The following is a 57671-nucleotide window of genomic DNA, read 5'->3' as shown; positions in this document are numbered from 1 at the left end:
CGTCACCCACGAAATGGCCTTCGCCCGCGCCGTCGCCGACCGTGTGGTGTTCATGGAGGCCGGTCGCATCCTTGAACACAACACCCCCGAAGCATTCTTTAAGAACCCGCAAACCGCACGCGCGCAGCAGTTCCTGGAGAAGTTTTCCTTTGTTTCAACACTGCCCAAAAAGACCCAGGAACTGGAGCTGATATGAAAAAGTTACTGCTGCCACTGTTGGCCGTCGCCCTGCTGGCCGGCTGCGATAAGAGGGCTGAAGAGCCCACCAAACCTACGGCTGCCGCCGTGAGCTACATCGACAAGATCAAGGCGCGGGACAAGCTGATTGTCGGCGTCTTCACCGATAAGCCACCGTTCGGCTTCGTCAACGAAGCAGGCCGCTATGTCGGCTTCGATACCGACATCGGCCGCCGATTCGCCAAGGACCTGCTGGGCGATGAAAACAAGGTTGAGTTTGTCGCCGTCGAGCCGGCCAGCCGTATTCCGTTCCTGCAAAGCGACAAGGTCGACTTGATCCTCGCCAACATGACGGTGACGCCGGAGCGCAAGGAAGCGGTGGACTTTACCAACCCCAACTTGAAAGTTGCGGTACAGGCCCTGGTGCCTCAGGACAGCTCGGTGAAAAGCCTGGATGACCTGGCCACCCGCACCACCATCGTGACCACCGGCACCACGGCTGATATCTGGCTGACTAAGAACCACCCGGACTGGAAACTGCTCAAGTTCGAGAAGAACTCCGAGTCGTTGCAGGCGCTGTCGGCTGGACGGGGTGATGCCTACGCTCAGGACAATCTGGTGCTGTTCAGCTGGGCCAAGCAGAACCCGGGCTACCGCGTGCTGGAAGAAAAACTCGGTGATGAAGCGCCGATTGCGCCAGCGGTGAAAAAGGGCAACGTCGAACTGCGTGACTGGGTGAATGCCGAGTTGGCGAAGTTGGGTGAGGAAAAGTTTTTGCTCAAGCTGTACGACCAATATGTGCGTAAAGAGCTGAGCGATGACACCCAGCCTGAGAGTGTGATTGTTGAAGGCGGGAAGTGGCAGGGTTGATACCGCTATCGGGGGCAAGCCCCTCCCACATTATTGATCTGTGAATACATTCAAGTGTGGGAGGGGGCTTGCCCCGATGAGTCCCCCAGTCACCCCCTATTCCGGCCAATGCCAAGCCGGCGCATCCAAAATCCCCTGGCCCACGATCCGGGTTTCTCCCATCACCTTCTCCAACACAATCGAATTACACGCCTGGTCCTGCTGCAACGCCGCAATCAACCGGCTGGCGTGTGACACCACCCACACTTGGCACTGCTGGGAGGCTTGGATGATCAAGCGCGCCAACGCGGGTAGCAGGTCCGGATGCAGGCTGGTCTCCGGTTCGTTCAGCACCATCATGGTGGGTGGCCGAGGCGTGAGCAGCGCTGCGATCAGCAGCAGGTAACGCAAGGTGCCGTCGGACAATTCCGCCGCTGACAGTGGCCGCAGCAAGCCCTCCTGATAGAACTCAATCGCGAAGCGTCCGCCCTGTAACGGTTCAATGTTCAGGCGTGCGCCGGGGAATGCGTCGCTGACTGCCCGCTGCAGCGCCTCGGGGTCGCCGATCTCGCGAATGGTCTGCAACGCCGCCGCCAGGTCGCGGCCGTCGTGGTGCAGCACCGGCGTGCGGGTGCCCAGTTGTGGCTGGCGTACCGGCGCATCGACATCGCTGCGAAAGTGATCGTAAAAGCGCCAGCCACGAATGCTTTCGCGCAGCAGCAGCACTTCCGGCGAGCCGCGCAGGCTGCCGACCTGGTCGAACAGGCTGTGGTAGTTGGGCGTGTGCTGGGCCAGTACATCCCAGTTGCGACCGTCACGGGCACGCACCATCGGCCCTGAGCGCTGCACCAGCAGGCTGGCCGGGCGGTAGATCTGGCCCGCCCAGATGCATTCTTTCTTCACCTCAGGGTCCAGGGAGAAAAACGACCGGCTCGGTTCGGGCAGCCCCAGTGAGATGGCGTAGCTGAAATCCTCCCCGGCAAACCCCAGGCGCAAGCGCTTCACGCCCTGGTGCACCACGGCCTCGACCGGCACCTCACCGTTGCGCATACGCCGGCTGATGGTTTCCGGGCCGGCCCAGAAGGTGGAGTCCAGCCCGCCCTCACGGGCCAGTGCATTGATCACCCCGCCTTGGGCGGTTTCCGCCAGCAGGCGCAGGGCGCGGTACAAGTTGGACTTGCCGCTGCCGTTGGGGCCGGTGACCAGGTTCAGCCGGTCCAGGGGCACCACCAATTTGTTGATCGAGCGGTAATTGGCCACCGCGAGGGTCTTGAGCATCGGTCACCGACCTGTAGTGAGCGGGCTTGCCCCGCGCGAGGCCCTAACGGCCTGCACAAGGATCATAACCTTTTGGGACTGCTTCGCAGTCCAACGGGAGCAAGCTCCCTCGCCACAGGGTACGTCTTGCCCTTAACCGGATGGCAGTGGGGCAAGCCCGCTCACGACAAGCAGAAAGCATGCATCGGTGGAACCCTGAACTAAGCTCACAGTCGCATAAACACTGGCAAGTCGGCATCACGCAAAAGGAGCCTGCATGGGCGGTCGTATTTCCACCTGTATTGTTGGTCTTGGCCTACTGGCGCTGTTGAGCGGCTGTGGCGAGGAAAAGGCTGAACCCAAGGCGCACTCACGGGTGTTTGTGCAGACTGTGCAGCCGGCGGATTTTGCCGCGGCCGTCACCTTGACGGGGGATATCCAGGCCCGGGTGCAAACCGATCTGTCCTTTCGCGTGGGCGGCAAGATCATCCAGCGCACGGTGGATGTGGGCGACCGTGTGAGCGCCAAGCAGGTGCTGGCCAAGCTCGACCCCAAGGACCTGCAGACCAACGTCGATTCCGCCCAGGCCCAGGTCGTGGCCGAGCAGGCACGGGTCAAGCAGACCGCCGCCGCCTTCGTGCGCCAGGAAAAACTCTTGCCCAAGGGCTACACCAGCCGCAGCGAATACGATTCCGCCCAGGCCGCGTTGCGCAGCAGCCAAAGCGCACTGGCCGCCGCCCAGGCCCAATTGGCTAACGCACGGGAGCAACTCGGCTATACCTCGCTGGTGGCCGAAGCGCCGGGCGTGATTACCGCGCGCCAGGCCGAAGTCGGCCAAGTGGTGCAGGCCACCGTGCCGATTTTCAGCCTGGCGCGCGATGGCGAGCGCGATGCTGTGTTCAACGTGTATGAATCCCTGCTGGTGGAGCCACCGCCGGATGCACCGATCACCGTGAGCCTGCTGGATAACCCAAGCATCAAGGTCCAGGGCAAAGTACGCGAAGTCACGCCTGCCGTGGCCGCCAACACCGGCACTGTGCAGGTGAAAATCGCCCTGCAAGCATTACCCAAAGGCATGGAATTGGGCTCGGTGGTGAGCGCGACCGCCAATGGCCCGGCCAAGGCGAGTATCGAATTGCCGTGGGCCGCGCTGACGAAAGACCTCAGCGAGCCCGCCGTTTGGCTGATTGATGGCGACGGCAAGGCGCAACTGCACAAGGTCACCGTGGCGCGTTATCTCACCGGCAAGGTGATCATTGGCGACGGCCTCAAGGGCGGTGAAAAAGTCGTGGTGGCCGGCGGGCAATTGCTGCACCCCGGCATGCTGGTCGAGATCGCCCAGCAAGGAGCCCAACCATGAAGCGCCTGACGCTCATACTCGCTGCCAGCCTGTTACTGGTGGCCTGCTCCAAAGAAGAACCGCCGCCCGAGCCGGTGCGTCCGGTGTTATCCATGGAAGTGACGTCTGAGGACCAGGAAAACCTTGGCCGCTTCGCCGGCACCATCCAGGCCCGCTACGAAAGTAACCTGGGCTTTCGCGTGCCCGGCCGGATTGCCCGGCGTGCCGTGGACGTGGGCGCCGAGGTGGAGAAGGGCGCCTTGCTCGCCGTCCTCGACCCCACCGACCAACAGAACCAATTGCGTTCGGCCCAGGGCGACCTGGCCCGCGTGCAGGCGCAATACATCAACGCCCAGGCTAACGCCCGCCGTCAGCAGGAACTGTTCAACCGTGGCGTCGGCGCCCAGGCTCAGTTGGATATCGCCCAGACCGACCTGAAGACCACCCAGGCTTCCCTCGACCAGGCCCAGGCTGCGGTCAATCAAGCCAAGGACCAACTCAACTACGCCGAACTGCGCACCGACCACGCCGGCATCGTCACCGCCTGGAATGCCGAGGCCGGCCAGGTGGTCAGCGCCGGCCAGCAAGTGGTGACCCTGGCCCGACCGGACATCAAGGAAGCGGTGATCGACCTGCCGGCCGGCCTCGCCGAGCGTCTGCCGCCAGACGTGGTGTTCCTGGTCGCCGGGCAACTCGACCCCAGCGTGCAGACCACTGCCATCGTGCGCGAGATCGAACCCCAGGCCCAAAGCGCCACACGCACCCGCCGAGCACGCCTGACCCTGGCCGAAACACCGCCTGCATTCCGCCTGGGCACAGCGATCAGCGTGACCTTGAGTACCGCCATCGCCCCGCGCATCGAACTGCCCCTGAGCGCCTTGCAGGAAGTCGATGGCAAGACTCGTATCTGGCTGCTCGATACCCAGAACCAGACCGTGCAACCGCGCGACATCACCGTGATCAGCCGTGACGCCGACAGCGCGGTGCTCAGTGGTGGCGTCAAACCCGGCGAGCGTATCGTCACCGCGGGCGTGAACAGCCTGAAACCCGGGCAAAAAGTCAAAATCGACGAGGACAGCCCGCGATGAAAGGGAGCTTCAACTTATCCGACTGGGCCCTCAAGCATCAGTCCTTCGTCTGGTACCTGATGTTCGTCGCGCTGCTGATGGGCGTGTTCTCCTACATGAACCTGGGCCGCGAGGAAGACCCTTCGTTCACCATCAAGACCATGGTGATCCAGACCCGTTGGCCGGGCGCGACCCAGGAGGAGACCCTCAAGCAGGTCACCGACCGCATCGAGAAAAAACTCGAAGAGCTGGACTCCCTCGACTACGTGAAAAGTTACACGCGGCCAGGTGAGTCCACGGTCTTCGTGTTCCTCAAGGACACCACCAGCGCCAAGGCCATCCCTGAGGTCTGGTACCAGGTGCGCAAGAAGATCGACGATATTCGCGGCACCTTCCCCCAAGGTCTGCAAGGGCCGTCGTTCAACGACGAGTTCGGTGATGTGTTTGGCTCGGTGTACGCCTTTACCGGCGACGGCCTGTCGATGCGCCAGCTGCGCGACTACGTGGAGCAGGTGCGCGCCGAGATCCGTTCGGTGCCGGGCCTGGGCAAGGTCGAGATGATCGGCCAGCAGGACGAAGTGATTTACCTGAATTTCTCCACGCGCAAACTGGCCGCCCTGGGCATTGATCAACGCCAAGTGGTGCAGAGCCTGCAATCGCAGAATGCGGTGACCCCCGCCGGGGTGATCGAGGCCGGGCCGGAACGGATTTCGGTGCGCACGTCGGGGCAGTTCGCCTCGGAGAAAGACCTGGCCAACGTCAACCTGCGGCTCAATGACCGTTTCTATCGGCTGGCGGACATTGCCGAGATCAGCCGTGGCTATGTGGACCCGGCGCGGCCGATGTTCCGTTTCAACGGCAAGCCGGCGATTGGCTTGGCGATTGCCATGCAGAAGGGCGGCAATATCCAGTCGTTCGGCAAGGCCCTGCATGAACGCATGGACGAATTGACCGCCGACCTGCCCGTGGGCGTCGGTGTGCACAAAGTGTCCGACCAGGCGGAGGTGGTGGAAGAGGCCGTCGGCGGCTTTACCAGCGCGCTGTTTGAAGCGGTGATCATCGTGCTGGTGGTGAGTTTTATCAGTCTCGGCATGCGCGCCGGGCTGGTGGTGGCGTGCTCGATTCCATTGGTGCTGGCGCTGGTGTTTGTGTTCATGGAATACAGCGGCATCACCATGCAGCGCGTGTCGTTGGGCGCGTTGATTATCGCCCTCGGCCTGTTGGTGGACGACGCGATGATCACCGTCGAGATGATGATCACGCGTCTGGAAAAAGGCGAAACCAAGGAGCAGGCGGCGACCTACGCCTACACGTCCACGGCGTTCCCGATGCTCACCGGTACGCTGGTGACCGTGGCAGGCTTTGTGCCGATCGGCCTCAACGCCAGCTCGGCGGGCGAGTACACCTTCACCCTGTTCGCAGTGATTGCCGTGGCCATGCTGGTGTCGTGGGTGGTGGCGGTGCTGTTTGCGCCGGTGATCGGGGTGCATATCCTCAGCGCCAACGTCAAACCCCACAGCGCTGAGCCCGGGCGTATTGGCCGTGCCTTCAATGGCGGCATGCTCTGGGCCATGCGTAACCGTTGGTGGGCGATCGGCATCACCGTGGCGCTGTTTGTGGCCTCGGTGTTCTCCATGCAGTTCGTGCAGAACCAGTTTTTTCCGTCGTCGGACCGTCCGGAAATCCTCGTCGACCTGAACCTGCCGCAAAACGCCTCGATCAACGAGACGCGCAAGGCCGTCGACCGGCTTGAAGCAATCATCAAGGACGACCCGGACATTGCGCGCTGGAGCACCTACATCGGTCAGGGGGCGATCCGTTTCTACCTGCCCCTCGACCAGCAACTGGAAAACCCCTACTACGCGCAGTTGGTGATCGTGAGCAAGGGCCTGGAAGAGCGTGGTGAGTTGATCGCGCGCCTGCAAAAGCGCCTGCGCGATGACTTCGTGGGGATTGGTAGCTACGTGCAGCCGCTGGAAATGGGGCCGCCGGTGGGTAGGCCGATTCAGTATCGCGTGTCGGGCAAAGACACCGACCAGGTGCGCAAACACGCCATCGAACTGGCGACCTTACTGGACCAGAACACCCACCTGGGCGAGATCATCTACGACTGGAACGAGCCCGGCAAAGTGCTGCGCATCGACATCGCCCAGGACAAGGCGCGGCAACTGGGGCTGTCATCGGAAGACGTGGCGCAGTTGATGAACAGCGTGGTCAGCGGTGCCTCGGTGACCCAGGTACACGATGATATCTACCTGATCAACGTCGTCGGCCGCGCCGAAGACGCCGAACGCGGCACGCCGGAAACCTTGCAGAACCTGCAGATCGTCACGCCCAACGGCACCTCGATCCCGCTGCTGGCCTTCGCCACCGTGCGCTATGAACTGGAGCAGCCGCTGGTGTGGCGTCGCGACCGCAAGCCGACCATTACCATCAAGGCCTCGGTGCGCGACGAGATGCAGCCGACGGACCTGGTCAAGCAACTTAAGCCTGAGATCGACAAATTCAGCGCCGGCCTGCCGGTAGGCTACAAGGTTGCCACCGGCGGCACCGTGGAAGAAAGCGGCAAGGCCCAGGGCCCGATTGCCAGCGTGGTGCCGCTGATGCTGTTCCTGATGGCGACCTTCCTGATGATCCAGCTGCACAGCGTGCAGAAGATGTTCCTGGTGGCGAGTGTCGCGCCGCTGGGGCTGATCGGCGTGGTGCTGGCGTTGATACCCACCGGTACGCCCATGGGCTTCGTGGCGATCCTCGGGATTTTGGCGCTGATCGGCATCATCATCCGTAACTCGGTGATCCTGGTGACGCAGATTCATGAATACGAAGTGGCCGGCTATACGCCGTGGGACGCGGTGGTGGAAGCCACCGAGCACCGGCGCCGGCCGATCCTGCTGACGGCGGCTGCGGCAAGCCTGGGCATGATCCCTATCGCCCGCGAAGTGTTCTGGGGGCCGATGGCGTACGCGATGATCGGCGGGATTATCATTGCGACCTTGTTGACGCTGTTATTCCTGCCCGCGCTGTATGTGGCCTGGTACAAAATCCGCGAACCCAAGCAGGACCCTCAGGAAAAACGCGTTTAAAAATGTGGAGGCTTGCTGTGGTGAGCAAGCTTGCTTGCGCTGGGGTGCGAAGCGCCCCAAAAAAGCCGGAGACTGCTACGCAGTCAACGGGAGCAAGCTCCCTCGCCACATCAAGGCCGTTCCCACATTTTGATCTTCATTGACCTTTTGCTCCGTGGGAAACGTCTGGAGGTGATACGCGTTGCCCCCGCCAGTCATTGAGTGGTCTACCCTCCCGACTTTCATTCCGTTCGGGTCCAATCCCATGCGCTACCTGCGTTCTGTTCTGTTGCTCTGCGGTCTCTTCCTCTCGCCGCTGACGTTCGCCACCATTCTGGAAAACACCTTGTGGCGGGTCGAACTCGACCCGGCCACCCTTGCTATCCGCGTTACGCCTAACGGCCAGCCGACGATACAGGCCTCCAGCGGCGTCGCGGCACGTGCCGTCAGCCAGCTTGAGCACCGCGATCAGCAAGCGAGCTGGCAATGGGATGACGGCGCTTTTCGGGTGAGCGCCAGCCTCCAGCAGCGTGACCTGGCGCTATCCATCACAGCGCGGGAAGCGGGTGAGCTGCCGATCCTCTTGCAACCGGCGAATGCCCTGGGCAGGGGGCTGATGTGGCCGTTGGCCGAGGGGCATTACGTGCCCACCGGGAATGCCGTGTGGAAGGCTTTCCTGCTGAAGCAAGGTGACTTCAACACCACCCAGGATCTCAGCCTGCCGCTGTGGGGTGTCGATCACGGCGGGTTCACCCTCAGCTGGTTACTGACCAATCCCTACAACAACCGCCTGCGCTGGCAAGAAAACCAGGCCCTGTCAGTGGCCCATGAATTCACCACGCTCAACCCCAGCACCCCCATGACCCTGCTGTTGCACCTGGGTGAGGCCGATCCGTTGGCTGGCGCCAAGCGCTACCGGCAATGGCTGGTGGAGCAGGGCCGGTATGAGCCACTGGCTGACAAACTGCGGCAGACGCCCGAGGCCGAGAAGTTGCTGGGCGCCAGTCATGTCTACCTGTGGGGCAATGACTTGCTGGCCCCCGAGGATGTGCGCGATTGGCCGATGTTGCTCCAGCGCTTGCGCGGGCATGCGCTCCAAGGCTTATTGGATAAGGAATCCGCCAAGTTCCTCGCGCAGGGTTCCCCTTTGAATCGCTATGAACAGACGGTAGTGCTCCGGGGCCTGAATGCGGCGATCAACAAAAAGGCTCGGCAGCGTTGGCAGGTAGAGGAGCCCGACATGACCCAGCTCGCCGCACGCTATGGCGAGCTGCGTAGCGAGCTGGCCGTGGACTTTGCCGGGGCGCTGAGTGATACGCCCGCACACTGGGGCGGCCAGGTGATCCAGGCATTGCGCAGCTCAGGCCTGCCGCGTTTGCTGCTGACCTTGGGCGAAGGCTGGGAAGGCGGTCTCTGGCACCCCGAGGCGATCCGGGCCGGGGTCGACGCGGGCTTCCTGATGGCCCCCTATGACTCCTATGAAACCGCGTTGTCGGCCACGGAAAATCCGGATTGGACCACCGCGCACTTGGGCGGCAGGGCGTACCGCGAGTGCGCGATTGTGCTGAAGGACGGCAAGCTGAAAACCGGTTTCCAGCAGTCCGGCCACTACACCGATCCGCGCTGCGTGCGGCCTCTGCTGGAGGCACGTGTACAGGCTGTCCAGGCAACGGCCGGTTTCAACGCCTGGTTTCTCGATGCTTACGCCACCAGCATGGTCTTCGACAGCTACCGTGACGGGGCCACAATGACCCAGGCGCAGAACGCCGAAGGCAACATCGACGCTTCGCACTGGCTCAATACCGTACTCAAGTTGCCCGCCGGCTCCGAAGACGGCAACGCCATTACCGCCCAAGGCATCCTGTTCGCCCATGGCATGCAGACGCCGGTGATTGGCTGGGGGGATCGGGAGATGACCCAAGACAAGCAATCGGCCTATTACGTGGGTAACTGGTATCCGCCGGAGCAGCCGGCCGTGTTCTTCAAGCCCGTGCCGTTAAAAGAGCCGTTTCGTACGGTGTATTTCGAGCCGACCATGCGCCTGCCGCTGTACCAGGCGGTGTTCCACGGCTCGGTGATCACTAACCATCACTGGCTGTTCGACAGCTTGAAGCTGAGCAATGTGCGGGCTGAAAACGAGCTGACTCAGCTGCTCTATAACGTGCCGCCGCTGTATCACTTGAGTGCTTCGACGGTTAAGCGGCGGCTGCCGGTGATACAGCGCCAGGACCGGTTTTTCCGGCCGTTGCACCAGCGGTTGGCGACCCAGGCGATGACGGGTTTTCGTTGGTTGACGGCGGATAGGCAGGTGCAGGAAACCACCTTTGCCGATGGGACGCGGTTGGTGGCTAATTTTTCTGGCGAGGAAAGAGAGGGCTATGCCGGGCGCAGCGTGACTGCACATGGGGTGGGTGAAAAAACGCTGGCGTATCAGGTGGAGTAAGGTTGCCTCAGCAGGCGTCTGACTGTATTCACCAATCAAACTGTGGGAGGGGGCTTGCCCCCGATGGCGTCAGACGAGGCAACGAAAATCTACAGCTTGCGCCACACACTGGCCAACCACGGTTGCTGCTCCCTCGGCAATCCCGCTGGTCGATAGTAATGCTCCAGCTCCACAAACCCTGCCTGCGTCAGCAACGCTTGCCACGCCGCCAGGTCGTGATACGACCCGTACCGCGGTCCATTCCAGCCTTCCTGGTTTTCACCCCGAGGGTTGGAACTGAACAGCACGCCACCCGGCTTCAACGCCCCTTGCAACTGCTTGAGCACACGCGGCAGTTCCTGCTTGGGAATATGAAATAGCACGGCATTGGCGAAAATCCCGTCGAAGCGTTCGGCGGGCAGGTCCAGCTTCAGGAAGTCCTGCTGCATCACCTCACAACCACTGTCTTCCCGCGCCATCTGCGCAAACCGCTCGGAGCCGTCCAGTCCTACGGCGATATGCCCCATGCGCGTGAACGTCTGCAAATCGCGCCCCGGCCCGCAGCCGAAATCCAGCACGGTAAAGGGCGCCGTGCCCTGGATATGCCGCAGCAGCGCGTCGATGTTCTGGCTCACGTCGTGGTCGCGGGTGCCTTCGCGGAAGTCTTCGGCCACTGTGTTGTAGTGGCCGAGGGTGGTGGCGGTGATGGTGTTGAGGTCGTCGGGCTTAAGAGTCATGACGGGTAATACCGGGCGTCTTCGATGGCCCGACTATACCTCACCTCTTGTTGAGCACCCGAGCCAACCGATCACCGCCCAACTGAATCACCGCCACGAGGATCACCAGCAGCACAATCACGGTGAGCATGATCTGCGTATCAAAACGCTGGTAGCCGTAGCGGTAGGCGATATCGCCCAGGCCGCCCGCGCCAATCGCGCCGGCCATGGCTGACGAGTTGATCATGGTCACCAGGGTGATGGTGAACCCGCCGACAATCCCCGGCAGCGCTTCCGGCAGCAGCACGTGCCAGATGATGTGCCAGCGGCGGCAGCCCATGGCTTGCGCGGCTTCGATCAGGCCGTGATCGACTTCGCGCAGGCTCACCTCGGCAATGCGCGCAAAAAACGGCGTGGCGGCGATGGTCAGCGGCACCACGGCGGCCCATACGCCGTAGGTGGTGCCGACGATCAGCCGCGTGAACGGGATCAACGCTACCATCAGGATCAGGAACGGAATCGAGCGGAACAGATTGACGAACGCCCCCAGCACGCGGTTCAACGCCGGTGCCTGGTAGATGCCGCCCTTGTCGCTGGTCACCAGGAACACCGCCAGTGGAATCCCCACCAGCAGCGCAATCAATGACGACACGCCAACCATCAACAACGTGTCGATGGCGCCCTGCACTAAACGATCAAACCACATAGCCCAGCACCTCCACCTGTTGTGCCCAATTGCCGGCGCGGTTACGCAGTTCTTCTGCGCTGTGGGGCGAGCCCTTCACCGCCAGCAGCAGTTGCCCCAGGGCATGCCCCTGGATGCGTTCCACGCCACCTTGCAGCAAGCGCACGCGCCCGCCGAGGGCGCTGAACAGCGCGGCCAGGTCCGGCTCGTCGGTATCACTGCCGGTGAATCGCAGGCGTAGCACCACCGAGGCATCGGCGCTCGCTGGTTTGGCCTGTAAACGGCTTTGCAACTCGTCCGGCAGCCCATGTTGCAGCGGTGCCAGCAGGGTTTTGCTGACCTCATGTTGCGGGTTGCCGAACACTTCCCACACCGGGCCTTGCTCGACGATGCGCCCGTGTTCGAGCACCACCACGCGGTCGCAGATCTCGCGGATCACCGCCATCTCGTGGGTGATCAACACGATGGTCAGGCCCAGGCGCTGGTTGATCTCGCGCAGCAGGCCGAGGATCGACTGGGTGGTCTCCGGGTCGAGCGCCGACGTGGCCTCGTCGCACAGCAGGATCTGCGGGTCGTGCACCAGCGAGCGGGCGATGCCCACGCGCTGTTTCTGCCCGCCGGACAGCTGCGCCGGGTAGGACGTGTGCTTGTCCTGCAGACCCACCAGCTCCAGCAGCTCGCGCACCTTTTTCTCACGCTGCGGCTTCGGTACGCCCGCCACTTTCAGCGGTAGCTCGACGTTCTGCCACACCGTCTTGGCCGACATCAGGTTGAAGTGCTGGAAGATCATGCCGATGCGCCGACGCAGCGCCACCAGGCGGTCTTCGTCGAAGTCACCGATGTCCACCTGGTCGATCAGCACCCGTCCGCTGCTAGGTTGTTCGAGGCGGTTGATGGTGCGAATCAGCGACGACTTGCCGGCACCGCTGCGGCCAATGATGCCGAACACTTCACCGCGCTGGATCGCCAGATCGATGCCTTGCAAAGCATGCACGGTGCCGTCGTAGGTCTTGCCCAGGTTGATAAAACGCACGTGGGCGCGGTTCAGGTCCGGATGCAGTTCGGTCTGCTCGGCGTCCCTGGGCGGCAAGCCCAGGTCGCGCAGTTGAGAATGGGCGGCGGTCATTTTTTATCTTCCCAGCCGACCTGATAGAGCTTACCGAGGGACTTGTCCAACGCAGCACGCACCACGGGCGAATGCTGGTAGATGTCGACGAACTTGATCACCCGCGGGTCGGTCTTGCTCTTGGGCTGGATCACGAACTGGATCACGTACTCCGGATGGTCGAGGCCGTCGAACAACAGCGCCGACTCGGCATCGAAGGTCTTGGACAGGCGGATATACGCCGGGTAACCCTGCACCAGGTCGGCATCGTCATAGGCGCGCACCAATTGCACGGCCTCGACTTGCAGGATCTTGATCTTCTTCGGGTTGGTGACGATGTCTTCTTCGGTGGCCTTGTAGCCTACGCCCGGTTTGAGCGTGATCAAGCCCGCCTTGGCCAGCAATTGCAGGCCACGCCCGCTGTTGATCGGGTCGTTGGCAATCGCCACGCTGGCGCCCTCGGGCAGGTCGCTGATGCGCTTGTACTTCTTCGAATACAGGCCGACGTTGTTGATGATGCCCGGCGCGTACGGCACCAGGTCAAAACCGGCGGCGGCCTTGGCGTTTTCCAGGAACGGGATGTGCTGGAAGTAGTTCACGTCGATATCGCCGGCGGCCAGGCTGACGTTGGGCGCGATCCAGTCGGTGAACTCCACCAGCTCGACCTTCAGGCCTTGTTTACCGGCTTCGGCCACGGCGGCTTCCAATGGAATGGCGAAGGCAGCGGTGGTGCCGATTTTCAACGGTGCATCGGCGGCGAACACCGCCGAGCTGAACAGTCCGAAAGCCAAGGCCAGTGCTTTGACTGGGTGGGAGAGCAGCGTTTTTTTCATGGTCGATTTCCAGTCATAAGGTGTTGGTGAAAGCAATGGAGATCCAATGTGGGAGTGGGCAAGCTCCCTCCCACATTTTTGATCAGTGGCGGTAGGTGGATCCGGTGTGTTGTTCGGGCAGGCGAGCTGTGCCGTGGAAGACTTTTTCCCGAAGGGTGCCGGTCTCATAAGCGGTCTTGTACGACCCACGGCGTTGCAACTCCGGCACCACCAGGTCGATAAAGTCCACGTAGCTTTCCGGCGTGACGATGCGCGTGAGGTTGAAGCCATCCAGGCCGGTTTCGCTGATCCAGGATTCCAACTCGTCGGCAACCTGCTCGGGTGAACCGACCAGGGTGATGTAGCGGCCGCCCAGGGCGTGTTGCTCCAGCAACTTGCGCCGGGTCCAGTCGTTGTTCTGCAGGTTCTTGGTGGCCGACTGGATCGCGTTGCTCTTCACGTACTGGATCGGTTCGTCCAGTGCGTATTGGGCAAAATCGATGGCGGTGGACGCCGAGAAATGTGCCACGCCGGCTTCCGGGCTGGCGTAGCTCAAATATTCAGCGTGCTTGGCCCAGGCCAGCTCCTCGGTGGCGCCCACGATCACGTTGAGGCCCATGAACACCTTGATGTCATCTGGATTACGCCCGGCCTCGACCGCACTGGCGCGCACCTTATCGACTTGGACCTTGGTCGCCGCCTTGTTCTGCCCGCTGATGAATACACATTCGGCATGCCGCCCGGCGAACAGCAAGCCGCGATCCGAGCTGCCGGCCTGGAACAGCACCGGCGTGCGTTGTGGCGACGGCTCGCACAGGTGATAACCCTCCACTTGATAAAACTCGCCGTGGTGCTCGACCTTGTGCACCTTGCCCGGCTGCGCATACACCCGCGCCTGCGGATCATTGAGCACCGCGCCGTCTTCCCAGCTGCCTTCCCAGAGTTTGTAGAGCACCTCCAGGTATTCATCGGCCTGGTCGTAACGGCGGTCATGTTCGACCTGCTCGGTAAGGCCCATGGCCTTGGCGGCGCTGTCCAGGTAGCCGGTGACGATGTTCCAGCCCACGCGGCCACGGCTCAGGTGGTCGAGCGTGGACATGCGTCGGGCGAACAGATACGGCGGCTCGTAGGTGAGGTTGGCGGTAAGGCCGAAGCCGAGGTTCTTCGTGACAGCCGCCATCGCCGAGACCAGCAGCAACGGGTCATTCACCGGCAGCTGGATGGACTCCTTGAGCGGCACATCGATGGAGTTCTGGTACACGTCGTAGACGCCGACGATATCGGCGATGAACAGGCCATCGAACAGCCCGCGCTCCAGGGTTTGCGCCAGGTCGGTCCAGTATTCAATCGTCTTGTACTGGGTGGACGTGTCCCGTGGATGGGGCCACAGGCCGTGGTTGATGTGCCCGATGCAGTTCATGTTGAAGGCATTGAGCAGGATCTTCTTTTTGCTCATCAGAGGGTCCCCCGCAGCGGCGGGTTTTCATCGTTGAGGTAGTAATTGCCCACCGCGTGGTACTTCCAGCGCACCGGGTCGTGCAGGGTGTGCACGCGGGCGTTGCGCCAGTGGCGGTCGAGGCCGTGCTCGGCCAGGGTCGCCTGGCTGCCGGCGAGTTCGAACAAGGTGCTGCCGGCGGCCAGGGAGATTTCGGTGCTCAAGGCGCGCACTTCAGCGACGGCAATCGAGGCGGCCGCAACCGTCTCGGCATTGCTGTCGGCCTGGGCACGGTCGAGGAATTCGCCCGAGCGCTCCAGCAGCGCTTCGGCGGCGTGCAGGCGGATGCTCAGGTGGCCGAAGCTTTTCAGGGTCAGCGGGTCTTCGGTGGCTTTGTCGCTGCCGGAGTCGATCCATGGGCGGGTCTTGGTGCGTACGAAGTGCAGCGCGTCTTCAAAGGCCGCACGGGCGATGCCGGTGTCGATGGCGGCGTGGAGGATCTGCGCCAGGGGGCCGACCGTGGTCGGGCGCTCGAAGGCGCTCTGGAACGGAATCACGTCCTGGGCGTCGACCCACACGTTGTCGAACACCACCGAACCGCTGCCGGTGGTGCGCTGGCCGAAGCCGCTCCAGTCGTCGATTACGGTCAAGCCGTCGCTGTCGCGCGGCACAAAGGCGAGTTGCTGCACGCCCTGTTCATCCACCACCGAGGTGGGAATGCGTTGAGCGTAGATCGCACCGGTGGAGTAGAACTTGCGGCCGCTGATGCGCAAACCGTCGCCGTCGCGGGTGATTGAAGTGACGCGGTCATGGGCGGTCTTGGTGCCCAGTTCCGCCAGGGCGTTACCGAAGCGTTGACCGGCCAACACTTCGGCGTACAAGCGCTGTTGTTGTGCGGGGCTGCCGTTCACACGCAGCACTTCCAAGGCATAGAAATGATTTTGCGGGATCTGGCCCAGGGACGCATCCGCCTGGGCGATCAAGGCGATGACCTTGGCCAGGGTGACGTTGGACACGCCCGCGCCGCCGTACTCCTTGGGCACGCTGATGCCCCACAGGCCGGAGCGCGAGAACACGTCCAGTTCGGGCAAGGGCAGGCGGCGCTCGCGGTCGCGCTGGGCGCTGTCGCGGCGGAAGTCTTCGGCCAGGTCGCTGGCGACAATAAGGGCTTGTTCGTCGCTGGTAATGACCGCGACGGGGTGAGAGAAAGTCATGATGTTCTCCAGATGTCTGGTCGGTCAGATCCAGGAATGGCGAGCCGGCAAGGTACCGTTCAATCGATAGGCGCCGATGGCGTGATACTTCCAGCGCACCGGGTCGTGCAGGGTGTGCACGCGGGCGTTGCGCCAGTGGCGGTCGAGGTTGAATTCGGCAAGGGTGGCGCGGCTGCCGGCCAGTTCGAAGAGCTTTTCGCTGACCAGCAGCGACACTTCGGTGGTCAGCACCTTGGCCTCGGCCACCGCGATGGATGCACGAGCCGCGGATTGCGCGGTGATCGGCGCGGCGCTGACCTGGTCCAGCACCTGGCCGGCCTTGCGCAGCAGTGCTTCGGCGGCGTGCAGTTCGATCTTCAGCTTGCCGATGTCGGCGATCACATACAGGTCATCGCTGGCGCGTTCGACCTTGGCGTCGATCCACGGGCGCGAGCGCTCACGCACGAACGCCACGGTGTCATCCAGTGCACCACGGGCGATGCCGGCGTCGATGGCGGCCTGGATCAGTTGCGAGACGGCACCTTGGATATTCGGGGTTTCGCCGATACGCCAGTTTTCAACGACCAGTTCGGCGTCCACCGGCACGTGGTCCAACAGCACCGTGCCGCTGGCGGTGGTGCGTTGGCCGAAGCCGGACCAATCGTCAACGATGCGCAGCCCTTCGGTGCCACGGCGCACAAACGCCATGACCTGCTTGCCGTCATCGTTCAGGGCTTTTACCGCGACCCAATGGGCAAACAATGCGCCGGTGGAGTAGAACTTCTGGCCGCTGATCACGTAACCGTCACCTACGGTGGTGAGGCGCGCCTTGAGTTCCAGGGTGTTTTTGGTGCCGCGCTCCGGGCCGCCGTTGCCGATGCGCCAGCCGTCGAGCACACTCTGGAACAGCTGCTTTTTCTGGCGTTCGGTAGCGGCGCCCTGCAACAGGTGCAGGATGCCGAAATGGTTCTGCGGGATCTGCCCGAGGGCTGGGTCTGCCGCGCTGATGATCGCGAACACGTCGGCCAGGGTTACGAACGACACCTGCGGGCCGCCGTATTCACGCGGAATGGAAATACTGCCCAGCCCACTGCGGGTGAACTGCTCGATCTGCGCCCATGGCAGCTTGCGCTGCTGGTCACGCTTGGCGGCTTGCAGGCGCGCAGCCTGGGCCAGCTCATGAGCGGCCGTCAGCGCCTCTGCGTCGTTACGCAGCACGGTGGCCGGCAACAGCAGGGGGGCTACGTCCAGATCACTCTGGGGGGGTGTTAGAGCCAAGTTAGACATCAGCGCCGCTCCTTGGCTGCACGTAATGCCCTGGCGTTATGCACCGGGGTAATTCTGACCATACCGACCTCGCATTCAATGAAATAAAAACAGAAAAATCAGGAATGTCCGGTGGTCCGGTGTATATACCCTAAGCGTGTTAAATATTTAAATAAACTAACTTTTGGGAATAAGCATAGAAGGTCTCTCACCCCGGTTCGCAAGGTGACCCCATTGGTCGCGGCTGGTAGATCAGCTCAGCCCCGGCCGTGCGGGTGGGGGCCTCGGCGGCAATGCGCACAGTACGGGCGGGCGCCCAGCGTGAATTGTTGCCGACGCGATCCAGAATGCAGTAGGTCACTTCCAGTCGGCAGTCGTCGCCGGCTTCGATAATCACCGTTGACGGCACCCATACCTGTAACGCCAGGCCGATGTCCTTGGCCTGGACCTGGGGCAGATCCAGGCGCGCATCGCCCCAGCGCAGCGTGATGGCATCGCCGCGGGTCATGTTCAGGTAGGGCTCGATGGTCAGGGGAATGCCGCGTCGCACCTGCCTGGCGTTGACGCCATAGCGGCGGATGGTGTCGGGCAGGCCTACGGGGGCGAGGTTGTGGTTTTCGTCGCGGTACAGGGGCGAGGGCTGGCCGCCTGGGTAGAGGGTCTTTACGCGCACTTGCGCCACCGCCGAACGTGCAGGGCAACGGCCGACTTGCATGACCTGGTAATGCACCCGGGCCGGGCCATCCAGCACGAAACTTTCCGGCACCCGAAGGTGGGTGATCGCGCCGATCCTGCAGGCCGTTACCCGGCGTGAAGCGGCAAAACAGTTGTTCCAGAACAGCTCGATCAGGTCGCCTTCATCCATGCCGGGATACGGCGCAATGTCGACTTGCAGGTGGGTGGCGGCCAGGGCGTTGATGCCATGACCGATGGCCTGGGGCAGCGTCGGGGCGGTGAGCAGGGTGTGCGTCATAAGTAATCTCCTTGATGCAGCCAGCAGCAATCGTTCCGGACCTTTTGGCGCGGGTGCGCGGGGGGCCGAAAAGAACGATTCAGTGAGTAGCCGGGATAGGATCCAATCCTCTGGGCGCTAGATAAGAGGGTTGGCCAAGGAGCGTCAATGGCGGCAAAAGGCTAAACGGCGGGTTTGGAGATATTCAGAAGGGTCTGACTGGGAGGGGGCTTTTATGGCGGCTGCGAAGAGGGCTTTTACCGGGGGGGTACGCGGAATTCCTGTAGGAGCCGCTTGTTGTGGCGAGGACGCTTGCTCCCGCTGGGTTGCGCAGCGGCGCCCAGCTTTTTGGCACTCCAGCGGGAGCAAGCGGCCTCGCCACATTCAAGGGTGTATCAGTGGGCGAGGAATTTACTCAGGAACTGTTTGGTGCGCTCTTCCTTGGGGTTGGCAAACAGCGCCTTGGCTTCCCCTTGCTCCACGATCACACCCTTGTCGAAGAAGATCACCCGGTTGGCCACATCTCGGGCGAAGCTCATTTCGTGGGTGACGATGACCATGGTGCGGTTTTCTTCGGCGAGGCTGCGGATGGTCGCCAGCACTTCACCCACCAGTTCCGGGTCGAGGGCCGAGGTGGGCTCGTCGAACAGGATCACCTCCGGCTCCATGGCCAGCGCACGGGCAATCGCCACGCGCTGCTGCTGGCCGCCGGACAGGCGCCGTGGGTAGGCGTCTTCCTTGCCCGCCAGGCCGACCCTGGCCAACAACTGGCGGCCCAACGCGACAGCGGCGTCGTGCGGCATCTTCTTGACCACGGTGGGGCCTTCGATGACGTTTTCCAGCGCGGTGCGGTGGGGGAACAGGTTGAAGCTCTGGAACACAAACCCCACGTGCTGGCGCAAGCGCCGCACCAGGCTCTGTTGCTGGTTGATCGGCTTGCTGGTGTCGATCTCGATGTCACCCACCTTGATGCGGCCGCTGGTGGGTTGCTCGAGGAAGTTCAGGCAGCGCAGGAAGGTGGTCTTACCGGAACCGCTGGGGCCGATGATGGCGATGACTTCGCCTTCCTTGACCTCAAGGTCGATGCCGTTGAGTACCACCTGACCGTTGAATTGTTTGGTCAGTTTTTCAACCACGATCATGCTTCAGGACTCCAGGTCATGCCGGTTGACCCGGTCTTCCAGACGATTTTGCAAATGCGCCAGGATGCTCGCCAGGATCCAGTAGATCAGGGCTGCGGACAGGTACATGGTGAAAATTTCGAAGGTTCGCGCAGACACCAGTTGCGCCTGGCGGAACAGCTCGGGCACCTGGATGGTGGCGGCCAGCGCCGTGTCCTTGACCAGCGAAATAAAACTGTTGCCCAGCGGTGGCAACGCCGTGCGCATCGCCTGCGGCAGGATGGCCCGGCGCAGGGTCTGCGCACGGGTCATGCCGATACTGGCGGCAGCTTCCCACTGGCCACGCTCGATGGAGGCGATGGCGGCGCGCAGGATTTCACAGGCGTAGGCGGCCATGTTCAGCGAAAAGCCGATCATGGCGGCCGGGATCGGATCCAGCTCGATGCCCACTTGCGGCAAGCCGTAGTAGATCAAAAACAGCTGTACCAGCAAGGGCGTGCCGCGAAAGAACGACACGTAGACACGGGCGATCCAACTGACCAACTTGAAGCGCGACAAACGCATCAAGGCCAGGCCGAAGCCCAGCACCAAACCGAAAAACATCCCGCCCAGGCTAAGAATCACCGTGTAATACGCGCCCTTGAGCAGAAAGGGCGCGGAGTCCAGCGCGAGTTGGAAACCTGCTTCCATTATTGAGTGACGTCAGCGTTGAAGTATTTCTCGGACAGCTTTTTCAAGGTGCCGTCGGCGCGCAGCTTGTCCAGAGCCTGGTTCACAGCGGCCAGCAGCTCAGGCTCGCCTTTGCGCAGGGCAATACCGGCTTCCTGACGGGAGAAGGCATCGCCGGCGGCAGCGGTGTCCGGGGCTTTCTTGGCGTATTCCAAAGCCGCGAGGCGGTCGATCAGGATGGCGTCGATGCGGCCGATGCGCAGGTCCTGGAACTTGGTCGGGTCGTCGTTATAGGTCTTGATGATGGCTTTGGGTTGGTTGTCCTTGAGCCATTGTTCGTAGTTGGTGCCCAGGCCCACGCCAACTTTCTTGCCGGCCAGGTCGTCGGCGGTCTTGATGGTGTCGACGTTTTTCTTCAGGACCAGCGCCTGGATACCCGAGACAGTGTAAGGCTTGGAGAAGTCGTATTTCTTCTTGCGCTCTTCGGAGATGGTCACTTGGTTGACCACGGCGTCCAGGCGCTTGGACTCAAGGGCTGCGAGGATGCCGTCCCACGGGGTGGCTTGCAGCTTGACCTTGACGCCCAGCTCTTTGGCCAAGGCTTCGGAAAGCTCAACCTCGAACCCGCTGAGCTTGCCGCTTTCATCGACAAAGCTGAACGGTGGATAGGTGCCTTCCAGGCCGATCTTGATCTCGCCGGCTTTCTTGATGTTGCCCAGTTGTTCACCGGCAACCGCCTGCCCCAGCAGGCCCGCCCCGAGAGCCAGGCCCAAAGTGCCAACCAACAACGTGCGACGGAATACAGAAATAGTCATGAAGAGCCCCTGTGTTTTTTATGTTGAGCGAAGCAGGTGACGCAGTAGTCGTATCCTGCCTTAAAGCGCGTAGCGCGTCTTCGCCTACGGCGCGATGATAAAGCCGGTTTTTAAGACTTGAAAATAATATAAATCTAAATTCATATTCTATTTTTGAATATATGTTGAGTCTAATGTGGGAGGGGGCTTGCCCCCGATAGCGGTGGGTCAGTGATACATGCATAAACTGACACTGCCCTATCGGGGGCAAGCCCCCTCCCACATTTAGCCTGCGTTTATTCAGTTGAAAACCGAGTCATAGGCAAACAATGCCGGGGCCCCACCGGTGTGCAGGAAAATAATCGGGCCATCCTCGAACCGCTGACGCCCGATACCGTCCAGCAAGCCGGCCATGGCCTTGCCAGTGTAGACCGGGTCCAGCAGCAGGCCTTCCTGGCTTGCCAATAGCTTGACCGCCGAAAGGGTGCCGGCGTTCGGTTCGCCATAACGCGGGCCGAAATATTCGTCCCACAGGATCACCTTGAAGGCGTCGGGGATCGCCACGCCCAGCAACTCGGCGGTGCGTTCGGCCAGGCCCTGCACTTTCGGGCGCTGGGCTTCGTCGGTACGCGACACGGTGACGCCCATCACCGGCAGGTTCGGCAGCACTTCGCTCAAGGCCAGGGCCAGGCCACTGTGAGTCCCGGCACTGCCGGACGCCAGCACCACGGCGGCAAAGTCGATGCCGCTGTCTTGGATCTGTCCGGCCAGCTCCAGGCCGGCGCGCACATAACCCAGGGCGCCGAGGGCATTGGAGCCGCCGATGGGCACCAGGTACGGCTTCTTGCCGTTGCTGCGCAGACGGTCGGCGAGGGCGTTGAGCTGGTCGTCGACGTTGTCGAGGTTCTCCACCAATTCCACCTTGGCGTCGAACAGGTCCAGCAGCAGGCGGTTGCCGTTGCCCAGGTAGCTAGGGTCTTCGGTGCCGGTGGGGTTTTCCAGCAGGGCGACACAGCCCAGGCCAAGCTTGGCGGCCAGCGCAGCCGTCTGGCGCACATGGTTGGACTGGATGGCGCCGGCGGTCACCAGGGTGTCGGCGCCCTGGGCGATGGCATCGGCGGCGAGGTATTCGAGTTTGCGCAGCTTGTTACCGCCCATGGCCAGCGGCGTGGTGTCGTCGCGTTTGACGTAGATGTCCCGGCCCAGCCAAGTCGACAGCCGCTGGAGTTTTTCCAGGGCAGTGGCGCCGCCCAGCAGGTCCAGGCGATTAAAACGGTCGAGCTGTTGTTTGATCATGGTTACGCACGGTTGCTGAGTGGTGGGGCGACTATAGGCAGGCACTTTTCATCGGGCAACCGACAATCGCTTATGTCGGATGGTTCTTAGCATCGCACCATTGGTTCTTAAGGGCGGCCAGGGTGCATACCGTAAAGTGAGGGCCATTTCGTCAGGAGTGAATACCGTGAGTGAGCGTTCCAGTCATTGGCAATTACAGACCATCGTCAGCCAACTGCGCGGCGCCCGGGACCAGTGGCGAACGCGCAACGGTCGCTTGAGTGGTGAGCATGGCGGCCGTGAGCTGCCATCGCGCGAAGCCGTGGCGCAGATCCTTGAAGCCTTGTGCGGTGCGTTGTTCCCGATGCGCCTGGGGCCGGTGGACCTGCGTGAAGAAAGTGAAGACTTTTACGTCGGCCATACCCTCGATGTCGCCCTCAACGCATTGCTGGCCCAGGCGCGCCTGGAACTGCGTTACGCCGCGCGCCAAGGCGGCCAGGATGACAGCGCGGTCGACGCCCTTGCCATCCGCCTGATCCAGGATTTCGCCCTGGCCTTGCCGTCCCTGCGCAGCCTGTTGGACACCGACGTGTTGGCCGCCTATCACGGCGACCCGGCCGCGCGCAGTGTGGATGAAGTGCTGCTGTGCTATCCGGGGATCCTGGCAGTGATTCACCATCGCTTGGCGCACCACCTGTATCGCGCCGGTTTGCCGCTGTTGGCGCGCATCAGTTCGGAGATTGCCCACTCGGCCACCGGTATCGATATCCACCCCGGCGCCCAGATTGGCCCGAGCTTCTTCATCGACCACGGGACGGGCGTGGTGATTGGCGAAACCGCGATCATCGGCGAGCGAGTGCGCATCTACCAAGCGGTGACGCTGGGCGCCAAGCGCTTCCCGGCGGATGAAGATGGGCAGTTGCAGAAAGGGCACCCGCGCCATCCGATCGTTGAGGATGACGTGGTGATCTACGCCGGCGCGACGATCCTGGGGCGCATCACCATCGGCAAGGGCTCGACCATCGGCGGTAATGTGTGGCTGACGCGCAGCGTGCCGGCGGGAGCGAATATTACCCAGGCGAATTTGCAGCATGAGGACGGCGCGCAGAAGTAAAGCACCTGCACAAATACCCTGTGGGAGGGGGCTTGCTCCCGATAGCGGAGTGTCAGTCAATAATGAATTGGCTGAACCACCGCCATCGGGGGCAAGCCCCCTCCCACATTTTGTGTGCATTTCACCTCCAGACCGCTGAACGATTTCCCCTTCTCGCCCGTCATACCAGTCCTTGAGCTAGTGTAGGAATCACCTACCACTCAGCCTTGCGATTAGTCCCAGACCGCCTATCCATGTTTAACTTGAATGCTCGTTCAAGTTAAACCCGGTGGTTCGCTGCCCGCTCACAACAGGAGGCTTACCTTTGCTGAGTCCGTTATTGACAGCCACATCTCACACACCAGGGGTGCATCGTTCATGAGTGCATCGTCCACCCCAGCCAGCGGCATGGTGCGCATGAATGCGCCCGTCTTCTACTTTGCCGCGACCTTCATCCTGCTGTTCGGCATCACGGTCATCGCTATCCCGCAACAGGCCGGTGCCTGGTTGCTGGCGGCGCAAAACTGGGCGGCCAATACGGTCGGCTGGTACTACATGTTGGCGATGACCCTGTATCTGGTCTTCGTGGTGGTCACCGCGCTATCGGGCTACGGCAAGATAAAACTCGGTGCCGACCACGACGAGCCCGAATTCAGTTACCTGTCCTGGGCCGGCATGCTGTTCGCCGCGGGAATCAGCATCACGCTGTTCTTTTTCTGCGTGTCCGAGCCGCTGACGCACCTGGTGCAACCGCCACAGGGCGCGCCGCTCAACGCCGACGCCGCGCGTCAGGCCATGCAGGTGCTGTTTCTGCATTGGGGCTTGCATGGCTGGGGCGTGTTCGCCTTTGTCGGCATGGCTTTGGCGTACTTCGCTTACCGGCATAACCTGCCGCTGGCATTGCGATCGGCGCTGTACCCACTGATCGGCAAGCGCATCAACGGCCCTATCGGTTATGCGGTGGATGGCTTCGGCATCATCGCCACGGTGTTCGGCCTCGGCGCCGATATGGGCTTTGGTGTGCTGCACCTCAACTCCGGGCTCGATTACCTGTTTGGCATCGCCCACACCCAGTGGATCCAGGTTGGCTTGATCACCCTGATGATGGGCGCCGCGATCCTGGTCGCCGTGGCCGGCGTCGATAAAGGCGTGCGGGTGATGTCCGACATCAACATGCTGCTGGCCTGTGCGCTGCTGCTGTTCGTGTTGTTCGCCGGGCCCACCCAGCACTTGCTCAACACCTTGATCCAGAACATCGGTGACTACTTGGGTGCCTTGCCGACCAAGAGCTTCGACGTGTACGCCTACGATAAACCAAGCGACTGGCTGGGCGGTTGGACCGTGTTCTACTGGGCCTGGTGGATCGCATGGTCGCCGTTCGTGGGCCTGTTTATCGCGCGTATTTCCCGTGGTCGTACCATCCGTGAATTCGTCTTCGGCGTACTGCTGATCCCGCTGGGCTTTACCCTGGCGTGGATGTCGATTTTCGGCAACAGCGCCATCGACCAAGTGCTCAACCACGGCATGGCCGCACTCGGCCAGTCGGCCATCGATGACCCGTCGATGAGCCTCTACCTGCTGCTGGAAACCTACCCGTGGAGCAAGACCGTCATCGCGGTCACGGTGTTTATCAGCTTCGTGTTCTTCGTCACCTCGGCAGACTCGGGCACCGTCGTGCTGTCGACGCTGTCGTCCAAGGGCGGCAACGCCGATGAAGACGGGCCGAAGTGGCTGCGGGTGTTCTGGGGGGCGATGACCGCGCTGGTCACCAGTGCCTTGTTGTTCGCCGGCAGTATCGATTCGCTCAAGTCAGCGGTGGTGCTGACCTCGTTGCCGTTCTCGATGATCCTGCTGCTGATGATGTGGGGACTGCACAAAGCCTTCCATCTGGAATCGCAGAAGCAGATCGCCCAGCTGCATTCGCTGGCGCCGATCTCGGCGGCGCGCAAGGGGCGTGGCGGCTGGCGTCAGCGCCTGAGCCAGGCTGTGCACTTCCCGTCGCGTGACGAGGTGTACCGCTTCCTTGAGGCAACGGTGCGTCCGGCCATCGAAGAAGTGACGGCGGTGTTTGTCGAGAAGGGCCTGAATGTGGTGACTCAGCCCGACCCGGCCAACGACAGCGTGAGCCTGGAAATCGGCCATGGCGAGGAGCATCCCTTCGTCTACCAGGTGCAGATGCGCGGTTACTTCACACCGTCCTTCGCCCGTGGTGGCATGGGCTCCAAAGAGCTCAACAACCGTCGCTACTACCGGGCGGAAGTGCACTTGAGCGAGGGCAGCCAGGACTACGACTTGGTGGGCTACACCAAGGAGCAGATCATCAACGACATCCTCGACCAGTACGAACGGCATCTGCAGTTCCTGCACTTGGTACGTTAGTCGCCTGTGGGAGCGGGCTTGCCCGCTCCTTAAAACCCCGCAAAGCCCCGTCCTAGAGGGCTTTCTTAAATTTAATTTCATCCGTCAAACCCTCGGTTTGACGCGCAACTGTCATCTGGCCACTGCGTAATTGTGTGAAGCGTTTGACGCTTTCATTTCAAAACAGTGACGGAGACCGGTGCCGATGAAGACGTTATTAAGCCCCATGGTGGGTGCCGCCATGGCAAGCTTTATGCTGTCCGCCCATGCCGATTTTATCGATGACAGCCACGCTGATGTGACCCTGCTCAATCGCTATCTCAACCAGCAGGGGCGTGATGTGGTGAACAGCAACGCCAAGGCCCACAGCATTCGCGATTGGGGCCAGGGCTTCGAGTTCAACTTCAAGTCCGGCTACACCGACGGGCCGGTGGGGTTTGGCCTGGATCTGCAGGCGTTCTACGGGCTGAAACTGGACTCGGGTGGCGACCTCAACGACAAGGATCACCAGGGCCGTTACCCCGGCAGCATGTTCCCGCTGGACAACGGCAAGTCCGCCGACCAGTTCGGCGTGCTGAGCCCGACGTTCAAGATGCGTTTTGCCAAGGATGAACTGCGCGTCGGTACGCTCTACGGCAACAACCCAGTACTGGCCAACACCGACGGGCGCCTGTACCAGCAGACCAACACGGGTGTGCAACTGGTGTCCAAGGACCTCAGCGATTTCACCTTCACCGGCGGCGATATCTTCAAGACCAAGATCCGCAACGAAACCGGCGACCAGGGCATGATCACTGCCGGGGGGACCCAAGAGAGTGATCGCTTCCTGTTCGGCGGTGCGGACTACACCGGCCTACAGAACACCACGGTCAGCCTGTGGTACTCCAACCTTGAGGATTACTACCAGCAGTTCTTCCTCGGCGCCAAGCGCCATGACGCCTTGTCCGTGGGCGCCATCGACACCGACGTGCGCGTGTTCCGCAGCCTGGGCGTGGGTGGCAACGCCGATGGCGACAAAGACTTTGCGGCGGCTGGCCTCTATGGTGACGGCACCGGCAAAGGCCGCATCAACCAGACCACCGCCAGCTTGCTCGAGAGCTACAGCCTGGACGGTCACACCGTCGGCCTGGGGATCCAGAAGAATAGCGGCGACAGCGACTTCCCGTACTTGGATTCCGGCCTGAACAGCGGCGACAACCGCCAGGGCCCCGGTTCAGGTGCCGACACCCCGGCGCTGACCAACCTGCAGTTGAATAAATTCCAGCATGCCGGTGAGCGCACCTGGCTGGCGCAGTACAAATATGACTTCGGCACACTCGGCCTCACCGGCCTGACGTTCTCCGCCGGCTACGCCCACGGCGATGACATCCGCACGGCGCAGGGCACTACCAGCGAATGGGAGCGTGACGTTGCCGTGGCTTATCAAGTACCCACCGGCACCCTCAAAGGCCTCGGTGTGACCTGGAAAAACGCCCACGCCAGCCCGGATATCACCGGCGCCACCGTGCAGGATGAAAACCGCCTCTATGTCAGCTATGTCGTTCCACTCTGGTAGGAAATTGCTGTAAAACGGACAGGCAGACTTAAGCGATTCAGCTGGTTAAAAGGCCTGGGAATATCGTTATTCCCAGGCCTTATTTGCCTACGTCCAAGAGAGGATTCGATGACTTACATTGCTGCCGAAAACCGCTATGAATCTATCCCGTATCGCCGTGTAGGCCGCAGTGGATTGGTGCTGCCGGCACTGTCCCTGGGCCTGTGGCACAACTTTGGCGACAGCACCCCGATCGACACCCAGCGCGCCCTGCTGCGCACCGCGTTCGACCTGGGGATCAACCACTTCGACCTGGCCAACAACTACGGCCCGCCCTATGGCAGCGCCGAGATCAACTTCGGCCGTTTGCTGCGTGAAGACTTCAAGCACTACCGCGATGAACTGATCATCTCCAGCAAGGCCGGTTGGGACATGTGGCCCGGTCCTTACGGCCAGGGCGGCGGTTCGCGCAAATACGTGCTGGCGAGCTTGGACCAGAGCCTGCAGCGCCTGGGCGTCGACTACGTGGATATTTTTTACTCCCACCGTTTTGACGCCGACACCCCGCTGGAAGAAACCGCCAGCGCCCTCGCCACCGCCGTGCAGCAAGGCAAGGCGTTGTACATCGGTATCTCGTCCTATTCGGGGGTAAAAACCCGCGAAATCGCCGCCCTGCTCAATGAGTGGAAAGTGCCGCTGCTGATCCACCAACCGGCTTACAACCTGCTCAACCGCTGGGTGGAAAAAGACCTGCTGGACACCACCGAAGAACTCGGTGCCGGGGTGATTGCCTTCACGCCGCTGGCCCAAGGGCTGCTGACCGACAAATACCTCAACGGCGTGCCGGCCGATGCGCGAGTGAATCGTCCGGGTGGTGGTTCGTTGCAGGCCAAGCACCTGTCCGAAGCCAACATCGCCCACGTGCGGGCGCTGAATGAAATTGCCCAGCGGCGTGGCCAGAGCCTGGCGCAACTGGCATTGGCCTGGACGTTGCGTGATCCACGGGTGACCAGTGCGTTGATTGGTGCGAGCCGGCCTGAGCAGATTATTGAAAACGTCGGGGCGTTGAAAAATTTGAGCTTCAGCGCCGAAGAACTGGCGGAGATTGATCGGTTCGCGCAGGAAGGCGGGATCAACCTGTGGGAAAAACCCTCCACTGCTGAATAACCGGTCAATGGGGGAGGGGGCTTGCTCCCGATAGCGGTAGATCAGTCAGTGATTGGTTGACTGACAAACTGCCATCGGGGGCAAGCCCCCTCCCACATTTGATTTATGCCAGGCTTTAGAAGGGGATGTCCCCCAAAATCGTGGCCCGATGCATCACCCGCCGTTGCGGCCGGTAGTCATCCACCGCGTAATGCTGCGTCACGCGGTTATCCCAGAACGCCACATCGTTTTCCTGCCAACGCCAGCGAATGGTGAACTCCGGGCGTGTCGCGTGGGCGAACAGAAGTTTCAGAATCGCTTCACTTTCGGCCGGTTCCAGTTCGTTGATTTTGGTGGTGAAGCCGTCGCTGACAAACAGTGATTTGCGGCCACTGACGGGATGCGTACGCACCACCGGGTGTGACAGCGGTGGATTCTTCTTGCGGGTTTCTTCCCAGCGCACCAGGTCTTCGGCGGTGTTGCCAAAGCGCTCCAGCGGGAAGGATTTGGTGAAGTCATGCGTCGCGGTCAGCCCGTCGAGCAACCGTTTGAACGGTTCGGACAATGCCTCATACGCCGCGATCCCGCTGGCCCACAACGTGTCGCCACCAAACGCCGGCAGCAGCTTGGCGCTGAGCACCGCACCGAGCGCCGGGGTGGGCAGGAAGGTCACGTCGGTGTGCCACACGGCGTTGTCGCGCACGTCGGTGACGGCGGTGTCGAGGATCAGCACTTCGGGCTGTTCCGGTACGTTGGGGTAAATCGGGTGGATATGCAGGTCGCCGAAATTCGCCGCAAACCGCGCTTGCTGCTGCGGGTTGATGGCTTGGCCTCGGAAGAACAGCACCGAGTGCGTGAGCAACGCCTGTTCAATGGCGTGGCGCTGCTCGAGGTCCAGCGGCTGGGTGATGTCGACGCCACTGATCTGGGCGCCCAGTGCGGTACTTAAGGGGGTAACGGTCAGGCTGCTCATGCGGTTCTCACTCAATGTGCCTGGCCATGCCAAGGCACCAGTTTGCGTTGCAGTGCACGCAAGCCCATTTCCATGGCGAAGGCGATCAAGGCGATGACCAGGATCCCCAGCACCACCACGTCGGTGACCAAGAACTGCGCCGCTGACTGCACCATGAAGCCCAGGCCGCTGGTGGCGGCGATCAATTCTGCGGCGACCAATGTCGACCAACCCACACCCAGCCCGATGCGTACGCCGGTGAGGATATCGGGCAGGGCGCTCGGCAGGATCACATGACGAATCAACTGCGCACGGCTGGCGCCCAGCGACTGCGCGGCGCGCAGCTTGGCCGGGTCGACCGTGCGCACGCCGGTGGCCGTGGCGATGGCAATGGGCGCAAAGATCGCCAAGTAAATCAGCAGCACCTTGGACAGCTCGCCGATGCCGCACCAGATCACGATCAACGGCAGATAGGCCAGGGGTGGGATCGGCCGGTAGAACTCGATCAGTGGGTCGAGCACACCCCGGGCGATACGATTGGAACCGATGGCAATGCCCACGGGCACGGCGGTCAGTACGGCAAAACCCAGGCCCAGGCCGATACGGCTGAGGCTCGCGCCCAAGTGCTGCCACAAGGTGGAATCCATGTAGCCGCTGGTCGCCAACAGCCAGCCTTTTTGCAGCACGGCGGACGGCGGTGGCAGGAATAAGGGTTCGATCAAACCGGTGGCGGTCACGGCCCACCAGAGGGCCAACAAGGTGAACAGGGTCAGCAGGCTGATCCAGCGCGTACTCAAGCTGCGACGCACCGGGATAACCGCGTGCGCCACTGGCTGGGTGGTGGTGGCGGGGAGTTCGTAGCTGCTCATGCGGACACCTGCCGTTGGGAGAACACTTTGCCCAGCACGTGTTCGCGGGTTTCGATAAAGCGCGGGTCGGACTTGATCGCCCGCGCCGATTCACCGGCGGCGTAGCGCTGGCCGAAGTCCAGGCTCAGGCGTTCGACGATCTGGCCGGGGTTGGGTGCCAGCAGGATCAGGTCGGTGGCGAGAAATACCGCCTCTTCGATGTCGTGGGTGATCAGGAACACCGGCTTGGCCGTGCGCCGCCAGACTTGCAGCAACAACTCCTGCATCTGCTCGCGGGTGAAGGCATCGAGGGCGCCGAAGGGTTCGTCCATCAGCAGTACGCGCGGGTCGGCAGCCAACGCGCGGGCCAGGCCGACACGTTGCTTCTGGCCGCCGGAAAGCTGCCAGATACGGCGGCTGTCGAAACCGGCGAGGTCAACCAGCGCGAGCATTTCCCGGGCGCGGACTTCGCGTTGCGCCTTGGGCACACCGGCCAGCTCCAGGCCGAAGCCGACATTGGCCAGTACGTCCTGCCAGGGCAGCAGGGCGTCGTCCTGGAACACCACGCCGCGCTCGGCGCTGGGGCCGTTGACCGGCACACCATCGAGGGTGATGCGCCCGGCAGACGGTTTGACAAAGCCGGCAATCAGGTTCAACAGCGAAGTCTTGCCACTGCCGGACGGGCCGAGGGCCACCAGCAATTGCTGGGGCCCCAGGTCGAGTGAAATGTCTGACAGTACCGGTTCTGTGGCGCCTGGGTACTGTGCGCTGATGCGCTCCAGCTGTAGCAAGGCCATCGCAATGAACTCCTCAATCAGTGAGTGATGAATTTGGCACTGACGTAGGGGGCGTAGTCCGGCAGCACCGCGTCGACCTTGCCTTGCTCCTTCAGGAACGCAGCGGTATCGGTGACGGCTTTGGTGGTCGGTTCGCCCAGCAGGGTCACTTGGTCAGCGGCCAGCGGATAGACGTTGCCTTGCAGCAGCAAGGGGATGTCACTGGCCTTGGCGCCGGAGAGCTTGACCAGTTTGTCGACGTTGCCTTTGTCGGCGAGCCAGGCTTGTGGGTCTTTGCGGTAAGCGGCGTAGGCGTCCAAGGTAACTTTGGCGAACGCGGTGACGATTTCCGGGTGCTTCTCGGCGAAGTCCTTGCGCACGATCCACGCATCGAAGGTCGGCGCGCCGAACTTGGCCAGTTCGCCGGAGGTGATCAGCACGTTGCCGTTCTCTTTGGCGACGCCCAGGGCGGGGTCCCACACGTAGGTCGCGTCGATATCACCACGCTTCCAGGCCGCGATGATTGCCGGTGGCGCGAGGTTGAGGATGGTCACTTTGGACGGGTCGATGTTCCAGTGCTTCAGCGCGGCGAGCAGGCTGTAGTGCCCGGTGGACACGAAGGGCACGGCGACTTTCTTGCCGATCAGGTCCTGCGGGCTGTTGATCCCCGAACCGTTGCGCGCCACCAGGGCTTCGGCGCCGCCGATCTGGGTGGCAACGAGGAAGGTTTCCACCGGCACTTTGCGGGTAATCGCAGCCGTCAGCGGGCTGGAACCGAGGTAGCCGATCTGTACGTCGCCGGAAGCGATGGCGGCGATGATGTCGGCGCCATTGTCGAATTTGCGCCAGTCGATCTTGGCGTGGGTGGCTTTTTCATAGGCACCGTCGGCCTGGGCGACTTTGGCTGGGTCCACGGTGGTCTGGTAAGCGATGGTCACATCCGCCGCCTGGGCAAACAGGCTGGTACCGGCCAGGGACAATGCGGCCAAGAGGCGCAGAGGGGTTAGCAGTTTCAAGGGGAAGCTCCTCAATCAGGCGGCCGAGGGTCGGCGTGTGAGGAGACTAAATGATCTAAGAATCCGAAAATAAATAACGTTTTCGAATTAGCTTATGAGGAGAAACATGTTGCTCTGTAGTGAGCGGGCTTGCCCGCGCTGGGTGGCGAAGCCGCCCTAAAATCTGGCGCCGCGTGTTAACTGAAGCAATGCGGTTGCCTTATTGGGGCGGCTTCGCCACCCAGCGCGGGGCAAGCCCGCTCACTACAGTAAATTACCCCAACATTTTTTAGTTGCTGATGGCGAGGATGCTGGCTTGGTAGGAGCCGACAAACACATCGAAATCGCCCACTTCGTTCTGCTCCAGCTCCGCCTGCTGTGCCAGCGACGTGCGTGCCAGCTGTTCAAAGCGCGCCTGCTCTTCGGCCGGCAGTGGCTCCTTGCGGAAGTGCTCGGCGTGCAGCTGGCTCTGGTGCAAGGAAAACTGCGCAAAACTTTCCTTACGCTCGGCCATCGCCGCCAGCACCTGGGCCGATGGCGTCAGGGACGGGTCCTTGACCTTGGCCAACTGAGCGTCCAGCGCCTGGCTGTGCTCGGTAATGCCGTGGCTCTGATCCAGCAGGGCGGCCAGCGGTGCGATCTGTTCCAACAGCTCGGCGGCCCATTCCTTCATGTCCACCGCCTGGCCCTGGCGCTGCAGTTGCAGGCCCGGACGGCGACCTTCCTTGACCACGCTGAGGAAGTTGGAGGTGGCGTTGCCGCACTCGTTGTCGGCGAACAGCGGGCTGTCGTTCAGCGCGCAGTACAGCAGGAAGGCGTCGAGGAAACGCGATTCCGGCAAGTCAATGCCCATTGGCAGGAACGGGTTGATGTCCAGGCAGCGCACTTCGATGTACTGGATGCCACGCGCCACCAGCGCCTGGATCGGCCGCTCGCCGGTGTAGGTCACGCGCTTGGGACGGATGTTGGAGTAGTACTCGTTTTCGATCTGCAGGATGTTGGTGTTGAGCTGCACCCACTCACCATCCTTGTGGGTGCCGACCTCGACGTACGGCGCATAGGGCGTTGCCACCGCTTCGCGCAGGCTGTCGGTATAGCTGGCCAGGTCGTTGTAGCACGGCGTAAGGCCGGCCTGGGCGTTGCTCTGGTAACCCAGGTCGCTCATGCGCAGGCTGGTGGCGTACGGCAGGTACAGGGTGTCGGCGTCCAAGACTTCCAACTGGTGCGAACGACCGCGCAGGAAACCGGCGTCCAGGGCTGGCGAGGCACCGAACAGGTACATCAGCAGCCAGCTGTAGCGACGGAAATTACGGATCAGCGCGATGTAGGCGGTTGACTGGTAGTCGCGGTCGGTGCCGACGAACCCTTCAGTCTCCTTGAGCAACGGCCACAACGCTTCCGGCAGGGAAAAGTTGTAGTGGATGCCGGCGATGCATTGCATGGTCTTGCCGTAACGCAGGGCCAGGCCCTTGCGATACACGTACTTGAGCTGGCCGATATTGGAGGTGCCGTAGTAGGCAATCGGAATATCTTCCTCGGCCGGCAACGGGCACGGCATCGAGGGGCTCCACAGGTATTCGCTGCCGAGCTTGGTGTAGGCAAAGCGGTGGATCTTGTCCAGGCTGCTCAGGGTATCGGCCGGGTTGGGCAGCGCGGGAGTGATGAACTCCAGCAGCGATTCCGAGTAGTCGGTGGTGATCAGTTCGTTGGTCAACGCGGCGCCCAGGGCTTCGGGGTGCGGCGTTTGTGCCAGGCGGCCCTCACCCGTGACGCGCAGGCATTCGCGCTCGATGCCGTGCAAGCACTGCTCTAGCAGGGAGAGGTGTTCGCGCTTGCCGAGCAAAGCCAGGCGGCGGTTGAGAAGTTCGCTCAAGTTGGATTCCTTCACGCGTCAGTCGCCCCAATATGGGGGTGGGCAGGACGGTCTACAAGGGTGAAGTTAAAACTGGCGTTATCGCCTGGTTTAGAGTCGATTTGACCCGCTGTGAAAATGCCTACTTCACTCCATGAATTTGGCTACAGCGCGGCTAGAAAATTCCGACGCTGTTGTCGCAGCGCCGAAATTAACTCAAATCGAGGGTGAGGAGCTATAGGACAGCGAAGGTGCCCTGCGCTTTTGCGACAAGTCTTTCGTCCTGGTACACATCCGCTTCGACCACCAGCGTGCGGCGGCCGGCATGAATCACCCGGCTGGTGCACAGCACGTCGCCGTCTTCCACGGCGCGGATGTAATTGATCTTGCACTCGATGGTCGCGCTCTGCTGGTCGAAACCATGTGAGCTGGAACAGGCCAGCCCCATCGTAATGTCCACCAGGCTGAAAATCGCCCCACCATGGAGCTTGCCCGCGCGGTTGCGCAAGTGCGGCTCCAGGGTCAGGGCCACCTCGGCAACGCCTTCTTCAAGGCGCTGCAGGCGGCAGCCGATCAGCTCGCTGAATGCGCTCTGGGTCAACCCGGCCGGGATCTCCATCAGCGTTTCTTCAACTGTTTGGCGTTGGCGAACAGCGAGGCCATGGCGTTGTTGCTTGGGGCTGCCGTGGCGGCTTCCTTGCGCGGTGAATTGTTTTGCGACTGGCGCGGCGCCGAGCCTGGGCGTGCGCCACGGGCACCGTCAATTTTTTCGCCGGGGGTGTCACTCATGCGCATCGACAGGCCGACGCGTTTGCGTGGGATGTCGACTTCCATGACCTTGACCTTGACCACATCACCGGCTTTTACCGCTTCGCGTGGATCCTTGATGAATTTCTCCGAAAGCGCGGAGATGTGCACCAAACCGTCCTGATGCACGCCGATGTCCACAAAGGCGCCGAAGTTGGTCACGTTGGTGACCACACCCTCCAGGATCATGCCCAGCTGCAGGTCCTTGAGGTCTTCGACGCCGTCCTGGAACTCGGCAGTCTTGAACTCGGGACGTGGGTCGCGGCCAGGTTTTTCCAGCTCTTGCAGGATGTCGGTGATGGTCGGTACGCCGAAGGTTTCGTCGGTGTACTTCTTTGGGTCCAGGCGCTTGAGGAACGCGGCGTCACCGATCAGCGAACGGATGTCACGGTCGGTCTCGGCGGCGATGCGTTGCACCAGCGGGTAGGCTTCCGGGTGAACCGCCGAAGCGTCCAGCGGGTTGTCACCGTTCATTACGCGGAGGAAGCCGGCGGATTGTTCGAAGGTTTTTTCACCCAGGCGTGCGACTTTTTTCAGTGCCGCACGGGTTTTGAAGGCGCCGTTTTCGTCACGGTGAGTGACGATGTTCTGCGCCAGCGTGGCGTTAAGGCCGGAAATACGCGCCAGCAGTGCCACGGAGGCCGTGTTCACGTCCACGCCCACGGCGTTTACGCAGTCTTCCACGACCGCATCCAGGCCGCGCGCCAGTTTCAGCTGCGACACGTCGTGCTGGTACTGGCCGACGCCGATGGATTTAGGGTCGATCTTCACCAGTTCGGCCAGGGGATCCTGCAGGCGACGGGCGATGGACACCGCGCCACGGATCGACACGTCGAGGTCCGGGAACTCCTTGGACGCCAGTTCCGACGCCGAGTACACCGAAGCACCGGCTTCGGAGACCATGACCTTGGTCATCTTCATGGCTGGGTATTTTTTGATCAGTTCGGCGGCCAGCTTGTCGGTTTCACGGCTGGCGGTGCCGTTGCCGATGGCGATCAGGTCCACCGCGTGCTTGGCGCACAGGGCGGCAAGTATCGCCAGGGTCTGGTCCCATTTATTGTGCGGCACATGCGGATACACAGTGGCGTGGTCCAGCAGCTTGCCGGTGGCGTCGACGACGGCGACCTTGCAGCCGGTACGCAGGCCTGGGTCGAGGCCCAGGGTGGCGCGCGGGCCGGCTGGGGCCGACAGCAGCAGGTCATGCAGGTTGTGGGCGAAGACGTTGATCGCCTCGGTTTCGGCACCGTCGCGCAGCTCGCCGAGCAGGTCGGTTTCCAGGTGGGTGTAGAGCTTGACCTTCCAGGTCCAGCGCACCACTTCACCGAGCCACTTGTCCGCAGGACGGTTCTGATTCTGGATGCCGAATTGTTGACCGATCATGCCTTCGCACGGGTGCATGGTGCCCGGCAGCTCGTCGCCGACCTTCAGCGCGGAACTGAGAATGCCTTCGTTGCGGCCACGGAAAATGGCGAGTGCACGGTGGGACGGCATGCTCTTGAGCGGTTCGTCGTGTTCGAAGTAATCGCGGAACTTGGCACCTTCTTCCTCTTTGCCGGCGATGACGCGGGCGCTGAGAATGGCTTCCTGCTTGAGGTAAGTACGCAGTTTCTCCAGCAGGCTGGCGTCTTCGGCGAAGCGCTCCATGAGGATGTACTTGGCGCCTTCCAGGGCGGCCTTGACGTCGGCGACGCCTTTTTCGGCGTCGATGAAACGGGCCGCTTCGGTGTCCGGGGTCAGCGACGGGTCGTTGAACAGGCCGTCAGCCAGCTCGCCCAGGCCGGCTTCCAGGGCGATCTGGCCCTTGGTGCGACGCTTCTGTTTGTACGGCAGGTAGAGGTCTTCGAGACGGGTCTTGGTGTCGGCGAGCTTGATGTCGCGCTCAAGCTGCGGGGTCAACTTGCCCTGTTCCTCGATGCTGGCGAGAATGCTGATACGCCGTTCGTCGAGTTCTCGCAGGTAGCGCAGGCGCTCTTCCAGGTGCCGCAATTGGATGTCGTCGAGGCTGCCGGTCACTTCTTTACGGTAACGGGCGATGAAAGGCACCGTGGAACCTTCATCCAGTAGAGCGACGGCCGCTTCGACCTGTTGTGGGCGTACACCGAGTTCCTCGGCGATGCGGCTGTTGATGCTGTCCATAAAACCACCTGAAATTCTTAAAAGCAGCTCGCAGGCCCGGAGAACAAGGCCTTGGGAGGCTGGTTGAGCGGCCCGACTGGCGCCGCTGCCTGGGTCAAGAGGCAGCCTATTGACCCTCGAAATCGAAAAAATCACGACAAGCGGGTGAAAAAAGCCTCGGCATCAAACGGTAACGATCTGACGTTGCCCTGCACGACGGCGCCGCATTATAACCAGCGTTCTGCCCTTGGGGGGGATTGCGCCAACGGTTGTAGGGCGCGGGTTCGCTGGCAGTAGAGGAAAAATCTGCTAACAATGCACACGGTGCGTATAACGGCAGCTAGGCCATAATGCGCGCCGAGATAAGAGGAGCATCCAATGAGCAGCACTGCACAAACTGCTGAAGGCGAAAAAATTCTCATCGTTGACGACGATCCAGGGCTGAGCAGCCTGCTGGAGCGTTTCTTCAACTCCAAGGGCTACCGCGCCCGCGCGGTGCCGAACACCGAGCAGATGGACCGTCTGCTGGGGCGTGAGGTATTCAACCTGGTCGTACTCGACCTCATGCTGCCCGGCGAAGACGGCCTGACCGCCTGCAAACGCCTGCGCGGTGCGAACAACCAGATTCCAATCATCATGCTCACCGCCAAGGGTGATGAGCTGAGCCGCATCAAGGGCCTCGAACTGGGCGCCGATGATTACCTGGCCAAGCCGTTCAACCCTGATGAGCTGATGGCCCGGGTCAAAGCCGTACTGCGTCGCCAAGCCCTGCCTGTGCCGGGCGCACCGGGCAGCGAAGACGAAAGCGTGACCTTTGGCGACTACGAACTGTCGCTGGCCACGCGTGAGCTCAAGCGTGGCGATGAAGTGCATATGCTGACCACCGGCGAATTCGCCGTGCTCAAGGCCCTGGTGATGAACGCTCGCCAGCCCCTGACGCGCGATAAGCTGATGAACCTGGCCCGTGGCCGGGAATGGGACGCCCTGGAGCGCTCTATCGACGTGCAGATCTCCCGTCTACGCAGGATGATCGAGCCGGACCCGTCCAAGCCACGGTACATCCAGACGGTGTGGGGCGTGGGTTATGTGTTTGTGCCGGATGGCAATAAAACCAGTTGACCGATGATTTGCGGGGCGGGCCTCTCGGTGTTTGACTCCACCAGAGTCGACGGGATGCCCGGCGTCTGCAATTCTGCGAGCGCCGCTCGTTCCTGCAAGGTATCTAGCTGTCTTCTATGAAAACCCCGCTGTGGTTCCCGCAAAGTTTCTTCTCTCGCACCCTTTGGCTGGTGCTGATCGTCGTTCTGTTTTCCAAGGCACTCACGCTGGTTTATCTGTTGATGAACGAAGACGTGCTGGTGGACCGGCAGTACGCCCACGGTGTTGCCTTGACCTTGCGTGCCTACTGGGCCGTAGATCCTGAGAACCGCGAAAAGGTGGCAAAGGCGTCGACGCTGATTCGGGTCGAAGGGGCCGGTGTGCCCGAAGGCGAGCAGCACTGGCCGTACAGCGAGATCTACCAGCGCCAGATGCGCGACGAACTGGGAGAGGACACTGAAGTACGCCTTCGCATGCATGTTTCTCCCGCACTGTGGGTAAGAGCGCCGAGCCTTGGCGATGCCTGGATCAAGGTGCCGCTTTACCCGCACCCGTTGCGCGGACAAAAAATCTGGAATGTATTGGGATGGTTCCTCGCCATCGGATTGCTTTCAACGGCGTCCGCGTGGATTTTCGTCCGCCAGCTCAACCAGCCGCTTAAACGCCTGGTGTTTGCCGCCCGTCAGCTGGGGCAGGGGCGCAGTGTGCGCCTGCCGGTCAGCGATACCCCCAGCGAGATGACCGAGGTGTACGGCGCGTTCAACCAGATGGCGGAGGACGTCGAGCAGGCGGGTCGCGAACGCGAGCTGATGCTGGCGGGGGTTTCCCATGACTTGCGCACACCGTTGACGCGACTGCGCTTGTCGCTGGAGTTGATGGGCAACCATACCGACCTTACCGACGACATGGTCCGCGACATTGAGGACATGGACGCTATTCTCGACCAGTTCCTGGCGTTTATCCGCGATGGCCGTGATGAGGTGGTAGAAGAGGTCGACCTGACGGACTTGGTGCGTGAGGTCGTCGCGCCCTACAACCAGAACGGTGAGCAGGTGCGCATGCGCCTGGAGCCGATCCAACCGTTTGCGTTGCGTCGGGTATCGATGAAGCGCCTGTTGAACAACTTGATTGGCAACGCCTTGCACCACGCAGGCTCCGATGTGGAAGTGGCGGCCTATGTGTCTGGCGACAGTGCCGCGCCCTATGTGGTGTTGAGCGTGATGGACCGGGGGGCAGGTATCGACCCGGACGAATTGGAGGGCATTTTCAACCCGTTCACCCGTGGCGACCGTGCTCGTGGGGGCAAAGGGACTGGCCTGGGGTTGGCGATTGTGCGGCGGATTGCCTCGATGCATGGCGGCAATGTTGAGTTACGCAACCGCGAAGAAGGTGGCCTGGAAGCGCGTGTGCGCTTGCCGCTTGGTTTGATGCTGCCTAGAGACGCAGTCTAAGCAACAACGCACAGCCAATATGGGAGCAGGCTCCCACATTGGTTTGTGGCGTTTCAAAAGCAGGGTTTGATCAGCCCTTGCCCTTGGTCCGAGTCATATTCGGCCCGCCATTCTTCTCCAGATGCTCAATGATGATCCCTGCCACATTTTTCCCAGTGGTGGTCTCGATCCCTTCCAGCCCCGGCGATGAATTCACCTCCATCACCAGGGGGCCGTGGTTGGAGCGCAGGATATCCACACCCGCCACGCTCAACCCCATCACCTTGGCCGCTCGCAGTGCGGTCATGCGCTCTTCGGGGGTTATCTTGATCAGGCTGGCGCTGCCGCCACGGTGCAGGTTGGAGCGGAACTCCCCCGGCTTGGCCTGGCGCTTCATTGCCGCAATCACCTTGTCGCCCACCACGAAGCAGCGGATATCGGCCCCGCCGGCTTCCTTGATGTATTCCTGCACCATGATGTTCTGCTTGAGGCCCATGAATGCCTCGATCACGGACTCCGCCGCTGTCGCGGTTTCACACAGCACCACACCGATGCCCTGGGTGCCTTCCAGCACCTTGATCACCAGTGGCGCGCCATTGACCATGTCGATCAGGTCGGGGATGTCGTCGGGAGAGTGGGCAAAGCCGGTCACCGGCAGGCCGATTCCCCGGCGCGACAGCAACTGCAGCGAACGCAACTTGTCCCGTGATCGGGCAATGGCTACGGATTCATTGAGGGGAAACACCCCCATCATTTCAAACTGGCGCAACACCGCGCAGCCATAAAACGTCACCGATGCACCGATCCGGGGGATGACGGCATCAAACCCTTCCAGCGGCTTGCCCCGGTAGTGGATCTGCGGCTTGTGGCTGGCAATGTTCATGTAGGCACGCAACGTGTCGATCACCACCATTTCGTGGCCACGTTCGATGCCGGCCTCAACCAGGCGGCGGGTGGAATACAGACGCGGGTTTCGCGACAGCACAGCAATCTTCATGCAGCACCTGGGGCAGAAATAGTGGAGACCGGGAACACCGGCTTGTCTTGAACGTACTTGATGCCGGGATTGACCACCAACTGGCCGTCAATCAAGGCCTTGGAGCCCAGCAACAGGCGGTAGCGCATGGCTTTGCGGCAGGCCAGGGTGAACTCCACCCGCCAGACCCGATCACCCAGCGCCAGCGTAGTGCTGATGACATAGCGCACCTGCGCATGACCGTTGGAGCTCTTGATGGTTTTCATCGTCACCAGGGGCGCTTCGCAGCGACGGTGACGCAGTTGCACCACGCTGCCCAGGTGTGCGGTAAAGCGCACCCAGTTTTCACCGTCGCGCTCAAACGGCTCGATATCGGTGGCGTGCAGGCTGGAGGTGCTGGCACCGGTGTCGATCTTCGCACGCAGGCCTGCCACTCCCAGGTCGGGAAGTGCCACCCACTCACGCAGACCCACAACGGTCAAATGGTCAAATGTCTTCAATATGGGTAACCGGTCAATTCGCCCAGGCCTGGGGTGAAACCTCGGCCAGGGCGTTGAATGCAGGCTTGGCGAACCAATAACCCTGCATCAGAAAAATTCCGCAGTCGGACAGGAAGTCGCGCTCGCCGGCACTTTCGATGCCTTCGGCGATGACAGTAACCCCCAACTGCTCACAGATTGTGACAATCCCCTGGACGATGACCTGACGGACACGATCCTGGTCAACATCGCGGATAAGCGCCATGTCGAGTTTGATCAGGTCAGGTTGGAAATCGGCCAGCAGGTTCAGCCCCGAATAGCCCGCGCCGAAATCGTCGATGGCGGTCTTGAAGCCGAATTCGCGGTATTCACGCAGAATATTGGTCAAATGGCGATAGTTATCTACATGCTCGCTTTCCAGTGTCTCGAAAATCAGTTGGTTCAGTGGAAAATTGTGTGCGCGAGCCGCTTCCAGGGTGCTACGGATACACAATTCCGGACGGTACACGGCATTGGGCATGAAGTTGATCGAAAGGTGGGTTTGCATCCCCAGGGCCGCCGCCCCGGCTATCGCCTGGGTTCGGCAACGTTGGTCGAAGCGGTAGCGGTTGCTTTCGTTGACCTGGTCCAGCACCGACAGCGCCCCTTCGCCGTGGGTGCCGCGCACCAAGGCTTCGTGGGCGAAGATCGAATGGTCCCGAAGGTCTACGATAGGCTGGTAGGCGAACGCAAAATCGAACCCCAAGGGCTCGCTTTGCTGGCAACCCACGCAGCGCTGGTTGGGCGAGGTGAGTGAAAGGGGGAAGTCGGTCACAGCGTATCCTCGCGAAAACAGGGTGCTACCTGGCGTATCTTAGGTGAGCCTTGGGGTTTATGCGTCGAAGGGTTTCAACGGTAAGGTTGCGACATTTTTCAGAGCGAGGAATTCAAGTGGCTCAAAAGCAGGAAGAGGAAGAAAAGGTCCGTCTGGACAAGTGGCTGTGGGCAGCGCGGTTCTATAAAACCCGTGCCTTGGCGAAGGCCGCTATCGAGAGTGGCAAGGTGCATCATCGGGGTGAGCGCTGCAAGCCGGGCAAGGAGCCGCGCGTCGGAGATGAGTTCCAGATTCGTACTGGATTTGATGAAAAGACGGTCGTCGTCCAGGCGCTTTCCATCGTGCGCCGTGGTGCGCCCGAAGCGCAGGCGCTCTACACCGAGACCGAAGCCAGTATCGCCAAGCGCGAAAACGCGGCGGCCATGCGCAAGGCGGGCGCCACAGGCATGACCACCGATGGCAAGCCGAGCAAGAAACAACGTCGCGATCTCTTCAAGTTTCGCGGCAGTGGCAATGATGACTAGCCTCAATCGAACGGGCTTTTGTAGTGAGCGGGCTTGCCCTGCGCTGGAGTGCGCAGCGCTCCCTTTTTTGGGGCCGCTCCGCAGCCCAGCGCGAGCAAGCTCGCTCACCACAAATTATTGCGCAGTTCTAACGACGCTCATTCGCCTCACTACTGGTAGACGAGCAGCCAGCCCAAACAGCGGCGCCGATACCCGCGACAACCCACTCGATACCTTTGCCGCAAACGGCGTGTAATACCCCCAGCCTAACGCCAACAGCGCCAGCAACACCCCGCCGATGTAATCGTCCTGCCCCCAATGCGCCCCTGCTACCAGCCGAGGCATCATGAATAGCAGTGCCAGCCCCCAGATCACCAGAAGTTGCCCGAAGCGCCTGGCGAATACCGTCATGAACATCGCCCAGATCAACAGCACCGAAGCATGATCCCCCGGGAAGCTCTGGCTCGAACGGTCCTTCAATTCCCAGGTCTTCTCCAGCCCAGGGAAATAGTCACTCATCTGCACCGCCCCGCTGATCACCATCGACGGGCTGCTGTGTTGCCAGCCCATTTGCGCGGCGAGTTTGGAAAACAGCATGCGGATAAACAACAACAGCAGCAGAACACCGACAAAACCTAACACTGCCTGGCGCACCTGCACGGCCTTGAACACCCAGTCACCGCGAATCAGCAGTGCCAGCAGAATCACCCCAACCACCGCATCAAACGGCCGCAAACTCGCCACAGCCCATATGTGCAGCCACGTGGAGTGGGTTGCTAGCGGGTCATTCAGCAGATGAAACAGCCACTCGTCGAAAATCACACACAGCATCTGCCCCGTGGGCCACAGCCAAAAACACAGCAGTCCGATAGCGAGTAGATTGCAAAGAGCCCATCGCCGGAGGTTCCACTTGGCTTGGAACAAACCCGGATTGTTCATAAACTGTCCCTCTTCGCTCTATGAAGCTCTCTGTTTCCAGGAGAAAGCCGCACCAAGATGGTGCTAAAGCGTTTAATTTTATAAACCTTGTAATCATTTTGTCATCAATTCAGATACCCAGACCTATGACTGATCTACCGGATACCGACTTCACCCAACGCTTCATCTTCGACGAGAACGACGCCCGCGGCGAACTGGTCTCGCTGGAGCGCAGCTATGCCGAAGTCCTCGCCAAGCACCCCTATCCGGAGCCGGTCGCGCAACTGCTCGGCGAGCTGATGGCGGCCGCTTCGCTGCTGGTAGGCACCATGAAATTCGACGGTCTGTTGATTCTGCAGGCACGCTCCGAAGGCCCGGTTCCGATGCTGATGATCGAATGTTCCAGCGAGCGGGAGATCCGCGGCCTGGCCCGTTACGAAGCGGACCAGATTGCCCCGGATGCGACCTTGTCCGACTTGATGGCCAACGGCGTGCTGGCGATCACCGTGGACCCGACCGAAGGCCAGCGCTACCAGGGCATTGTCGATCTGGACGGCGAAACCCTGTCGGACTGCTTCACCAACTATTTCGTGATGTCCCAGCAAGTCGGCACCAAGTTCTGGCTCAATGCCGATGGCAAGCGGGCCCGTGGCCTGTTGTTGCAGCAATTGCCGGCTGACCGCATCAAGGACGACGATGAGCGCACCGACAGCTGGCGCAAGCTGACCGCCCTGGCCGGCACCCTGACGGCTGAAGAGCTGTTGGGCCTGGACAACGAAACCATCCTGCACCGCCTGTACCACGAAGAGGCCGTGCGCCTGTTCGAAGAGCAGTCCCTGCGCTTCAACTGCAGTTGCTCGCGCGAGCGTTCGGCCAATGCGTTGGTCAGCCTGGGCCTTGAAGATGCGCAAAATCTGGTGGTTGAGCACGGTGGAAATATCGAGATTGACTGCCAGTTCTGCAACGAGCGTTACCTGTTCGATGCCGCCGATGTTGCCCAATTATTCGCGGGCGCAGGCATCGACAGCCCTTCCGATACCCGCCACTAAAACGTTTAAGCACAGGTAAATCACCTGACAAATGCCGGATTAGCGCTGTTCTGACGGGAGGGCCCTACTCTTTTTGGGCTTTTCTGGCATAATCCGGCCCACTTTTTTCGCGGTAGTAGTGCGCAACTTTCTACTACAAAACGTTTGGAGCACTCGGCCATAGGCCGACGGGGAACCTCATGACGCAAGCCAATAACGCCGTATACACCGATCTGAGTGTTGACGATCTGGTCAAAGAAGCCCTGCAGCGCGGTGAAGGCGTGCTTGCCGATACTGGCGCGCTGGTTGTCGAAACCGGTCACCGTACCGGCCGTTCGCCAGTCGATCGTTTCATCGTTGAAGAGCCTTCCACCCAGGACGCTATCGCCTGGGGCCCGATCAACCGCAAGTTCCCGGCCGACAAGTTCGATGCCCTGTGGGCTCGTGTCGAAGCGTTCAACAACGCGCAAGAGCACTTCGTTTCCCACGTGCATGTAGGGTCCGCCGAAGACCACTACCTGGCTGTGAAGATGACCACCCAGACTGCCTGGCAGAACCTGTTCGGTCGTTGCCTGTTCATCAACCCGGCGAAATACAACCCGGCCGGTCGTGATGAGTGGCAAGTGCTCAACGTCGCCAACTTCGAATGCGTGCCAGAGCGTGACGGCACCAACTCCGATGGTTGCGTGATCCTCAACTTCGCGCAGAAAAAAGTCCTGATCGCCGGCATGCGTTACGCCGGTGAAATGAAAAAAGCCATGTTCTCGGTGCAGAACTTCCTGCTGCCGGCTTCCGACGTACTGCCGATGCACTGCGCCGCCAACATCGGCGAAGCAGGCGACGTGACCCTGTTCTTCGGTCTGTCCGGCACCGGCAAAACCACCCTGTCCGCCGACGAAAGCCGTTACCTGATCGGTGACGACGAACACGGCTGGGGCGAGGGCGTAGTGTTCAACATCGAAGGCGGTTGCTATGCCAAGTGCATCGACTTGTCCGAGAAGAACGAGCCGGTCATCTGGAAAGCCATCAAACACGGCGCTGTGTTGGAAAACGTTGTCATCGACGACGCCAAGCACGCCGACTACACCAACGTCAGCCTCACCCAGAACAGCCGCGCGGCGTACCCGCTGGAGCACGTCGCCAAGCGTTCCGAGAAGAACCTGGGCGGCGAGCCAAACGCGGTGATCTTCCTGACCTGCGACCTGACTGGCGTACTGCCGCCCGTGTCGATCCTCAGCGAAGAACAAGCGGCCTACCACTTCTTGTCCGGCTACACCGCACTGGTGGGCTCGACCGAAATGGGTTCCGGCGGCGGCATCAAGTCGACCTTCTCCACCTGCTTCGGCGCACCGTTCTTCCCGCGTCCGGCTGGCGAATATGCTGAGTTGCTGATCAAGCGCATCCGTGGCTTCGGCTCCAAGGTCTACCTGGTCAACACCGGCTGGACCGGCGGCGGCTACGGCGTCGGCAAACGTTTCAACATTCCGACCACTCGCGGTGTGATCGCAGCGATCCAGAGCGGCGCGTTGATCGGTGCTGAAACCGAGCACCTCGACACCATCAACCTCGACGTGCCACTGGCGGTGCCGGGCGTTGAGACTGGCCTGTTGAACCCACGTAACACCTGGGCTGACAAGGCCGCTTACGACGAAGCGGCGAAGGCGCTGGCCGGTCTGTTCATCGAGAACTTCAAGAAGTTTGAAGTGAGCGATGCGATCAAGGCTGCGGGTCCTAAGTTGTAAGAGTCGATCGTTGTGAAAAAGCCGCCTCTTGTGGGCGGCTTTTTTGTGGGTGCGATGTTAGCCGGCGATGTGCAAAACCACAGCGCCGACCAGCAGGCCCCCAGCAGGCCCATTGTTACGTCCATATGTTTGCAACACAGCTCGCCAACTTAGCGTAGATCCAATGTGGGAGGGGGCTTGCTCCCGATGGCGGTGTATCAGCCGCACATCTGCTGACTGACACTCTGCTATCGGGGGCAAGCCCCCTCCCACATTTGAGTTCCGGTGTGCCTGGAATTCGTGTTTCCTCAGCTCAGGTTCTCCAGCGTCTGCGTATCCCAGCTATGGGTCTTGATGGCCAGGTAGAGCATGCCGATGGTCAGCGGCACTTTTTCGCCGCGCCCCTTGGCCCTGCGTTTGAGGAACACATCAAACACCGGCGGGTTGAAGTAACGATAAGTGTCGTAGTCACCCAGGTCGAGGGCAAATTCCTGCTCCAGCGCTTCCATCAGTTGCTTGGCCTCGCCGCCATCGCAACCGAGGTCGAAATTGAGTGAGGTTTGCAGGCGGATCGTCTTGTGTTTCGGCAGGCCGATTTCCTCGTGCAGCAGTTGCAGGAGTTGCTGCATGACGGGGTCTTCGGGGAAGTTGGGGGCGAGGTTCATGGTGGGGGCACGCAGGAGTGGGTGAGGGGGATGGTTGCGTTGGGGGCGATATTTGTTTCGGGTGATCAGCAAGCGAATGCCGTAGCTAAAAGCAAGCACCGGAATGCTGTCGAATTGTAGCTCGGTTATCCAGCGTGTGGCGCCAAACAGAAGTAGTGGACCTGCAACTATCAGGGTGAACCCAACCCATGTTCTGAGGGCAGGACGCTTGATCTTTCTGTCGAGCGATACGGCGAGTGTGACGAGGGTGATGAGAATGATCCAAGAAGCATATTCGGTCATCGTTTCATCCACCTTGGTAAGGTCGGACGAAGGATGGGGGTGATTGCTGAGGGCTGACCCCAATAGGGTGCTTACCGGGTACCCCTGTGAAGCGCATCACTGTGAAGGTGGCGCCATAGTGGCCGATGTGTTGAGTCCTTTCGATGTTCACGGGTTTCTGCCGAGAAAGTGGAGACCGCGCTATTTTCATTCAGCAGCGGGTAATTTCTGTAGAGGGGAGAGTGGGTGTTTGAAGCAGTTTGGGAAGAGGATGTCGCAGCGTTTGGAGATTTCTTACAGCGGTTTCCGGCATTTATGGCTTGGCAGCGAGGCAACAGGTAAAAACGGCCAAATGTGGGCGCCGAGCTTGCCCGTGATGACAATGATCAGGCGCTGGCAGGCCGACTCACACACCGCTCAAAAATCGCCTCCAACCCCCGGTAATCACACGCCACCGCATCAATATTCGCCGGTACCCACGCCGCGTGTTTGACCAGCCACCAGTTCACCGAAAAACCCGCGTTCACGATGATCTGTTCGAATAGGATCCGCTGCGCCCGACCGTTGCCTTCTCGGAAGGGGTGGATGACGTTGAGGTCGCCGTAGGCTTCAGCAATCTGTGTGATCAACTCGGCCTGACTCGCGCCGACATACCAGTTCGCCTCTGCCATGCGCCGGATGATTTTCGCCGCTTCCGGCGGGATGCGTTCCGGGGTGCAGAACAGGGTGTCGCCTTTCTGGATGTTGACGCTGCGCAGTTCTCCGGCCCAGTCGTAGATATCGCCGAACAGGGTGCGGTGGATATGTTGCAGGCGCTCAAGATCGTAGGGCGGTGCGAAGAGGGGAAGGCTGCCTACGGCAATTTCGGAAAGCTCCCGCTCGGCCTGGTGCAGGCGCGTTTCGTCGAGCAAATCGAGGCGGTTGCGCAGGACGCTGCTACCGGGATAGCAGTACGGATCCTGGCCCACCCCGTATTTGTCGAGCATCAGCGTGGGGTGTTGCGGTACTTGGCGAGGACGGCTTCGCGGGTCGGCAAGGGTTTGTCGACGTCCGCCGGTTGGGTGTCGAACCCTTCCAGGCGCAGGCTGGCCAGGTAATTGGAACGGCGGATCTTGTGGTAGTGATCCTGTTTTTGCTCAAACGTCAGTTCGCTCATCGCAGCGTACTCCTGGGTGGCAAGGCTTGATTGTAGCGCAATGCTTCAATGGGCAGGCGGGATAAAAACCACGTCACATTTTGTGCAAAAAATCCGCCAGTAGCCTGATTTCAGGGTATGTTTCACCGCAAAATCTTGTAGGGCGATTCCGCCCACTACTTAAAGGGAAGTTAAGCATGGGTTTGCTGCGTATCGCCTCGGCGGTGTCTTTGTGTGCGGTGGCTTTTTCGGTTCAGGCCGAGCAATTGCCGATTGAAGTGCTCAGTGCAGTGGTCAAGGATCAGAAGATCGCTGACGCCGAAGTGTTGCTGCAACGCAATGGCGCGCAGAACATAGTGGGCCGCACCAACGCCCAGGGTCAGGTGACGCTCACCAGCGAAGGTGCAGACGATGGCACCAACCTGCTGATCATCAAGAAGCCCGGTTACTCCAATCTGGTGGTGAAGTGCCCGTGCGCAGGCATGACGTATGCCATCAGCCCGGTAATGGAAAACCTCGACGGCCTGCGCGTGGTGCTGACGTGGGGCAAGACCCCGCGTGACCTCGACTCCCACATGATTTTCCCCGGCAATAACATCTATTTCGAGAACAAGAACGGCACCGATGCCGAGCTGGATGTGGATGACACCGACAGCTACGGCCCGGAAACCATCACCTTGCAGAAGAAGCACTACGGCGAAAGCTACGTGTACGCCGTGCACGACTTCAGCAATGGCGGCAATCCGGGCTCGCGTCAGCTGTCCAACAGCGAAGCCAAGGTGTTCGTGTACATGGGGCAATCGCTGGTACGCACCTATTACGTGCCGAAAAACCGCAGCGGTAACCTGTGGACGGTGTTCCGCATGACCGGCAGCGGTGACTTCCAGGACATCAACACCTTCAGCGGCGTGACCGTGAATGCCGCGAGTGTACTGAACGAAGTCAAACCGTTGCTGGACGACAGCGTGGCGATTACCGCTGTCGCGGTCAGTTCTTCCGCACAAACCGATGCGAAACGTCTGAACCTCCAAGGTGAGGCGGCCTACCAGGCGGGTAACCTGGACCAGGCCATCGACCTGTTCCGTCAGGCGATCGAACTGGACAATGGTTTCGGCAAGGCCTACGGCAACCTGGGCCTGGCGTATCAGAAAGCCGGCAATACTGCCGAGTCTATCTGGGCCAACCGCAAGGCCATCGCCCTGGCGAACGGCGCGAACGCTGCGACGGTGCGGGCTGGCGCTTATTACAACATTGCGCGGATCTACGAAGCGGCAGGGCAGTTTGCCGATGCGTTGCGTCACTACCAGTTGGCCAAGGAACAGAAGGCCAATCCGGTGTATGACACGGCGATTGAGCGGGTGCAAAATCGCTGATTCAGCTGCCGTGCAGAGTTAAGGTGCAGGAGGGGGCTTGCTCCCGATGGTGGTGTGTCAGTACAGAGGTACTGCTGACACTCTGCTATCGGGAGCAAGCCCCCTCTCACATTTGGTTGGTGTTATTCCTACAACTGCATTCGACCTTGTCGCATTTGGCCCAAGGCCACCGCAGTACCCTGTGTATCATCCTGTCTCTTTTTTCCTCGCGACCTTTCTCGATTCGCTGAGATTCCCAGGCTATGTTTTGGAGCCAACTCAGCGGTCAATGGAGTGACAGCCTATGCACGACACCCTCCAGCAGGTCTTCGGTTATCCACAGTTTCGTTTGGGCCAGGAGCAAACGATCAGCGCTGTACTGGCCGGCCGTTCGGCGGCGGCAATTTTCCCCACCGGGTCGGGCAAGTCCCTGTGTTACCAGCTGTCGGCGGTGTTGCTGCCGCACCTGACAGTGGTGGTGTCGCCGTTGTTGGCGTTGATGCAGGACCAGTTGGGTTTCCTGCAGCGGCATGGCATTTCGGCAGGCAGTATCGATTCGGCCCAGAGCCGTGACGAGGCCAATGAAGTGATGGCCCGTGCGCGCTCCGGTGAGCTGAAAATCTTGATGATTTCGGTGGAACGCTTGAAGAACGAGCGATTTCGCAACTTCCTGCAAAGTGTGCAGATTTCGCTGCTGGTCGTGGACGAGGCGCACTGTATTTCCGAATGGGGCCACAACTTCCGCCCGGACTATCTGAAGCTGCCGGACTACCAGCGTCAGTTCAATATCCCACAAGCGCTGCTGCTGACGGCTACAGCGACGCCTAAGGTGATTGCCGACATGCAGGCGAAGTTCGCCATTGCGCCGGACGATGTGGTGACTACGGGCTTCTACCGGCCCAATCTCAACCTGTTGGTGGAGCCGGTCAGCGGCTCTGACAAGCGCCGACGCTTGGTGGAGTGGATGAACGAGCGCGCCAATCAACCCAGCATCGTCTACGTCACCTTGCAGAAAACCGCCGAGCAGATTGCCGAGCACCTGAACCGTAATGGCATCCAGGCCGAGGCTTATCACGCGGGTTTACCTCACGATAAGCGCGAGGGCATCCAGCAGCGTTTCATGGGCGGGCGCTCCCATTGCATTGTCGCTACCATCGCGTTTGGCATGGGCATCGACAAGAGTGATATCCGCAACGTGGTGCACTTCGACCTGCCCAAATCCATCGAGAACTACAGCCAGGAAATCGGCCGTGCGGGGCGTGATGGGCAGCCGTCCGACTGCCTGGTGTTGGCCAACCGCGACAGCCTTAATGTGCTGGAAAACTTTGTGTACGGCGATACGCCCGAGCAGGACGGTATTCGCCGGGTACTCGATGAGTTACAGGCAGCACGCAGTGAGGGGCAGTGGGAGTTCCTGCTGAGGTCGCTGTCGGACCACAGTAATATCCGCGAGCTGCCGCTCAAGACGTTGCTGGTGCAGCTGGAGCTCAAGGGCGTGATAGCGCCGCGCTACGCGTTCTACGCCGAATACCGTTTCAAATACCTGATCGAACCTGAGGCTTTGCTGGCGCGTTTCTCCGGCGAACGACAGCAGTTTGTCGCGGCGATCATCCAAGTCTGCAAACGGGCAAAGACCTGGGCGACGGTGGATTTTGACGCGCTTTATCAACAGCACAATGCCGAACGTGGGCGGGTGGTGAAGGCGCTGGACTATTTCCAGGAGCAGGGCTTGATCGAGCTGGAAAGCAAGCAGATGACCGAGGTCTACAGTTTGCTGAATACAGATTTTGACCCACAGGCACTGAGCGAAGCGTTATACACAGGCTTCAAGCAGCACGAGGTGGGCGAAGTGGCGCGAATTCACGCCATGCTCGATCTGTTCGCCACCGAGCACTGCCTGGGGCAGCGCCTGGCGAAGTATTTTGGTGATGAAAACGCACCGCAACGTTGCGGTCATTGCTCGGTGTGTCACGGGCACGTTGCGCACCTGCCGCCACCGCCAAGCTTGCCGCCGCTTGTGGATAAAAACTTCATGGGACTGTGCGGTGATTTTATCCACAGGCATCATGAACACACCGGCCAACTGCCAGGTGCGGAACGCCTGACGCGTTTCCTTGGTGGCATCAGTGTGCCGTTGTTTACCAAGTTGAAGGCGCGGGGCATTCCGGGGTTTGCTGCGCTGGAGGATTACCCGTACGCCGAGGTGCGCGAATGGGCCCAGACCCATTTGGATGATCTGTAACTCACTTTCACGAGATGACCCGATGCCTGATTCAGTACCGCAACGTGCCGATTACCCTCACTTCCAGCCGATCATCACGCGCTGGCACGACAACGATGTGTATGGCCATGTGAACAACGTGACCTACTACAGCTTTTTCGACACGGCGGTGAATACCTACCTGATCGAACACGGTGGGTTGGATATTCATGACGGCGAAGTGGTGGGGTTTGTGGTGAGCTCAGCGTGCGATTACTTTGCGTCGATTGCCTTTCCCGAGCGCATTGAAATCGGCCTGCGGGTGGGCAAGTTGGGCAATAGCTCAGTGCAGTACGAGTTGGCGGTATTCAAGGCAGGCGAGGAAGAGGCCTGTGCGGCAGGGCGCTTTGTGCATGTGTTTGTGGATCGGGGGTCGAACCTGCCGGTGAGTATTCCGGGGTCGTTGCGTGAGGCGTTGCAGCAGTTGGTGAGCTGACCTAATACCCCGAACATCATGGCGCTAAATGTGGGAGGGGGGATGTTGTGGTGAGCAGGCTTGCCCTGCGCCGGGCCGCGAAGCGGCCCCAAAACCTGACAATCAGTTCTGCCTGAAAGAACGCGGCGCCTGAGTCAGGGGCGCTTCGCGCCCCAGCGCGGGGCAAGCCCGCTCACTACGACAAACCCACACAAACACCTTGGATGTGGGGTGTATTTCAGGTGTTACCGGTGACGGTAGTGATGCTTGTTTTTGCGATGCCCATAGGCATGCCCGCGTCCACGATGATCATCCCGGTCATAACGACGGTTATCACGCCCACGATAACGACGATCATCGTCATCGCTCTTGTTGCCCATGTAGTTACCCAGTGCGCCACCTGCACCACCACCCGCGGCTGCGCCGATCAGGCTGCCCGTGTTGCCGCCCATGCTGCGGCCTACCACGTTGCCGCCAGCCGCGCCGAGGGCACCGCCAATGGCTGCTTCGCCGCGGCTGCGCTTGTCTGCACCGACCGCACTGCCGCCTGCGCCGCCGAGGGCTGCGCCGATGGCCGAGCCGGTGTTACCGCCGATCTGCTGGCCGACAACCGAACCGAGTACCCCGCCCAATGCGCCGCCCACACCGGCTTCGGTGGTGCCACCGGCCATGGCTGCGCCACTGACCAGGCCAAGGGACAACAAGAGAATCGAGGAGAACTTCATAGAGAGACCTCAAGAGGATGACGGCGCGATCCTGAGGCTGTGTCGAGATTGTGACAATAGAAATCCGACCAGTAACACGAGTTGTACACAATTCTATAAGTTACTGTTTTAACACGGGAACTTAAGTTGAATTCGTCAGTCTTTAGCTACTTGGGAACGGCCGCTTTTATGCAAAAGCGGCCTTTTTTGTGCCCGCAATTCAGGATGATCAACACGCCATCGTTGTAGTGAGCGGGCTTGCCCCGCGCTGGGCTGCGCAGCAGCCCCAATAAGAACGCCGCGTTGTCTCAGACACTCTGCGGCGCCTGGTTTTAGGGCCGCTTCGCAGCCCAGCGCGGGGCAAGCCCGCTCACTACAGGTCCGGTGATCAAGCCGAGCGTGCCATGATCAAGCCATTGTTACTCGCCGCTTCCAAACGGATCGCCACGAACTTCGACGTCGGCGTATGGCTGCCATCCCCGGTACTTTCCAGCGGCACCAGCGGGTTAACCTCCGGATAGTAAGCCGCTGCCTGCCCTGCCGGGATATCAAACGCCAGCAAGGTAAAGCCCTTCACGCGGCGTTCACGGCCGTCTTCCCACAATGACACGATGTCGGCCTTCTGCCCCGGCTTGAAGCCCAGGCGAATAATGTCGGCTTCGTTGACGAACAACACATCACGCTGGCCCTTGACCCCACGGTAGCGGTCGTCCAGGCCATAGATCGTGGTGTTGTACTGATCGTGCGAGCGCATCGACTGCATGATCAGGTCCGGCACGCGGCCGGTGGCGTGGGTGCGTTCGTGGATCAAGTCCTTGGGCAGGATGTTGGGGCGGAAGTTGGCACGGCCCGATGGCGTGTTCCAGCGGCGCGCACCGGCGGAGTTGCCCAAGTAGAAGCCGCCTGGTTTTTTGATCTTCTCGTTGAAGTCCTTGAAGCCAGGGATGGTGTCGGCGATCAGGTCGCGGATGCGGCTGTAGTCGGCCACCAGCCAGTTCCAATCCACCGGTTTGCTGCCCAGGGTCGCGGCGGCGATACCGGCCAGGATCGCCGGCTCCGATTTCATCAATTTCGACAGCGGCTGCAACTGGCCGTTGGAGCCGTGGACCATGCTGAACGAGTCTTCCACCGTCACCGCTTGCGGGCCTTCGGCCTGGATGTCGATGTCGGTACGGCCCAGGCACGGCAGGATCAGCGCATCTTTGCCGTGCATCAAGTGGCTGCGGTTGAGCTTGGTGCTGATCTGCACGGTCAGGTCGCAATTGCGCAGCGCTTCGAAGGTGCGCGGGCTGTCCGGCGTGGCTTGGGCGAAGTTGCCGCCCAGGCCGATAAACACTTTGGAGCGGCCTTCAAGCATGGCGTGAATCGCTTCCACCACATTGTGGCCGTTGTCGCGCGGCACCTTGAATTGGAAGCGACGTTCCAGTGAGTCGAGGAACGCCACCGGTGGGCGTTCGTTGATACCCATGGTGCGGTCGCCCTGCACGTTGCTGTGGCCACGCACCGGGCACAGGCCGGCGCCCGGGCGCCCGATATTGCCGCGCAGCAGCATCAGGTTGGCGATTTCCTGGATGGTCGGCACCGAATGGCGGTGCTGGGTGATGCCCATCGCCCAGCACATGATCACGTTCTTGCCTTTGGCGTACATGCGCGCGGCTTGTTCGATCTCGACCAAGGGCAGGCCGGACTGAGCGACGATTTCATCCCACGAGGTGTCGTCGATCTTGCCCAGGTAATCCAGCACGTTGGTGGTGTGTTCGTTGAGGAAGTCGTGGTCGAACACGGCCTCTTTGCCTTCGGCCTGGGCCTCGCGTTCCCACAACAACAGGAACTTGGCCATGCCGCGCAGGATGGCCATGTCGCCACCCAGCGCCGGGCGGAAATACGCGGTGTTGGTCGGTTTGTCGCCGTTGGTAAGCATTTCCAGCGGGTGTTGCGGATGCTGGAAGCGTTCCAGGCCGCGCTCTTTCAATGGGTTGATACACACCACCTGAGCACCGCGCTTAACCGCTTCACGCAGCGGTTCGAGCATGCGTGGGTGGTTGGTGCCGGGGTTCTGGCCCCAGACGAAAATCGCGTCGGCATGTTCGAAGTCATCAAAGGTCACGGTGCCTTTGCCCACGCCCACACTTTGTGCCAGGGCAACGCCGCTGGCTTCGTGGCACATGTTCGAACAGTCCGGAAAGTTGTTGGTGCCGTAGGCGCGCACGAACAGCTGATACAGGTACGCCGCCTCATTGCTGGCGCGGCCCGATGTGTAGAACTCGGCCATGTCCGGGCTGGGCAGGGCGTTGAGATGCTTGCCGACCAGGTCGAACGCCGCCTCCCAACTGATGGGCGTGTAGCGGTCGGTTTCGGCGTCGTAGCGCATCGGCTCGGTCAGGCGGCCTTGGTATTCCAGCCAATAGTCACTCTGCTCCAGCAAGGCAGTGACGCTGTGTTTGGCAAAGAACGCAGCATCCACACGGCGCTTGGTGGCTTCCCAGTTCACCGCCTTGGCGCCGTTTTCGCAGAACTTGACCATGCCGCTTTCGGGCGAGTCGCCCCAGGCACAGCCGGGGCAGTCGAAGCCGCCGTTCTGGTTGGTCTTGAGCATCATGCGCAGGTTTTTCAGCGCGTTGTCGCTGGTCAACCAGGCTTGCGCCACGCTGATCAGTGCCCCCCAGCCGCCCGCCGGGCCTTTATAAGGCTTGTAGCGCGGGGTTGGGGTTTGGTCGGCTTGATGATGATTGCTCACGGCTGGTTCTCCATCGCAGGGCTGTAGACCCGCGGCGCACTTTTCTGCGGCAGGTGGATGAGATTGAGGTTGTGCCGGCGTGCCCATTGCAGGGCCAGGCCGGTGGGCGACGACAGGCTGACCAGGGTCTGGATGCCCGCGCGCAGGACTTTCTGGATCAATTCAAGGCTGCAACGGCTGGTGACAATCGCCAGGCCGCCTTCGGTCGGAATCTTTTGGCGGATCAGCGCGCCGATCAGCTTATCGAGGGCGTTATGCCGGCCGATGTCTTCGCGACCCAGGAGCAATTCGCCTTGGCTGTTCATAAATACCGCGGCGTGCACGGCGCCGCTGTACTGGCCCAGGGGCTGGAACGCACTGATGCGCTGACGCAGGCCATCGAGCCATTCGGCGGGCGGCAGCGGCGCACCGGGCAGTACCTGAAGGTCTGGCAGCGCTTGTTCCACGGCTTCCACACCGCACAGGCCACAGCCGCTGGTACCGGCCAATTGGCGGCGTTGCTGCTTGAGGTTCCAGAAGGCGCGGCTGGAAATCTGCACCTGCGCATACTGGGTAGAGCCGGTTCCGCTGAGTTTCAGGTCATAAATATCGCTAACGTCGGCAATAATGCCGCTGCCGATGCTGAAGCCGACGATAAAGTCTTCCAGGTCCGTCGGCGTCACCAGCATCACCGCCTGGCTGATATCGTTGAAAGCAATCGCCAACGCCACTTCCTCCGCCAAGGCTGTGCTGGCGGATTCCGTGTGTTCGAGGTTGCAATACTGATAGCTCTGGCTGGCGGCGGGCGCGGGCGTTTCAAGAGCGGGCGCCGCGCAGACTGGGCGCTTGGCGTTCATGGGGCAGTACCACCGGCGGATTGGTCAGTGTTTAGACTAGGCGCGACAAAGCGTCGCGTCTAATTGCCAGTACTGATCTACCGATAGATGACGTCGATCAAGACTCTTTTTGCGATTTCTGAAACAGCGCGAAACACGCTTCCGCCAAGGCAGAGCGGGGTGCGCTGCGGCGCATGATCAGCCCCAGGCGCGCCAGGGTGTGGGCGTCGTCGATGGGTTGCAGGCGCAAATGCTCGGTGAGCGCGTCCAGGCCCCCGTCCAATGGCATCACCGCGCAACAGAGTCCGCCGTGAACGGCTTGTAACAACTGATGGACGGCATCGGTTTGTAACAGCGGCTGCGGGTGCAAGCCCCGGCTGTGAAAGTTGTGGTCGATGGACTGGCGAAAGTGCATGCCGCTGGTGAGCATGCCCAAGGGCAGTTCGATCAGTGCTTCCCAGCTCAGCGGCGTGTCGCCGAAGCTGAAAAAGCGCTGGTCGTAAAGCAGGCCCATACGGGTTTCGCCCAAGGCCAGCGAGTCGAAGCGTTCATTGTCCAGCCGCTCCAGGTAGGACACGCCTAAATCCAGGCGATTGCTCGCCAGTTGTTCAAGGATTTGTTCGGAGCTGAGTGCCGACAGCTCGAAACGCAGGCTTGGGTGCTCTTTGTGCAGTTGCTGCATTAGTGCCAGTGGATCAAAGCTCGACAGTGGCACCACGCCCAGGCGCAACGTACCCACCAGGTTGCCGCGACAGGCGGCCGCTTCAGCCTGCAAGCCGTCATACGCCGCCAGCACGGTGCGTGCCCAGGCCAGTACCCGTTCGCCAGGCGCGGTGAACCCCTCAAAGCGCTGGCCGCGATTGACCAGGGGAAGATCAAGTTCTTCCTCAAGGCTGCGCAGGCGCATCGACAGGGTCGGTTGGGTGATATGGCATCGTGCCGCCGCCTGGCCGAAGTGACGCGTCTCGTCGAGGGCGATGAGGAATTTCAGCTGTTTGATGTCCATCTTCGCTCCAGGGCTTATTCCAATGGCGGGGGGATTCTAGCGCGTTTGGGTCTTTGGTCGGGCTGGAACCCAAGTCTGTGGGACTGGTCTAGTCTTTGGCATCTGGAAACCAAACATCAAGGAGAGCGCACCATGAGTCTTATTAGCTTTATTAAGGAAGCGGGCGAGAAGTTGATCGACCTGTTGACGCCGGGTAATGCGAACGCGAGTGAGCAGTTGAAGGAGCACGTGGCGAAAGTGGGTCTGGGTAATCCGAATGTGCAGACCACGGTGGATGGCGACAAGGTAACCGTCACCGGTGAAGTCGCCACCCAGGAAGAGAAAGAAAAGATTTTGCTGGCGCTGGGCAATATTGCCGGTGTGGCCAGTGTGGATGACCAGATCACCGTATCCGGCCCGGCCGTAGCTGCCGCCCGTTTCGTCGTGGTGAAAAAGGGTGACACCCTGAGCGCGATTTCCCTGGCGGTGTATGGCAACGCCAACCAGTACAACAAGATCTTTGAGGCCAACAAGCCGCTGTTGTCTCATCCAGACAAGATTTATCCAGGGCAGACGCTGCGTATTCCTGAGTAAGCCCAATACGAAAGGTGGGAGGGGGCTTGCCCCGGTACAAACCGGGGACATCGTTTACATTTCTAACCGGGGACATGGTTTACAGGTTAATACGCATGATCAGGAGGTA

The 57671-nt window shown here is 61.0% G+C and carries 50 protein-coding genes (1 of these 50 running past the window's edge); 19 read left to right on the top strand and 31 right to left on the bottom strand.

The window, feature by feature from the left end; all coding sequences use genetic code 11:
- Together BM403_RS30305 and BM403_RS30300 are read left to right on the top strand one after the other, a co-directional pair.
- Positions 1 to 196, top strand: the end of a protein-coding gene (locus BM403_RS30305; RefSeq protein ID WP_046034574.1) for an amino acid ABC transporter ATP-binding protein. The gene continues 581 nt to the left of window position 1, outside the view; only the last 196 of its 777 coding nucleotides appear in the window; its start codon lies beyond the left edge, outside the window; its stop codon occupies positions 194 to 196.
- The gene (locus BM403_RS30300) at positions 193 to 1047 is read left to right on the top strand and encodes a transporter substrate-binding domain-containing protein (RefSeq protein ID WP_046034575.1); all 855 of its coding nucleotides are present in this window, start codon (positions 193 to 195) and stop codon (positions 1045 to 1047) included. The genes BM403_RS30305 and BM403_RS30300 overlap by 4 nt, the downstream gene beginning before the upstream one ends.
- A gap of 96 nt (positions 1048 to 1143) precedes the next feature.
- Here BM403_RS30300 and BM403_RS30295 read toward each other — a convergent pair whose 3' ends face one another.
- Positions 1144 to 2304 carry an AAA family ATPase gene (locus tag BM403_RS30295; protein ID WP_046034576.1) on the bottom strand — a complete coding sequence of 387 codons (1161 nt, stop codon included), beginning with the start codon at positions 2302 to 2304 and terminating at the stop codon, positions 1144 to 1146.
- 256 nt (positions 2305 to 2560) lie between these two features.
- On the opposite strand from BM403_RS30295, the gene BM403_RS30290 reads away from it, so the two are divergent.
- The 4 genes from BM403_RS30290 (at position 2561) to BM403_RS30275 (ending at position 10194) form a co-directional block, all read left to right on the top strand.
- Entirely contained in the window at positions 2561 to 3643 is a 1083-nt protein-coding gene (locus BM403_RS30290) for an efflux RND transporter periplasmic adaptor subunit (protein WP_012721657.1), read from the top strand.
- The gene (locus BM403_RS30285; RefSeq protein ID WP_064054164.1) at positions 3640 to 4710 is read left to right on the top strand and encodes an efflux RND transporter periplasmic adaptor subunit; all 1071 of its coding nucleotides are present in this window, start codon (positions 3640 to 3642) and stop codon (positions 4708 to 4710) included. The genes BM403_RS30290 and BM403_RS30285 overlap by 4 nt, the downstream gene beginning before the upstream one ends.
- A complete protein-coding gene (locus BM403_RS30280) occupies positions 4707 to 7772 on the top strand; it encodes an efflux RND transporter permease subunit (RefSeq protein ID WP_012721659.1) in 3066 nt (1021 codons plus the stop codon). The genes BM403_RS30285 and BM403_RS30280 overlap by 4 nt, the downstream gene beginning before the upstream one ends.
- A 244-nt stretch (positions 7773 to 8016) precedes the next feature.
- Entirely contained in the window at positions 8017 to 10194 is a 2178-nt protein-coding gene (locus BM403_RS30275; protein ID WP_046034578.1) for a glycoside hydrolase, read from the top strand.
- 89 nt (positions 10195 to 10283) lie between these two features.
- Here the strand turns inward: BM403_RS30275 and BM403_RS30270 are convergent, their stop codons facing one another.
- The 12 genes from BM403_RS30270 to BM403_RS30215 all read right to left on the bottom strand — a co-directional run bounded on the left by BM403_RS30270 (position 10284) and on the right by BM403_RS30215 (position 22217).
- Entirely contained in the window at positions 10284 to 10910 is a 627-nt protein-coding gene (locus BM403_RS30270) for a class I SAM-dependent methyltransferase (RefSeq protein ID WP_012721661.1), read from the bottom strand.
- Positions 10911 to 10950: 40 nt separating this feature from the next.
- Positions 10951 to 11595, bottom strand: coding sequence for a methionine ABC transporter permease (locus tag BM403_RS30265; protein ID WP_016974994.1), 645 nt, complete (start codon positions 11593 to 11595; stop codon positions 10951 to 10953).
- Positions 11585 to 12700 (bottom strand): methionine ABC transporter ATP-binding protein, encoded by a 1116-nt coding sequence (locus BM403_RS30260; protein ID WP_093546793.1) that lies wholly within the window; start codon positions 12698 to 12700, stop codon positions 11585 to 11587. Before BM403_RS30260 ends, BM403_RS30265 begins: the two co-directional genes overlap by 11 nt.
- Positions 12697 to 13512, bottom strand: coding sequence for a MetQ/NlpA family ABC transporter substrate-binding protein (locus tag BM403_RS30255; RefSeq protein ID WP_012721664.1), 816 nt, complete (start codon positions 13510 to 13512; stop codon positions 12697 to 12699). Before BM403_RS30255 ends, BM403_RS30260 begins: the two co-directional genes overlap by 4 nt.
- Positions 13513 to 13594: 82 nt before the next feature.
- The gene (locus tag BM403_RS30250; protein WP_093546790.1) at positions 13595 to 14947 is read right to left on the bottom strand and encodes an LLM class flavin-dependent oxidoreductase; all 1353 of its coding nucleotides are present in this window, start codon (positions 14945 to 14947) and stop codon (positions 13595 to 13597) included.
- Positions 14947 to 16140, bottom strand: a complete 1194-nt coding sequence (locus BM403_RS30245; RefSeq protein WP_093546787.1) for an SfnB family sulfur acquisition oxidoreductase — start codon at positions 16138 to 16140, stop codon at positions 14947 to 14949. Before BM403_RS30245 ends, BM403_RS30250 begins: the two co-directional genes overlap by 1 nt.
- Positions 16141 to 16164: 24 nt before the next feature.
- Positions 16165 to 17406 carry an SfnB family sulfur acquisition oxidoreductase gene (locus tag BM403_RS30240; protein ID WP_046034584.1) on the bottom strand — a complete coding sequence of 414 codons (1242 nt, stop codon included), beginning with the start codon at positions 17404 to 17406 and terminating at the stop codon, positions 16165 to 16167.
- 187 nt (positions 17407 to 17593) lie between these two features.
- On the bottom strand, positions 17594 to 18358 hold the full coding sequence (locus tag BM403_RS30235; RefSeq protein ID WP_043204634.1) for a hypothetical protein: 765 nt from the start codon (positions 18356 to 18358) through the stop codon (positions 17594 to 17596).
- A gap of 374 nt (positions 18359 to 18732) precedes the next feature.
- Positions 18733 to 19479: an L-cystine ABC transporter ATP-binding protein TcyN gene (gene tcyN, locus BM403_RS30230; RefSeq protein WP_012721669.1), complete on the bottom strand. Its 747-nt coding sequence runs from the start codon at positions 19477 to 19479 to the stop codon at positions 18733 to 18735.
- Positions 19480 to 19482: 3 nt separating this feature from the next.
- Positions 19483 to 20148 (bottom strand): cystine ABC transporter permease, encoded by a 666-nt coding sequence (tcyL, locus tag BM403_RS30225; protein ID WP_012721670.1) that lies wholly within the window; start codon positions 20146 to 20148, stop codon positions 19483 to 19485.
- The gene (gene tcyJ, locus BM403_RS30220; protein ID WP_012721671.1) at positions 20148 to 20942 is read right to left on the bottom strand and encodes a cystine ABC transporter substrate-binding protein; all 795 of its coding nucleotides are present in this window, start codon (positions 20940 to 20942) and stop codon (positions 20148 to 20150) included. The genes tcyL and tcyJ overlap by 1 nt, the downstream gene beginning before the upstream one ends.
- 279 nt (positions 20943 to 21221) lie before the next feature.
- On the bottom strand, positions 21222 to 22217 hold the full coding sequence (locus tag BM403_RS30215) for a D-cysteine desulfhydrase (RefSeq protein ID WP_093546784.1): 996 nt from the start codon (positions 22215 to 22217) through the stop codon (positions 21222 to 21224).
- 166 nt (positions 22218 to 22383) lie between these two features.
- Here BM403_RS30215 and epsC point away from each other — a divergent pair, with 166 nt between their 5' ends.
- From epsC to mgrA, 4 genes are all read left to right on the top strand, one after another.
- Positions 22384 to 23310, top strand: coding sequence for a serine O-acetyltransferase EpsC (gene epsC, locus BM403_RS30210; protein WP_043204635.1), 927 nt, complete (start codon positions 22384 to 22386; stop codon positions 23308 to 23310).
- Positions 23311 to 23706: 396 nt separating this feature from the next.
- Positions 23707 to 25668 carry a choline transporter BetT gene (betT, locus tag BM403_RS30205; protein WP_163825780.1) on the top strand — a complete coding sequence of 654 codons (1962 nt, stop codon included), beginning with the start codon at positions 23707 to 23709 and terminating at the stop codon, positions 25666 to 25668.
- A 205-nt stretch (positions 25669 to 25873) separates the two neighbouring features.
- Positions 25874 to 27202, top strand: coding sequence for an OprD family outer membrane porin (locus BM403_RS30200; protein WP_080943353.1), 1329 nt, complete (start codon positions 25874 to 25876; stop codon positions 27200 to 27202).
- 108 nt (positions 27203 to 27310) lie between these two features.
- Entirely contained in the window at positions 27311 to 28348 is a 1038-nt protein-coding gene (mgrA, locus tag BM403_RS30195) for an L-glyceraldehyde 3-phosphate reductase (protein ID WP_012721676.1), read from the top strand.
- 115 nt (positions 28349 to 28463) lie between these two features.
- On the opposite strand, the gene tauD is transcribed toward mgrA, so the two are convergent.
- The 7 genes from tauD to BM403_RS30160 all read right to left on the bottom strand — a co-directional run bounded on the left by tauD (position 28464) and on the right by BM403_RS30160 (position 36693).
- Positions 28464 to 29300, bottom strand: a complete 837-nt coding sequence (gene tauD, locus BM403_RS30190; protein WP_012721677.1) for a taurine dioxygenase — start codon at positions 29298 to 29300, stop codon at positions 28464 to 28466.
- A gap of 11 nt (positions 29301 to 29311) precedes the next feature.
- Positions 29312 to 30148 carry a taurine ABC transporter permease TauC gene (gene tauC, locus BM403_RS30185; RefSeq protein ID WP_012721678.1) on the bottom strand — a complete coding sequence of 279 codons (837 nt, stop codon included), beginning with the start codon at positions 30146 to 30148 and terminating at the stop codon, positions 29312 to 29314.
- The gene (gene tauB / locus BM403_RS30180) at positions 30145 to 30924 is read right to left on the bottom strand and encodes a taurine ABC transporter ATP-binding subunit (protein WP_064054146.1); all 780 of its coding nucleotides are present in this window, start codon (positions 30922 to 30924) and stop codon (positions 30145 to 30147) included. The genes tauC and tauB overlap by 4 nt, the downstream gene beginning before the upstream one ends.
- Positions 30925 to 30941: 17 nt before the next feature.
- Entirely contained in the window at positions 30942 to 31919 is a 978-nt protein-coding gene (tauA, locus tag BM403_RS30175) for a taurine ABC transporter substrate-binding protein (RefSeq protein WP_093546783.1), read from the bottom strand.
- Positions 31920 to 32187: 268 nt separating this feature from the next.
- Complete coding sequence (gshA, locus tag BM403_RS30170; RefSeq protein ID WP_093546780.1) at positions 32188 to 33771, bottom strand: glutamate--cysteine ligase; 1584 nt, start codon at positions 33769 to 33771, stop codon at positions 32188 to 32190.
- A 214-nt stretch (positions 33772 to 33985) separates the two neighbouring features.
- Positions 33986 to 34369: a PaaI family thioesterase gene (locus BM403_RS30165; protein ID WP_012721682.1), complete on the bottom strand. Its 384-nt coding sequence runs from the start codon at positions 34367 to 34369 to the stop codon at positions 33986 to 33988.
- Entirely contained in the window at positions 34369 to 36693 is a 2325-nt protein-coding gene (locus tag BM403_RS30160; RefSeq protein WP_093546777.1) for a Tex family protein, read from the bottom strand. Before BM403_RS30160 ends, BM403_RS30165 begins: the two co-directional genes overlap by 1 nt.
- Before the next feature lie 357 nt (positions 36694 to 37050).
- Between BM403_RS30160 and ompR the strand changes: the two genes are divergently transcribed.
- Both ompR and BM403_RS30150 read left to right on the top strand, forming a co-directional pair.
- On the top strand, positions 37051 to 37791 hold the full coding sequence (gene ompR / locus BM403_RS30155) for an osmolarity response regulator transcription factor OmpR (protein ID WP_012721684.1): 741 nt from the start codon (positions 37051 to 37053) through the stop codon (positions 37789 to 37791).
- Between the two features lie 116 nt (positions 37792 to 37907).
- The gene (locus BM403_RS30150; RefSeq protein WP_012721685.1) at positions 37908 to 39221 is read left to right on the top strand and encodes an ATP-binding protein; all 1314 of its coding nucleotides are present in this window, start codon (positions 37908 to 37910) and stop codon (positions 39219 to 39221) included.
- A 70-nt stretch (positions 39222 to 39291) separates the two neighbouring features.
- On the opposite strand, the gene rimK is transcribed toward BM403_RS30150, so the two are convergent.
- Genes rimK through BM403_RS30135 form a run of 3 tightly spaced genes read right to left on the bottom strand, consistent with a single transcriptional unit; the run spans position 39292 to position 41469 of the window.
- Entirely contained in the window at positions 39292 to 40197 is a 906-nt protein-coding gene (gene rimK / locus BM403_RS30145) for a 30S ribosomal protein S6--L-glutamate ligase (RefSeq protein WP_046034594.1), read from the bottom strand.
- Positions 40194 to 40643 carry a retropepsin-like aspartic endopeptidase RimB gene (locus tag BM403_RS30140; RefSeq protein ID WP_173390392.1) on the bottom strand — a complete coding sequence of 150 codons (450 nt, stop codon included), beginning with the start codon at positions 40641 to 40643 and terminating at the stop codon, positions 40194 to 40196. The genes rimK and BM403_RS30140 overlap by 4 nt, the downstream gene beginning before the upstream one ends.
- A gap of 46 nt (positions 40644 to 40689) precedes the next feature.
- Positions 40690 to 41469, bottom strand: coding sequence for a S6 modification regulatory phosphodiesterase RimA (locus BM403_RS30135; RefSeq protein ID WP_012721688.1), 780 nt, complete (start codon positions 41467 to 41469; stop codon positions 40690 to 40692).
- A gap of 116 nt (positions 41470 to 41585) precedes the next feature.
- On the opposite strand from BM403_RS30135, the gene BM403_RS30130 reads away from it, so the two are divergent.
- Positions 41586 to 41993, top strand: coding sequence for an RNA-binding S4 domain-containing protein (locus tag BM403_RS30130; RefSeq protein ID WP_012721689.1), 408 nt, complete (start codon positions 41586 to 41588; stop codon positions 41991 to 41993).
- A gap of 114 nt (positions 41994 to 42107) precedes the next feature.
- Here BM403_RS30130 and BM403_RS30125 read toward each other — a convergent pair whose 3' ends face one another.
- Entirely contained in the window at positions 42108 to 42911 is an 804-nt protein-coding gene (locus BM403_RS30125) for a phosphatase PAP2 family protein (RefSeq protein ID WP_012721690.1), read from the bottom strand.
- Between the two features lie 125 nt (positions 42912 to 43036).
- Between BM403_RS30125 and hslO the strand changes: the two genes are divergently transcribed.
- On the top strand, positions 43037 to 43939 hold the full coding sequence (hslO, locus tag BM403_RS30120) for an Hsp33 family molecular chaperone HslO (protein WP_012721691.1): 903 nt from the start codon (positions 43037 to 43039) through the stop codon (positions 43937 to 43939).
- A 179-nt stretch (positions 43940 to 44118) separates the two neighbouring features.
- Positions 44119 to 45660, top strand: coding sequence for a phosphoenolpyruvate carboxykinase (locus BM403_RS30115; RefSeq protein ID WP_012721692.1), 1542 nt, complete (start codon positions 44119 to 44121; stop codon positions 45658 to 45660).
- 287 nt (positions 45661 to 45947) lie between these two features.
- Here BM403_RS30115 and BM403_RS30110 read toward each other — a convergent pair whose 3' ends face one another.
- The 3 genes from BM403_RS30110 to BM403_RS30100 all read right to left on the bottom strand — a co-directional run bounded on the left by BM403_RS30110 (position 45948) and on the right by BM403_RS30100 (position 47721).
- A complete protein-coding gene (locus tag BM403_RS30110; protein ID WP_043206099.1) occupies positions 45948 to 46304 on the bottom strand; it encodes a DUF1493 family protein in 357 nt (118 codons plus the stop codon).
- Between the two features lie 647 nt (positions 46305 to 46951).
- Entirely contained in the window at positions 46952 to 47551 is a 600-nt protein-coding gene (locus BM403_RS30105; RefSeq protein WP_012721695.1) for a putative adenosine monophosphate-protein transferase Fic, read from the bottom strand.
- Complete coding sequence (locus tag BM403_RS30100; RefSeq protein WP_003236014.1) at positions 47551 to 47721, bottom strand: YhfG family protein; 171 nt, start codon at positions 47719 to 47721, stop codon at positions 47551 to 47553. The genes BM403_RS30105 and BM403_RS30100 overlap by 1 nt, the downstream gene beginning before the upstream one ends.
- 176 nt (positions 47722 to 47897) lie before the next feature.
- Here BM403_RS30100 and BM403_RS30095 point away from each other — a divergent pair, with 176 nt between their 5' ends.
- The 3 genes from BM403_RS30095 (at position 47898) to BM403_RS30085 (ending at position 51748) form a co-directional block, all read left to right on the top strand.
- A complete protein-coding gene (locus BM403_RS30095) occupies positions 47898 to 49073 on the top strand; it encodes a tetratricopeptide repeat protein (protein WP_046034597.1) in 1176 nt (391 codons plus the stop codon).
- Between the two features lie 283 nt (positions 49074 to 49356).
- Positions 49357 to 51294, top strand: a complete 1938-nt coding sequence (locus BM403_RS30090; protein ID WP_093546774.1) for a RecQ family ATP-dependent DNA helicase — start codon at positions 49357 to 49359, stop codon at positions 51292 to 51294.
- A 22-nt stretch (positions 51295 to 51316) separates the two neighbouring features.
- Entirely contained in the window at positions 51317 to 51748 is a 432-nt protein-coding gene (locus tag BM403_RS30085) for an acyl-CoA thioesterase (protein WP_093546772.1), read from the top strand.
- A 224-nt stretch (positions 51749 to 51972) separates the two neighbouring features.
- Here the strand turns inward: BM403_RS30085 and BM403_RS30080 are convergent, their stop codons facing one another.
- From BM403_RS30080 to BM403_RS30065, 4 genes are all read right to left on the bottom strand, one after another.
- Entirely contained in the window at positions 51973 to 52452 is a 480-nt protein-coding gene (locus tag BM403_RS30080) for a glycine zipper domain-containing protein (RefSeq protein ID WP_012721700.1), read from the bottom strand.
- Positions 52453 to 52819: 367 nt separating this feature from the next.
- Entirely contained in the window at positions 52820 to 55168 is a 2349-nt protein-coding gene (locus BM403_RS30075; protein ID WP_093546769.1) for an FdhF/YdeP family oxidoreductase, read from the bottom strand.
- Complete coding sequence (gene fdhD / locus BM403_RS30070; protein ID WP_064054138.1) at positions 55165 to 56004, bottom strand: formate dehydrogenase accessory sulfurtransferase FdhD; 840 nt, start codon at positions 56002 to 56004, stop codon at positions 55165 to 55167. The genes BM403_RS30075 and fdhD overlap by 4 nt, the downstream gene beginning before the upstream one ends.
- 97 nt (positions 56005 to 56101) lie before the next feature.
- A complete protein-coding gene (locus BM403_RS30065) occupies positions 56102 to 56989 on the bottom strand; it encodes a LysR family transcriptional regulator (RefSeq protein WP_012721703.1) in 888 nt (295 codons plus the stop codon).
- Between the two features lie 132 nt (positions 56990 to 57121).
- On the opposite strand from BM403_RS30065, the gene lysM reads away from it, so the two are divergent.
- The gene (gene lysM, locus BM403_RS30060; RefSeq protein ID WP_012721704.1) at positions 57122 to 57562 is read left to right on the top strand and encodes a peptidoglycan-binding protein LysM; all 441 of its coding nucleotides are present in this window, start codon (positions 57122 to 57124) and stop codon (positions 57560 to 57562) included.
- The last annotated feature ends 109 nt before the right edge of the window (positions 57563 to 57671 follow it).

This window comes from Pseudomonas sp. OV546, from assembly GCF_900116845.1.
GTDB lineage: Bacteria > Pseudomonadota > Gammaproteobacteria > Pseudomonadales > Pseudomonadaceae > Aquipseudomonas > Aquipseudomonas petroselini.
Note: the sequence above shows the minus strand (reverse complement) of the source record. Positions and strands in the feature narration are given on the sequence as shown.

Bases quoted from the DNA above. Each gene is read 5' to 3' on its own strand.
- fdhD (WP_064054138.1), bottom strand. From the start codon at position 56,004: ATGAACGCCAAGCGCCCAGTCTGCGCGGCGCCCGCTCTTGAAACGCCC.
- rimK (WP_046034594.1), bottom strand. From the start codon at position 40,197: ATGAAGATTGCTGTGCTGTCGCGAAACCCGCGTCTGTATTCCACCCGC.
- BM403_RS30300 (WP_046034575.1), top strand. From the start codon at position 193: ATGAAAAAGTTACTGCTGCCACTGTTGGCCGTCGCCCTGCTGGCCGGC.
- BM403_RS30250 (WP_093546790.1), bottom strand. From the start codon at position 14,947: ATGAGCAAAAAGAAGATCCTGCTCAATGCCTTCAACATGAACTGCATC.
- tauD (WP_012721677.1), bottom strand. From the start codon at position 29,300: ATGAGCAGCCTGACCGTTACCCCCTTAAGTACCGCACTGGGCGCCCAG.
- BM403_RS30085 (WP_093546772.1), top strand. From the start codon at position 51,317: ATGCCTGATTCAGTACCGCAACGTGCCGATTACCCTCACTTCCAGCCG.
- lysM (WP_012721704.1), top strand. From the start codon at position 57,122: ATGAGTCTTATTAGCTTTATTAAGGAAGCGGGCGAGAAGTTGATCGAC.
- BM403_RS30165 (WP_012721682.1), bottom strand. From the start codon at position 34,369: ATGGAGATCCCGGCCGGGTTGACCCAGAGCGCATTCAGCGAGCTGATC.
- BM403_RS30215 (WP_093546784.1), bottom strand. From the start codon at position 22,217: ATGATCAAACAACAGCTCGACCGTTTTAATCGCCTGGACCTGCTGGGC.
- BM403_RS30270 (WP_012721661.1), bottom strand. From the start codon at position 10,910: ATGACTCTTAAGCCCGACGACCTCAACACCATCACCGCCACCACCCTC.
- tcyN (WP_012721669.1), bottom strand. From the start codon at position 19,479: ATGATCGTGGTTGAAAAACTGACCAAACAATTCAACGGTCAGGTGGTA.
- BM403_RS30275 (WP_046034578.1), top strand. From the start codon at position 8,017: ATGCGCTACCTGCGTTCTGTTCTGTTGCTCTGCGGTCTCTTCCTCTCG.
- hslO (WP_012721691.1), top strand. From the start codon at position 43,037: ATGACTGATCTACCGGATACCGACTTCACCCAACGCTTCATCTTCGAC.
- BM403_RS30245 (WP_093546787.1), bottom strand. From the start codon at position 16,140: ATGACTTTCTCTCACCCCGTCGCGGTCATTACCAGCGACGAACAAGCC.
- BM403_RS30150 (WP_012721685.1), top strand. From the start codon at position 37,908: ATGAAAACCCCGCTGTGGTTCCCGCAAAGTTTCTTCTCTCGCACCCTT.
- mgrA (WP_012721676.1), top strand. From the start codon at position 27,311: ATGACTTACATTGCTGCCGAAAACCGCTATGAATCTATCCCGTATCGC.
- BM403_RS30065 (WP_012721703.1), bottom strand. From the start codon at position 56,989: ATGGACATCAAACAGCTGAAATTCCTCATCGCCCTCGACGAGACGCGT.
- BM403_RS30100 (WP_003236014.1), bottom strand. From the start codon at position 47,721: ATGAGCGAACTGACGTTTGAGCAAAAACAGGATCACTACCACAAGATC.
- tauC (WP_012721678.1), bottom strand. From the start codon at position 30,148: ATGAGCAGCTACGAACTCCCCGCCACCACCACCCAGCCAGTGGCGCAC.
- BM403_RS30285 (WP_064054164.1), top strand. From the start codon at position 3,640: ATGAAGCGCCTGACGCTCATACTCGCTGCCAGCCTGTTACTGGTGGCC.
- BM403_RS30260 (WP_093546793.1), bottom strand. From the start codon at position 12,700: ATGACCGCCGCCCATTCTCAACTGCGCGACCTGGGCTTGCCGCCCAGG.
- BM403_RS30295 (WP_046034576.1), bottom strand. From the start codon at position 2,304: ATGCTCAAGACCCTCGCGGTGGCCAATTACCGCTCGATCAACAAATTG.
- tauB (WP_064054146.1), bottom strand. From the start codon at position 30,924: ATGGCCTTGCTACAGCTGGAGCGCATCAGCGCACAGTACCCAGGCGCC.
- betT (WP_163825780.1), top strand. From the start codon at position 23,707: ATGAATGCGCCCGTCTTCTACTTTGCCGCGACCTTCATCCTGCTGTTC.
- tcyL (WP_012721670.1), bottom strand. From the start codon at position 20,148: ATGGAAGCAGGTTTCCAACTCGCGCTGGACTCCGCGCCCTTTCTGCTC.
- BM403_RS30240 (WP_046034584.1), bottom strand. From the start codon at position 17,406: ATGTCTAACTTGGCTCTAACACCCCCCCAGAGTGATCTGGACGTAGCC.
- BM403_RS30125 (WP_012721690.1), bottom strand. From the start codon at position 42,911: ATGAACAATCCGGGTTTGTTCCAAGCCAAGTGGAACCTCCGGCGATGG.
- BM403_RS30200 (WP_080943353.1), top strand. From the start codon at position 25,874: ATGGTGGGTGCCGCCATGGCAAGCTTTATGCTGTCCGCCCATGCCGAT.
- BM403_RS30265 (WP_016974994.1), bottom strand. From the start codon at position 11,595: ATGTGGTTTGATCGTTTAGTGCAGGGCGCCATCGACACGTTGTTGATG.
- BM403_RS30105 (WP_012721695.1), bottom strand. From the start codon at position 47,551: ATGCTCGACAAATACGGGGTGGGCCAGGATCCGTACTGCTATCCCGGT.
- BM403_RS30290 (WP_012721657.1), top strand. From the start codon at position 2,561: ATGGGCGGTCGTATTTCCACCTGTATTGTTGGTCTTGGCCTACTGGCG.
- BM403_RS30160 (WP_093546777.1), bottom strand. From the start codon at position 36,693: ATGGACAGCATCAACAGCCGCATCGCCGAGGAACTCGGTGTACGCCCA.
- BM403_RS30235 (WP_043204634.1), bottom strand. From the start codon at position 18,358: ATGACGCACACCCTGCTCACCGCCCCGACGCTGCCCCAGGCCATCGGT.
- ompR (WP_012721684.1), top strand. From the start codon at position 37,051: ATGAGCAGCACTGCACAAACTGCTGAAGGCGAAAAAATTCTCATCGTT.
- BM403_RS30090 (WP_093546774.1), top strand. From the start codon at position 49,357: ATGCACGACACCCTCCAGCAGGTCTTCGGTTATCCACAGTTTCGTTTG.
- BM403_RS30080 (WP_012721700.1), bottom strand. From the start codon at position 52,452: ATGAAGTTCTCCTCGATTCTCTTGTTGTCCCTTGGCCTGGTCAGTGGC.
- BM403_RS30110 (WP_043206099.1), bottom strand. From the start codon at position 46,304: ATGAACCTCGCCCCCAACTTCCCCGAAGACCCCGTCATGCAGCAACTC.
- BM403_RS30115 (WP_012721692.1), top strand. From the start codon at position 44,119: ATGACGCAAGCCAATAACGCCGTATACACCGATCTGAGTGTTGACGAT.
- BM403_RS30280 (WP_012721659.1), top strand. From the start codon at position 4,707: ATGAAAGGGAGCTTCAACTTATCCGACTGGGCCCTCAAGCATCAGTCC.
- BM403_RS30255 (WP_012721664.1), bottom strand. From the start codon at position 13,512: ATGAAAAAAACGCTGCTCTCCCACCCAGTCAAAGCACTGGCCTTGGCT.
- BM403_RS30095 (WP_046034597.1), top strand. From the start codon at position 47,898: ATGGGTTTGCTGCGTATCGCCTCGGCGGTGTCTTTGTGTGCGGTGGCT.
- tcyJ (WP_012721671.1), bottom strand. From the start codon at position 20,942: ATGACTATTTCTGTATTCCGTCGCACGTTGTTGGTTGGCACTTTGGGC.